General features: G+C 60.5%; 52 protein-coding genes (1 of these 52 running past the window's edge). 40 read left to right on the forward strand and 12 right to left on the reverse strand.

Annotated features, from left to right (window positions below):
* Positions 1-159: 159 nt before the first annotated feature.
* Complete coding sequence (locus tag GR183_RS03440) at positions 160-1935, reverse strand: nitrite reductase (protein ID WP_160774215.1); 1776 nt, start codon at positions 1933-1935, stop codon at positions 160-162.
* A gap of 195 nt (positions 1936-2130) precedes the next feature.
* Between GR183_RS03440 and GR183_RS03445 the strand changes: the two genes are divergently transcribed.
* From GR183_RS03445 to GR183_RS03480, 8 genes are all read left to right on the forward strand, one after another.
* Positions 2131-4200 carry a NosR/NirI family protein gene (locus GR183_RS03445; protein ID WP_160774216.1) on the forward strand — a complete coding sequence of 690 codons (2070 nt, stop codon included), beginning with the start codon at positions 2131-2133 and terminating at the stop codon, positions 4198-4200.
* Complete coding sequence (locus GR183_RS03450) at positions 4197-5420, forward strand: NnrS family protein (protein ID WP_160774217.1); 1224 nt, start codon at positions 4197-4199, stop codon at positions 5418-5420. Before GR183_RS03445 ends, GR183_RS03450 begins: the two co-directional genes overlap by 4 nt.
* Positions 5421-5525: 105 nt before the next feature.
* A complete protein-coding gene (locus GR183_RS03455) occupies positions 5526-5978 on the forward strand; it encodes a c-type cytochrome (protein ID WP_160774218.1) in 453 nt (150 codons plus the stop codon).
* Positions 5979-5993: 15 nt separating this feature from the next.
* Entirely contained in the window at positions 5994-7343 is a 1350-nt protein-coding gene (locus tag GR183_RS03460) for a cbb3-type cytochrome c oxidase subunit I (RefSeq protein ID WP_160774219.1), read from the forward strand.
* 79 nt (positions 7344-7422) lie between these two features.
* Positions 7423-8235 (forward strand): CbbQ/NirQ/NorQ/GpvN family protein, encoded by an 813-nt coding sequence (locus GR183_RS03465; RefSeq protein WP_160774220.1) that lies wholly within the window; start codon positions 7423-7425, stop codon positions 8233-8235.
* 27 nt (positions 8236-8262) lie between these two features.
* Complete coding sequence (locus GR183_RS03470) at positions 8263-10209, forward strand: nitric oxide reductase activation protein NorD (protein WP_160774221.1); 1947 nt, start codon at positions 8263-8265, stop codon at positions 10207-10209.
* An 8-nt stretch (positions 10210-10217) separates the two neighbouring features.
* Positions 10218-10805, forward strand: a complete 588-nt coding sequence (locus GR183_RS03475; RefSeq protein ID WP_160774222.1) for a cytochrome c oxidase subunit 3 — start codon at positions 10218-10220, stop codon at positions 10803-10805.
* A gap of 8 nt (positions 10806-10813) precedes the next feature.
* Positions 10814-11098 (forward strand): nitric oxide reductase F protein, encoded by a 285-nt coding sequence (locus GR183_RS03480; protein ID WP_160774223.1) that lies wholly within the window; start codon positions 10814-10816, stop codon positions 11096-11098.
* Positions 11099-11101: 3 nt separating this feature from the next.
* Here GR183_RS03480 and GR183_RS03485 read toward each other — a convergent pair whose 3' ends face one another.
* Positions 11102-11818 (reverse strand): Crp/Fnr family transcriptional regulator, encoded by a 717-nt coding sequence (locus GR183_RS03485; protein WP_160774224.1) that lies wholly within the window; start codon positions 11816-11818, stop codon positions 11102-11104.
* A 413-nt stretch (positions 11819-12231) separates the two neighbouring features.
* Between GR183_RS03485 and GR183_RS03490 the strand changes: the two genes are divergently transcribed.
* The 18 genes from GR183_RS03490 (at position 12232) to GR183_RS03575 (ending at position 33245) form a co-directional block, all read left to right on the forward strand.
* Positions 12232-12966 (forward strand): FadR/GntR family transcriptional regulator, encoded by a 735-nt coding sequence (locus tag GR183_RS03490; RefSeq protein WP_160774225.1) that lies wholly within the window; start codon positions 12232-12234, stop codon positions 12964-12966.
* Positions 12967-13066: 100 nt separating this feature from the next.
* Positions 13067-14203: a sugar ABC transporter substrate-binding protein gene (locus tag GR183_RS03495; RefSeq protein ID WP_160774226.1), complete on the forward strand. Its 1137-nt coding sequence runs from the start codon at positions 13067-13069 to the stop codon at positions 14201-14203.
* Positions 14204-14297: 94 nt separating this feature from the next.
* Positions 14298-15821 carry a sugar ABC transporter ATP-binding protein gene (locus GR183_RS03500; RefSeq protein WP_160774227.1) on the forward strand — a complete coding sequence of 508 codons (1524 nt, stop codon included), beginning with the start codon at positions 14298-14300 and terminating at the stop codon, positions 15819-15821.
* Positions 15821-16867: an ABC transporter permease gene (locus GR183_RS03505; protein ID WP_244313613.1), complete on the forward strand. Its 1047-nt coding sequence runs from the start codon at positions 15821-15823 to the stop codon at positions 16865-16867. The genes GR183_RS03500 and GR183_RS03505 overlap by 1 nt, the downstream gene beginning before the upstream one ends.
* A gap of 7 nt (positions 16868-16874) precedes the next feature.
* Positions 16875-17825, forward strand: a complete 951-nt coding sequence (locus tag GR183_RS03510) for an ABC transporter permease (protein WP_160774229.1) — start codon at positions 16875-16877, stop codon at positions 17823-17825.
* Positions 17826-18032: 207 nt separating this feature from the next.
* Positions 18033-19034, forward strand: coding sequence for a Gfo/Idh/MocA family protein (locus GR183_RS03515; RefSeq protein ID WP_160774230.1), 1002 nt, complete (start codon positions 18033-18035; stop codon positions 19032-19034).
* A 2-nt stretch (positions 19035-19036) separates the two neighbouring features.
* A complete protein-coding gene (locus GR183_RS03520) occupies positions 19037-20611 on the forward strand; it encodes an acyl CoA:acetate/3-ketoacid CoA transferase (protein ID WP_160774231.1) in 1575 nt (524 codons plus the stop codon).
* Positions 20608-21375, forward strand: a complete 768-nt coding sequence (locus GR183_RS03525) for an enoyl-CoA hydratase/isomerase family protein (RefSeq protein ID WP_160774232.1) — start codon at positions 20608-20610, stop codon at positions 21373-21375. Before GR183_RS03520 ends, GR183_RS03525 begins: the two co-directional genes overlap by 4 nt.
* A gap of 9 nt (positions 21376-21384) precedes the next feature.
* Positions 21385-22920, forward strand: coding sequence for an aldehyde dehydrogenase family protein (locus GR183_RS03530; protein WP_160774233.1), 1536 nt, complete (start codon positions 21385-21387; stop codon positions 22918-22920).
* A gap of 49 nt (positions 22921-22969) precedes the next feature.
* Positions 22970-24220, forward strand: coding sequence for an ABC transporter substrate-binding protein (locus tag GR183_RS03535; protein WP_160774234.1), 1251 nt, complete (start codon positions 22970-22972; stop codon positions 24218-24220).
* A 66-nt stretch (positions 24221-24286) separates the two neighbouring features.
* The gene (locus tag GR183_RS03540) at positions 24287-25189 is read left to right on the forward strand and encodes a carbohydrate ABC transporter permease (RefSeq protein WP_160774235.1); all 903 of its coding nucleotides are present in this window, start codon (positions 24287-24289) and stop codon (positions 25187-25189) included.
* Positions 25189-26094 carry a carbohydrate ABC transporter permease gene (locus tag GR183_RS03545; protein ID WP_160774236.1) on the forward strand — a complete coding sequence of 302 codons (906 nt, stop codon included), beginning with the start codon at positions 25189-25191 and terminating at the stop codon, positions 26092-26094. The genes GR183_RS03540 and GR183_RS03545 overlap by 1 nt, the downstream gene beginning before the upstream one ends.
* 4 nt (positions 26095-26098) lie before the next feature.
* The gene (locus GR183_RS03550; protein ID WP_160774237.1) at positions 26099-27214 is read left to right on the forward strand and encodes an ABC transporter ATP-binding protein; all 1116 of its coding nucleotides are present in this window, start codon (positions 26099-26101) and stop codon (positions 27212-27214) included.
* Positions 27211-28695 (forward strand): FAD-dependent oxidoreductase, encoded by a 1485-nt coding sequence (locus GR183_RS03555; protein ID WP_160774238.1) that lies wholly within the window; start codon positions 27211-27213, stop codon positions 28693-28695. The genes GR183_RS03550 and GR183_RS03555 overlap by 4 nt, the downstream gene beginning before the upstream one ends.
* Positions 28692-29450: a 3-ketoacyl-ACP reductase gene (locus GR183_RS03560; protein ID WP_160774239.1), complete on the forward strand. Its 759-nt coding sequence runs from the start codon at positions 28692-28694 to the stop codon at positions 29448-29450. The genes GR183_RS03555 and GR183_RS03560 overlap by 4 nt, the downstream gene beginning before the upstream one ends.
* A gap of 9 nt (positions 29451-29459) precedes the next feature.
* Positions 29460-31046: a GMC family oxidoreductase gene (locus tag GR183_RS03565; protein ID WP_160774240.1), complete on the forward strand. Its 1587-nt coding sequence runs from the start codon at positions 29460-29462 to the stop codon at positions 31044-31046.
* Positions 31047-31054: 8 nt separating this feature from the next.
* On the forward strand, positions 31055-32215 hold the full coding sequence (locus GR183_RS03570; protein WP_160774241.1) for a dihydrodipicolinate synthase family protein: 1161 nt from the start codon (positions 31055-31057) through the stop codon (positions 32213-32215).
* 7 nt (positions 32216-32222) lie between these two features.
* A complete protein-coding gene (locus GR183_RS03575) occupies positions 32223-33245 on the forward strand; it encodes a LacI family DNA-binding transcriptional regulator (RefSeq protein ID WP_160774242.1) in 1023 nt (340 codons plus the stop codon).
* 20 nt (positions 33246-33265) lie between these two features.
* Here the strand turns inward: GR183_RS03575 and GR183_RS03580 are convergent, their stop codons facing one another.
* The 3 genes from GR183_RS03580 to GR183_RS03590 form a co-directional block, all read right to left on the reverse strand.
* Entirely contained in the window at positions 33266-33778 is a 513-nt protein-coding gene (locus GR183_RS03580; RefSeq protein WP_160774243.1) for a cupin domain-containing protein, read from the reverse strand.
* Positions 33779-33798: 20 nt separating this feature from the next.
* Positions 33799-34473 (reverse strand): DNA-3-methyladenine glycosylase I, encoded by a 675-nt coding sequence (locus GR183_RS03585; protein WP_160774244.1) that lies wholly within the window; start codon positions 34471-34473, stop codon positions 33799-33801.
* A 413-nt stretch (positions 34474-34886) separates the two neighbouring features.
* On the reverse strand, positions 34887-35831 hold the full coding sequence (locus tag GR183_RS03590; RefSeq protein ID WP_160774245.1) for a LysR family transcriptional regulator: 945 nt from the start codon (positions 35829-35831) through the stop codon (positions 34887-34889).
* A 120-nt stretch (positions 35832-35951) separates the two neighbouring features.
* Here GR183_RS03590 and GR183_RS03595 point away from each other — a divergent pair, with 120 nt between their 5' ends.
* The 8 genes from GR183_RS03595 (at position 35952) to rpe (ending at position 43276) form a co-directional block, all read left to right on the forward strand.
* The gene (locus GR183_RS03595) at positions 35952-36989 is read left to right on the forward strand and encodes a class 1 fructose-bisphosphatase (RefSeq protein WP_160774246.1); all 1038 of its coding nucleotides are present in this window, start codon (positions 35952-35954) and stop codon (positions 36987-36989) included.
* Between the two features lie 121 nt (positions 36990-37110).
* The gene (locus GR183_RS03600) at positions 37111-37983 is read left to right on the forward strand and encodes a phosphoribulokinase (protein ID WP_160774247.1); all 873 of its coding nucleotides are present in this window, start codon (positions 37111-37113) and stop codon (positions 37981-37983) included.
* Between the two features lie 10 nt (positions 37984-37993).
* Positions 37994-38659 (forward strand): phosphoglycerate kinase, encoded by a 666-nt coding sequence (gene pgk / locus GR183_RS03605; RefSeq protein WP_160774248.1) that lies wholly within the window; start codon positions 37994-37996, stop codon positions 38657-38659.
* A 1-nt stretch (position 38660) separates the two neighbouring features.
* Positions 38661-39740, forward strand: coding sequence for a class II fructose-bisphosphate aldolase (fba, locus tag GR183_RS03610; protein WP_160774249.1), 1080 nt, complete (start codon positions 38661-38663; stop codon positions 39738-39740).
* A 26-nt stretch (positions 39741-39766) separates the two neighbouring features.
* On the forward strand, positions 39767-41227 hold the full coding sequence (locus GR183_RS03615) for a form I ribulose bisphosphate carboxylase large subunit (protein ID WP_160774250.1): 1461 nt from the start codon (positions 39767-39769) through the stop codon (positions 41225-41227).
* Between the two features lie 25 nt (positions 41228-41252).
* The gene (locus GR183_RS03620) at positions 41253-41642 is read left to right on the forward strand and encodes a ribulose bisphosphate carboxylase small subunit (protein WP_160774251.1); all 390 of its coding nucleotides are present in this window, start codon (positions 41253-41255) and stop codon (positions 41640-41642) included.
* A 19-nt stretch (positions 41643-41661) separates the two neighbouring features.
* On the forward strand, positions 41662-42588 hold the full coding sequence (gene cbbX / locus GR183_RS03625) for a CbbX protein (protein WP_160774252.1): 927 nt from the start codon (positions 41662-41664) through the stop codon (positions 42586-42588).
* Between the two features lies 1 nt (position 42589).
* Positions 42590-43276: a ribulose-phosphate 3-epimerase gene (gene rpe, locus GR183_RS03630; protein ID WP_160774253.1), complete on the forward strand. Its 687-nt coding sequence runs from the start codon at positions 42590-42592 to the stop codon at positions 43274-43276.
* Here the strand turns inward: rpe and GR183_RS03635 are convergent.
* The 3 genes from GR183_RS03635 to iolD all read right to left on the reverse strand — a co-directional run bounded on the left by GR183_RS03635 (position 43267) and on the right by iolD (position 47117).
* Positions 43267-44136, reverse strand: a complete 870-nt coding sequence (locus GR183_RS03635) for a MurR/RpiR family transcriptional regulator (protein ID WP_160774254.1) — start codon at positions 44134-44136, stop codon at positions 43267-43269. The two genes, rpe and GR183_RS03635, sit on opposite strands and share 10 nt — an antisense overlap.
* 210 nt (positions 44137-44346) lie before the next feature.
* Complete coding sequence (gene iolE / locus GR183_RS03640) at positions 44347-45252, reverse strand: myo-inosose-2 dehydratase (protein ID WP_160774255.1); 906 nt, start codon at positions 45250-45252, stop codon at positions 44347-44349.
* A gap of 5 nt (positions 45253-45257) precedes the next feature.
* Positions 45258-47117, reverse strand: a complete 1860-nt coding sequence (gene iolD, locus GR183_RS03645; protein WP_160774256.1) for a 3D-(3,5/4)-trihydroxycyclohexane-1,2-dione acylhydrolase (decyclizing) — start codon at positions 47115-47117, stop codon at positions 45258-45260.
* Positions 47118-47374: 257 nt separating this feature from the next.
* On the opposite strand from iolD, the gene GR183_RS03650 reads away from it, so the two are divergent.
* Genes GR183_RS03650 through iolG form a run of 5 tightly spaced genes read left to right on the forward strand, consistent with a single transcriptional unit; the run spans position 47375 to position 52760 of the window.
* Complete coding sequence (locus GR183_RS03650; protein ID WP_160774257.1) at positions 47375-48811, forward strand: NAD-dependent succinate-semialdehyde dehydrogenase; 1437 nt, start codon at positions 47375-47377, stop codon at positions 48809-48811.
* Between the two features lie 7 nt (positions 48812-48818).
* Positions 48819-49625, forward strand: coding sequence for an HpcH/HpaI aldolase family protein (locus GR183_RS03655; RefSeq protein ID WP_160774258.1), 807 nt, complete (start codon positions 48819-48821; stop codon positions 49623-49625).
* Positions 49625-50587 (forward strand): hydroxyacid dehydrogenase, encoded by a 963-nt coding sequence (locus GR183_RS03660; protein WP_160774259.1) that lies wholly within the window; start codon positions 49625-49627, stop codon positions 50585-50587. The genes GR183_RS03655 and GR183_RS03660 overlap by 1 nt, the downstream gene beginning before the upstream one ends.
* Positions 50580-51698 (forward strand): Gfo/Idh/MocA family protein, encoded by a 1119-nt coding sequence (locus GR183_RS03665; RefSeq protein WP_160774260.1) that lies wholly within the window; start codon positions 50580-50582, stop codon positions 51696-51698. Before GR183_RS03660 ends, GR183_RS03665 begins: the two co-directional genes overlap by 8 nt.
* Before the next feature lie 48 nt (positions 51699-51746).
* Positions 51747-52760, forward strand: coding sequence for an inositol 2-dehydrogenase (gene iolG / locus GR183_RS03670; RefSeq protein ID WP_160774261.1), 1014 nt, complete (start codon positions 51747-51749; stop codon positions 52758-52760).
* A gap of 20 nt (positions 52761-52780) precedes the next feature.
* Here the strand turns inward: iolG and GR183_RS03675 are convergent, their stop codons facing one another.
* The 4 genes from GR183_RS03675 to GR183_RS03690 form a co-directional block, all read right to left on the reverse strand.
* Entirely contained in the window at positions 52781-53860 is a 1080-nt protein-coding gene (locus GR183_RS03675; RefSeq protein WP_160774262.1) for a Gfo/Idh/MocA family protein, read from the reverse strand.
* Between the two features lie 61 nt (positions 53861-53921).
* On the reverse strand, positions 53922-54914 hold the full coding sequence (locus GR183_RS03680) for a sugar-binding protein (RefSeq protein WP_160774263.1): 993 nt from the start codon (positions 54912-54914) through the stop codon (positions 53922-53924).
* A gap of 46 nt (positions 54915-54960) precedes the next feature.
* On the reverse strand, positions 54961-55977 hold the full coding sequence (locus GR183_RS03685; RefSeq protein WP_160774264.1) for an ABC transporter permease: 1017 nt from the start codon (positions 55975-55977) through the stop codon (positions 54961-54963).
* Entirely contained in the window at positions 55974-56714 is a 741-nt protein-coding gene (locus GR183_RS03690) for an ATP-binding cassette domain-containing protein (RefSeq protein WP_160774265.1), read from the reverse strand. The genes GR183_RS03685 and GR183_RS03690 overlap by 4 nt, the downstream gene beginning before the upstream one ends.
* Positions 56715-56994: 280 nt before the next feature.
* Between GR183_RS03690 and GR183_RS03695 the strand changes: the two genes are divergently transcribed.
* On the forward strand, positions 56995-57671 hold the 5' portion of the coding sequence (locus tag GR183_RS03695) for an SDR family NAD(P)-dependent oxidoreductase (protein ID WP_160774266.1). It continues 154 nt past the right edge of the window; only the first 677 of its 831 coding nucleotides appear in the window; the start codon lies at positions 56995-56997; the stop codon falls past the right edge of the window.

The raw sequence follows: 57671 nt of genomic DNA on the forward strand, positions 1-57671 counted from the left end.
TTTGCCCTTTGCCAAGAGGGGCGGGCAGGGGGCGTTTTGTGGATGATTTTGCGGGAGGGCCGCCCAAAGAAAAAAACCCCGCCGGGCGAGCGGGGCGGACCTTCGCAAGAGGACCGGCGCGGCGGCGAGGGCCTGCCGCGTCCGCCAACCGATGTTGCGTCAGTAGACGTCGTTTCGCGTGTTGTAGACGTTGAACTTGCCGGTCGGCGTGATCAGGTTCGGATCCTTGATCACTTCCTTCAGCTCAAGCGTCTTGTCGTCGACGATGACGATCGCGCTCTCCTCTTCCTTGCCGTTCCAGACCGAGAACCAGATCTCGTCGCCCGCGACATTGAATTCGCCCTGGACGATGCGGCGCTGGCCTTCGGTGATGCCGGACCATTCGCCGATCGGAAGCACGGAGTATTCCGGCTCTTCATTGGCAAGGTCCGCGATCTTGAAGACGGCGACGGAGGCGGAGATTTCCGCTTCCGGGTTGAGCGGGGTGTCGACGTATATGTGCCCGGAGTTCGGATGGCTCTTGATGAAGAGCGACCCGCCGCCTTGGCCCTCGACCGTCTGCACCACTTTCCAGGCCTGGTCGGGATGGCCTTCCGGATCGGTGCCGATGAAGGTGATCACCTCGTCGCCGAGGTGGCTCGTCGCCCAAACCGGGCCGTAGGTCGGGTGCATGATGTTCGCGCCGCGGCCCGGATGCGGCGTCGTGCCTTGCGTGTCGATCACGCCGACGAGCTTGCCTTCCTTGGTGTCGACCACCGCGACCTTGTTGCGCGCGTTGGCGGCGACCAGGAAATAGCGCTTGGAGGAATCGAAGCCGCCATCATGCAGAAAGCGTTCGGCCTCGAGCGCGGTCACCTTAAGGTTCTCAAGGTCCGAATAGTCGACAAGCAGGATGTGCCCCGTCTCCTTCACGTTGACGATGAATTCGGGGTTGTAGTGCGAGGCGACGATGGACGCGACGCGCGGCTCGGGATGGTACTCCTGCGTGTCGTAGGTCATGCCGCGCGTTGAAACCACCTTCAGCGGCTCCAGCGTCGCACCGTCCATGATCACGTATTGAGGCGGCCAATAGGAGCCGGCAATGGCGTATTTGTCCTCGAAACCCTCGAACTTGGAGGTTTCGACGGAGCGCGCCTCGGATCCGACCTTGATTTCGGCGACCGTTGCCGGCGTTTCCATCCAAAGGTCGATCATATTGATCTTGGCGTCGCGGCCGATCACGAAGAGATAGCGCCCGGAGGCCGAGATGCGCGAGATATGAACGGCATAGCCGGTCGGTATACGCGTTACGATCTCCTTGGTATCGCCGTCGATCAGAGCCACTTCGCCCGTGTCGCGCAGCGTCACGGAGAAGAGGTTGTCGAGGTTGAGGTCGTTCTGCTGGCTCGTCGGGCGCTGGTCTTCAGGAATGAGGACCTTCCAGGTTTCCTTCATCTCCGCAAGGCCGAACTCCGGCGGCTGGGCCGGCTCGTTGAGCAGGTAGCGCGCCATCAGGTCGATTTCGTCTTCCGACAGTTCGCCGGAGGTGCCCCAATTCGGCATGCCGGCGGGAGAACCGTAGTTGATGAACGACTGCAGGTAGTCGTAGCCGAGTTCGGTGGTAATATCGGTCGTCAGCGGCTTGCCTGTCGCGCCCTTGCGCAACACGCCGTGGCAGCCGGCGCAGCGTTCGAAATAGATCTTGTTGGCGGCCTGGAACTCGTCACCCGTGAGCGTCGGCGCGCCGGGCTTCTGGCCGGGCTGTTCCATTACCGTTTCGCCGAGAACGTCCTGCTGCGGCTGGTACTGTCCGCTGGGCGTCGTCTCGTGCTGTTTCTTTGCGTCTTGGGCCATTGCGCCGCCAACGCCCGCAGGCGAAGCGACCATGGCAGCGGAAAGCGGGATCACGATCGCGGAAAGCAACGTGGTGGTCCGCAGGAATGATGCGAGTTTCATCTCAGTCTCCCGGACATCCGGATCAGGCGATTGCAACCTTGCAGACCCCGGGCCGTCATCCCTTGACGATCGTCAAGCACATGCGGCGCAAGTGCGGATTACAAACGAAAGCATGATGAAACCGGCTTCGGCGGCCGCGATACCGATGCGTTGAGCGTGTCCGGGCCGGAGTTCCTTCCGCGCGAGCAGGGGTCAATGCTTTCGATCGTTCACAGGCTCAAGGGTTCGGCATGGATCGCGGTCATTCTGCTGGCAATGACCGTGCCGGCCGTTGCTGCGGATCGGCAGATTCTGCGGGAGGCTGTGGCAAGGATCCTGAATGCCGATCCTGCCGGCCTTGAGCTTTCGCCGCTTGAGAGCGCGTCCGATGTATTCCGGATCGAAGCAGGGGCCGGCGACGGCGCATCTGAATTGTTTGCGGCATCCAGCTCCACACTCGTAGGCTCGCTTGGCTATTCGGGCAAACCGGTCGATATCGCCGTCGTCGTGGACGTGTCGAGCGATGCCGCAAAGATATCCGGTGCGGAGTTGCTTTCTCACTCCGAGCCAATTCTGACGCTTGGTATCGATACGCGCGATCTTTCCCGATACGTCGGCGGATTTGCGGGAACGGACGCCGACGCCGGGCTCGCCTCGCTTGTGCGCGGCGGCAGCTTGCCCCAAGCGGTGTCCGGGGCGACCGTTTCGAGCGGCGCGATCCGAAATGCGATCCTGCGCACGGGGCGGGCCGTCGCGCGTGCTGCCCGCTCTGAAGAAGCCGAACGAGCACAAGCAGCAGCGGAAGAAATCGAGAATTACTCGGGCCTATTGGAAAGCGGCGCGGTCTCGCGACTATCGGTCGATTTTACCGAAGCCCGTGAAGCACTCCCCGGTTATACGACGATAGAGCCGGGCAAAGACACGTTCGTCGAGCTTCATGCGGGCGTCTTACGGGATAACGAAGCGACCGCGAAGCTTCTCGGGCAGAAGGCCTTCGCCCGTGTCGATGCCGAGCGGGGCAGAAGCGAGACGGCGCTCTTCATCGCGGCAAGCGGCCTTTATTCGGTCAAGGGCACCGGTTGGAGAAAGTCGGGCGTCTTCGACCGGCTTGAACTTATCCAGGGTGACAGGACGATCCGCCTTCCTTCCGACCGGCATTTTCGCCTCGAGGAACTCGCAATCGGCGGCGCGCCGAAGTTTCGCGAGGCGATGGTCGTCTTCGTTCCGGCCTCCGCCGGTTTCGATCCCGACAAGCCGGCGCGACTCGACCTTGTCGTCACCGCACCTGATAAATCGAGCGCCCGCTTCGGTCTCGATCTTGTTCCCGAGGGGGCGCCGACCGGGGTCGTCGTTCAGGAATTGGCGGACGAGCGCGAAGGCTGGCGGCTTGAGTGGGAAGCGCGCGCGCCCGAACTTGCGATACTGACCGTGATGCTCACCGTGCTTTTCGCGGTGCTATACGTTTCCGGCCCGCTCGTGCGCCGGGCGGAGACCTATCGCGCCTTTCGTACCGGCTTTTTGTTCGTGACGCTCGTTTGGCTGGGCTGGATCGCGGGCGCGCAGCTTTCCGTCGTGCAGGTCGTCGCCTTCATTCACTCGCTGCTGGCCGATTTCCGCTGGCAGACCTTTCTGCTCGATCCACTCGTCTTCACCCTTTGGGCGTTCGTCGCCATCACGCTCGTCTTCTGGGGGCGTGGGGTCTATTGCGGCTGGCTTTGCCCTTTTGGCGCGCTTCAGGAACTGACGAACCAGGCTGCCCGGCGTTTCAATTTGCGCCAGATCGAGATCCCCTGGGAGATTCATATCCGGCTCTGGCCGATCAAATATGTGTTCCTGTTTCTGATCGTCGGCGTATCGCTGCAGGAGATCGGCCTTGCTTTCCGCCTTGCCGAAGTGGAACCCTTCAAGACGGCGATCACACTGCATTTCCTGCGCCCGCCCGCCTTCGTGGCTTATGCGCTGGTCTTGCTCTTCGTCGGGCTTTTCGTGGAACGCGCCTTCTGCCGCTACCTTTGCCCGCTTGGCGCGGCACTGGCGCTGCCGTCGAAGTTCAAGATCTTCGACTGGCTGGTGCGCCGTCCGCAGTGCGGGCGCGAGTGCCGGCTATGCGCCACGACCTGCACCGTTCAGGCCATCGATCCGATCGGCCGCATCAACCCCAACGAATGCATCTACTGCCTGCGTTGCCAGGCGAACTACCACGACGAAACCGTCTGCGTGCCGCTGAAGATGCGCGCGCGACGCCGCAACCCCACCGCACCCCATGACACGGACAAAGCGTCATGACGTATCACAGTTTTTCCGAAAAACACTCTATCCCGACCCTCTTCACCGCAGGCTTCCGGTTTTATTTTCTGGCCGCCGGCGCATTCGCCCTCTTCGCCATGGTGGCCTGGCTCTTCTGGCTCGGCGTGCACGCCGCCGGCGGGTCCTTCGCGGAGCCTTGGACAGCCGTTGCGCCGCAGCTCTGGCACGCCCATGAAATGGTCTACGGCTATACGGTCGCGGTCGTCGCCGGCTTCTTCCTCACCGCCGTGCCCAACTGGACAGGATCGCCCCCGGCTCGCGCGATGTTCGTCGCCGGAACGGGTTTTGTCTGGATCGCAGGCCGTCTCGTCATCTGGTTTTCCGCCTTTCTCGATCCGGTGTTCGTCGCGCTTGTCGATCTCGCCTTCGTGCCGCTGCTCGGCCTCAAGGTCGGCGGCAACCTCTTGAAGAAAACGCAAGCCCGCAACCTCATATTCCTGGGGCTTTTGTCCCTCCTGTTTGCGGGCAACCTGCTCATGCATCTCGAGTGGATGGGCGTTTCCGGCGGCGATGCCATGGCCGGAGTTCGCCTTGGTCTGCTGACCACCGTCGCGATGATCGCCATCATCGGCGGGCGCGTCGTGCCGGGCTTCACGCGCAATGCGCTCAACCGTTCGGGCTATGGCGGCAAGCTGCCGGTCTTGCGCCCTGTATTCGACAGGATCGGCATTGTGAGCGCGATCCTTCTGGCTCTTGCCGCCGGACTGGATGCTCCGTCCGCTGTGGTTGGCGGCCTGGCGGCAATCGCCGCCATCTCGAACGGCATACGTTTCGCCGGCTGGCGTTTTCAGGCGACATGGCGGGAGCCGATTCTCTGGTCGATGCACCTTGCTTTCTTTCTGCTCGTAGCAGGTTATGCCGCGCTTGCGACCTCGCATTTCTTTGGCGATCCGAGCGAGATCGGCGCGCTGCACCTGCTTGGCGTGGGGGCTGCCGGCGGAATGACGCTCGCCATCATGACGCGCGCCGCCCTCGGGCATACGGGACGCCCGCTCGTGGTCTCGACGCCGATCGCGGTTGCCTACGCCGCGATCGCGCTGGCTGCGATCGTGCGCGCCTGCGGGCCGACGCTTCTGCCTGAGCACTATTACGCGGTAATGTTCGTCTCCGGCGGTTTGTGGCTAACCGCGTTCACGCTTTTCCTTGTCGTTTACCTGCCGGTTCTGGCGTTTTCCGGAGATGAAAAGGCTTCCAACTGAGGACAAAGCTCGCCGAATTTCCGAGCTTGACGATGGTCAAGGGAAAGTGGCGCAGGCCTTCCTAATGTTCAAATCGTCTGAACATTTTACCTCATGAGGAAGCCGATGAGCGAAGGACTGACCGCTTCAAAGGCCCGCAATATCTTTTACGGCGGGTCCTTGTTCTTCCTGGTCGTTTTCGGGGCGTTGACGGTCCATAGCCACTTCTATGCCGTCAACACCTCGACCAACGCCGAGGGGCTGACGGATTCCGTCGTCCACGGCAAGCGCATCTGGGAAGAGAACTCCTGCATCAACTGCCATACGCTGCTGGGTGAGGGGGCGTATTTCGCGCCTGAACTCGGCAATGTCTGGGTACGATACGGCGGACGCGACGACCCCGAAGGTGCGCGCGAGGCAATCAAGCTGTGGATGCAGAGCCAGCCATCCGGCATCGAAGGCCGCCGCCAGATGCCGCAGTTCAACCTGACCGACGAGGAACTCGACGCGCTCGCCGACTTCTTCAAGTGGGTCAGCGAAATCGACACCCAGAACTGGCCGCCGAACGACGCGGGCTGATCCGGAGCGAAGATCATGAAATATCAGTCACAAAAGGTCGCGGCCTATTATTTCTATTGCGCCATGGCGCTGTTTGCCGCGCAAGTCACCTTCGGATTGGTGCTCGGCTACATCTATGTGGCGCCGAACTTCCTTTCCGAACTCCTTCCCTTCAACATCGCCCGCATGATCCACACGAACGCGTTGATCGTGTGGTTGCTGCTCGGCTTCTTCGGTGCCGCCTACTATCTGGTGCCGGAGGAATCCGAGACGGAGCTTCATTCGCCGAAGCTGGCGATCTTACAGCTCGTCTTGCTGATGGTCGGCGCGTCCGGCGCGGTCGTGGGTTATCTCTTCCGCGTACACGAGGGGCGCGAGTTCCTGGAGCAGCCGCTTTGGGTGAAGCTCGGCATCGTCGCTGCCGCGCTGATCTTCCTCTACAACATCACGCTGACGGTGCTGAAGGGTCGCAAGACGGCGATCACCAACGTGCTTCTCCTGGGGCTCTGGGGTATCGCGCTCTTCTTCCTGTTCGCGCTTTACAACCCCGCCAACCTGACGCTCGACAAGATTTACTGGTGGTATGTGGTCCACATCTGGGTCGAAGGTGTGTGGGAACTCGTGATGGCGTCGATCCTCGCCTTCATGATGCTGAAGTTGACGGGCGTCGACCGCGAGGTGGTGGACAAATGGCTATATTCCATCGTCGCGCTTGCCCTGTTCACAGGACTGCTCGGCACCGGCCACCACTATTACTGGATCGGCACGCCCGGCTACTGGCAGTGGATCGGCTCGATCTTCTCGGCTCTTGAAGTCGCGCCCTTCTTCGCAATGGTGGTCTTCACCTTCGTGATGGTCTGGAAGGGGCGGCGCGAGCATCCGAACAAGGCTGCGCTCCTATGGGCGCTGGGCTGCTCGACGCTTGCCTTCTTCGGTGCCGGTGTCTGGGGCTTCATGCACACGCTCGCCCCGATCAATTACTACACCCACGGCACGCAGGTTACCGCTGCGCACGGGCACCTTGCCTTCTACGGCGCCTATGTCTGCCTCAACCTGGCGATCATTACCTACGCGATGCCGCATCTGAAGAACCGTGCGCCATATAATCAGGTGCTCAACATGGTTGCCTTCTGGCTGATGTCCGGCGGCATGGCGTTCATGACCTTCACGCTGACCTTTGCCGGAGTGGTGCAGACGCACCTGCAGCGGGTCAACGGTGAATACTTCATGGATGTGCAGGACCAGCTCGCGCTCTTCTTCTGGATGCGCTTTGGCTCCGGCGTGGCCGTGGTGCTAGGCGTACTCCTCTTCCTCTACGCGGTTCTAATGCCTCGCAAGGAAGTGGTCACTCCCGGCGTCAAGACCGAGACGGTTCCAGCCGAATAATCGAAACAGCGGCCCCGGCTTTGTCCGGGGCCGCGCTCCAAACCCGATCCGCAAAAGAATATTACAAGGAGGACGGTTCATGCTCGACACCGTTCAAACCCTCTCCGCCGCTGCCGTCGAAGCCCCCTACTATCTGCCGACGGGCGACGAATGCGCCGTTTTCGACGCCGCTTACCGCAACAAGCTGCCGCTTCTTCTCAAAGGGCCGACAGGCTGCGGCAAGACGCGTTTCGTCGCCCATATGGCGGCCAAACTCGGCCTGCCGCTGACGACGGTCGCCTGCCATGACGATCTCACGGCCGCGGATCTTACCGGCCGCTATCTCTTGAAGGGTGGGGAAACGGTCTGGGTCGACGGTCCGCTCACCCGCACTGTGCGTCAGGGTGGCATCCTTTATCTCGACGAGGTGGTCGAGGCGCGCAAGGACGTGACGGTCGTCCTGCATCCGCTAACCGACGATCGCCGGGTCCTGCCGCTGGAACGCACGGGCGAGACGCTGGAAGCGCCGGATGATTTCATGCTCGTCGTTTCCTACAACCCCGGCTACCAGAACATCATGAAGACGCTGAAGCCCTCGACGCGCCAGCGCTTCCTGGCGCTTGAGTTCGATTTTCCGTCTCCCGACCGCGAGGCTCAGGTCGTCGCCGCCGAAAGCGGCTTGCCGCTTGAGCGCGTGAAGCCGCTCGTGCTGCTTGCCGGCAAGCTGCGTGAACTGAAAGGCCAGGATCTGGAAGAAGGCGTCTCGACGCGTCTGCTGGTTTACGCCGCCTCGCTCATTCGTGACGGCATGCCCGTCATGAAGGCGGTCGAGGCATGCCTCCTGCAGCCGCTCACGGATGATGCCGAGATCAAGCGCGGTCTCGACGATCTTGCCGTAGCGCTGCTCGGTTGATCGGTCGGTCCCGGACGAGGTGCGGTCATGGCATTCGCCGACATAAAACCCTGGGAGCCGGAGGAATCCGTCGGGACCCTCTGGCACCGGTTCATAACGAAGGTCGACGCGCGGCCTTCCTTTCCTGAAGCCGCGGTCACGCTTGAGGCGATGAAGCCGCGCATCGGCGTGCTGTTCCGCGCGCTCGGTGGGCAAGCGGGCGTGGAAATTGCGGAGGCCGCGGGCGAGGTCTCCAGCCATCGCCTTTCGTGGCTGAGGAAACTCGGTACGCCCGAGGAAACTGTGGCGCGCGCGGCTTATGATGGTGAAACGCTGGCTTTGCCGCCTGCGATAGACCTTTTTCCCGAGCGTAAGGACAATGAGGCGCTCTTTGTCTGGCTCGCCGCATCGGCTGCGTTTGCCGTTGAGCCTGAGGTCCGACCGCGCGACCTCCTTCGGCGCGATATTGCCGCCCTGCGTTCGGCAAATGAAACCGTTGGAAGGACGCTCGACGCCTGTCCCGGGCTCCTGCGGGTCCATGAAAGGCTGGCTGCGGCAACGCTCGCCGTACGCCGGCGCACCAAGCGGCCCGAGCTCGAAGCCAATCTTGAGGCGGCCGTCCGTGCCTTGCTTGGCGATCGTGTGCCGCTGTCCGAAACCGCAAAGATATTCCGCTTGGTAATCAGGGGGCAGGCGCCGCTCGATACCGTGCCTTCAGCGCCTGATGGCTACTGCCCCGTAGAGCCCGTGCCCTTGTGGCTTGACCGGCGCAAGGCCGCTATGCCCGAAGCGGCAGGCGAACGAGACGATGGTGCATCCGGCACCTCCGCGCAGAAAGCCGGCATACGCAAGAAGGCGAAGCGACGGGATTCCTCCGAGATCAATAAACGGGATTCCCTGATCCTCAACCGTTTCGAGACGATCCTGTCTTGGACGCAGTTCATGAACATCAACCGTCGCGTCGAGGACGACGATGCCGAAACGGCGCGCAGGGCGGCCGACGATCAGCAGGAGCTCGGCCTTGGCGATGTCGATCAGCGCCCGGCAACGAAACTCGCCTTCGATCTCGATCTCGCGCCCAAGGACGTCGACAGGATGGCCTTGTCGGGCGAAAAGCTTGTGCCCGAGTGGGATTACCGTACCGGCCAGTACCGAAAGGATGCCTGTCGCATTCTGGTAAGCGATGCCGATCCTAGCGAAGCCGCCTTATCCGCTGATGACGACCCCGCCCGGCGCCGGCGCATTGCCGCCGTCCGCCGCCGTTTCGAGGCGCTCAGGCCGAAACGCGCGATCCTGCCGCGCCAGGTCGATGGGGATGAGCTCGATATGGATCAGGTCGTGCGTTCGCTTGTCGATATCCGCGCGTCTGGCGAGGGTAGCGACCGCATCTTCAAGCGCGTGGTGAATGCCGAGCGGGATCTGGCTGTCGCAACCCTTATAGACGTTTCACGCTCCACGGAGGCGATTGTCGAAGAACGCTCCGTCATCGATGTCGCGCGCGAAGCCCTGACCGCTTTCGGTCACGGCCTGCAGCAAACAGGAGACGATCACGCGATTTACGCTTTCTCCTCGCTCCGGCGCGACAAGGTCTTCGTTAACCGATGCAAGGCCTTCGGGGAGGCGATGGGCCCAGCCGTGGAACGCAGGATCGCTGCGTTGAAGCCGGGCTTCTATACACGCCTGGGCGCTGCGGTGCGCCATGTGTCGGAGGAACTGGCGACCAGAGCCGCAAGCCGCAGGCTCCTGCTCGTGATTACCGATGGCAAGCCGAACGACATCGATCATTACGAAGGCCGCTTCGGCGTGGAGGATACCCGCAAGGCGGTGCTCGAGGCCCGCCGCCAGGGCCATGCAGTCTTCGCCGTCGCCATCGAAGCGGGAACGCAAGCTTACTTGCCGTATCTATTCGGGCGAAATGGCTATGCGCTCGTACCCCGGCCGGAGCGGCTCGCCGAAGCTTTGCCGATGATCTACCGGCAGTTGGTTACGGAGTGAGCGTCGCCATGGGAGATGGCGAGGGCGCCTGCAACGAGGCCGTTGAGATATCTTCCGGCTGGGGTCCGCTTTCGGCCCTGCCGGGCGATGCGATGATGTGGATCCTCATCATCAGCGAGTTGGCCGTCTTCGGCGCGGCGCTTGCAGGTTATGCGGTATCCCGTGCGCTCGATCCGGAACTGTTTTCAGCATCGCAAGCACATCTCGATCCGTTTTCGGGCGCGCTCAACACCGCGATCCTTTTGACGAGCGGGGCTTTCGCGGCAGGCGCGGTCCGGCAGGCGCGGGCGGGTGCTATTCGGACAACGCGTTGGCTCATCGGTATCGCCTTCCTGTTCGGCCTCGCGTTCCTGACCGTAAAGGTCGGCGAATACGCGGGCCACCTTGCCGATGGTTACGGGCTGGAGGCGAACACCTTCTTCACGCTCTATTATCTTGTCACCGGCTTTCACGCAGCCCATGTCGTCTTCGGGTTGATGATCCTCGCGCTGGTCGCTGCTTTCGCGAGCGAGGAGAACGTAACGACTGGTTGCGCCTTCTGGCACATGGTCGATCTGGTCTGGGTTCTCGTCTTTGCCGTTTTCTATCTGAGTTGAGGGTTCCTATGCCGCATGGCGCGATACGCGAACGGCCGCTTCTCCTCACCTGGGCGGTGCTCATGGCGCTCTCGGCGCTGGGTGCATTCGGCGCCTGGCTTGCGGATGGCGGAACGCTGCGCCTTGCCGGGCTCGGCGCGATCGCGCTTTTCACGCTTTTCAAGGCTCGGCTGATCCTGGCGAACTATCTGGAGCTTTCCCGCGCGCCTGGCTGGCTCGCGGGGTTCTCTGTCGCGATCTTCCTGCTGCTCGCGATGATCTTCTGCCTTATCGCGCTTGTTCCCGCGCCCTGACGCTCAGGCCCGCGAGCGCAGCACCTCCGCGCGTTCCTGCTCCACGAAGTCGCGCAGCTTCTCCACGTCGGCGATTGTCGCCATGTTCTGGTTGATCTTTACACCGACTGTGCGCACGCGCTGGAAGGCGCGTGACAGGCTCTCAGGCTTCATGCCGAGGCGTCCCGCGATCAGCGCCTTGTCGTAAGGAAGGGCGATGGTGCATGCGCCTTCATCCACCGGTGCGAGCGAAAGCAGGAATTCCGCCACGCGCTGTGCGCCTGTGTGGGCTTTTAGCTGCTGGATCTGGTGCACGAGCGCGTGCAGATGCTGGGACGTGGAGGCGAGCATCGCAAGGCCGATTTCCGGGCTTTCGCGTATGCGTGCGAAGAGGTGCCTCGCGGGGATCATGAGGACCCGGCAGTCGGTCACCGTTTCGCCGCCCGCCGGATAAACGCCGCCGGTGAAGGCGGCGGCCTCGGCAAAGCTCTGGCCCCTGGTGAAGACGCCGACGACGGCTTCCTCTCCGGCTGGCGTCACGCGGTAGACCTTCACCCATCCGTCGAGCACGATGTAGAAGGCGTTCGCCGCCTCGCCCTGGATGAAGAGCGTCTCGCCCCGATCGAGCGCCTTGACCACTCCGTCGGAAAGAAGGGCCTGAAGCGTATCCTCTCCAAGCCCGCCGAGGATCGCCGTCCCGCGGATGCTTTCAAGGTCTCCGTCGCGCAAACCGATTGCCATGTCTTGCTCTATGCCGTTTTCAATCTTCAGTTGCGTCAGATTTCCCTTTTCGCAAAGCCGTAATAGGCTTGCAAGCGGGGAGCGGGACTATAGCAGCCGAAACGCGCGACAAGGAGTACGGGAAAGCCCTTGCTACCTTTTTCATCTGGTTGGCGTTTTGTGGCCGGTTTCGGCGATATCGATCATGGCTTCCTGGTATGACAAATAAAAAAGTTGTACTTTGGATTTGAAGCAGATGATATTCCTTTGCGGGGCCTCTCGACATCTGCATTACGTATCGATCTTAGAGTCTTAATTGAAAAATCCGCCAAAGCTATCCGGCAATCTATTGACAGTCCCTTCGAGGCAGTTTTACGTTTCTGGTCCAACAAATAGCTTGATCAAGGTTGCATCAAGGCAACGGAGACCTGCGGATGGCGGCGAGTACGGCCAAGGGCGCGCTGACGGTGGATGTTGCTTCACCTGACGGTTCGGCTGTCGACCATGTCGTGCACCAGATTCGTGAGCTGATCGCGCAGGCCGGGCTCAAGGTGGGCGACAGCCTGCCGGCCGAGCGCGAGCTTTGCGCGCAGTTCAATGCAAGCCGCAACACCGTGCGCGAGGCGATGCGTATCCTGAAGGCCTACGGGCTGGTGGAGGTTCGCCCGAAGGTTGGCGCTACGATTACCGACAACCGCATGTCGCGGGCAATCGAGCTGTTTTCCTTCGCTACGATGGAGGTGTCGCGTAAGACCTTCAGCGACGTGCAGGCGTTCCGCGATCTGCTCGAGGTTGGCTCGGTGGAGCGGATATTCGACCGGCTTTGTGAGCGCGACATCGAGGAACTTCACGCCATAAACGCGGACCTTGCCGGCATCCATGACCTGGAGGAGGCCTCGGAGGTCGATTTTGCCTTTCACGTCAGGCTGATTTCGATCCTCGACAATACCGCGATCCTCGACGTCTACAAAGTCATGAAGCCAATCATTCTCAGGATCATGCTGAAGGGGAAGACCCGGCGGACATTCAAGACGGAGACTTTCTCCGAGCATGAAGGCGTCATCGAGGCTCTGGCGAACCGTGACCGGCTGTCGTTCCAGTATCGCCTGCGTACCCATCTGATGACGGGCTTCAAATATTTCAACGAAGAGATGGAGGCATCCGCCTGACGGATGATTGGGGTTTGCCGCGCTTGAGAGAGGGCGCGGAAGCGGGCGGCGCCAGCCCGGCGAGGGAATCCGCAAAAGGCGCAAAACGGGAGGAAATGCTATGAAAGCAGTGTGGAAATGGTCGCCTGCGGCATTGGCGCTCGCCCTGTCGGTGAATATGGCGGCAGCTGGTCCGGAAATCGTCTCGGGCCCCGGAGCGGATCCTGAATGCTTCGCTCCATGGTCGGCGGACACCAAATACTTCCAGTGGGAAGCCCGCCCCGCCCCATATCGGGTCGCCGTGGTCAACGGCTTCGTCGGCAACACCTGGCGTATCCAGATGATCAAGACGGCAAAGGCTTACGCCGAAGATCCCGCGGTCAAGGACAAGATCTCGGAATTCAAGGTCGTCTCCACCGGCACGGATGCGCCAGCCCAGCTCGGTGCGATCGAGGATTTCATCAACCAGGGGTTCGACGCCATCATCACCATCGCCGTCTCGCCGGACGGTTTCGACCGCGTCATACGCCTGGCCGACAAGAACAACGTGGTGCTGGTGCCTTTCGACAACGTGCTCGACACCGACAAGGTGATGCAGGTGAACGAGGATCAGCTTGCCATGGGCCGTACCTGGGCGGAGTTCCTGCTGAAGGAGCTCGAGGCGCAGGGCAAGACGTCTGGCAAGATCCTCGAGGTTCGCGGGCTGCCGGGCAATTCGGTCGACCGCGACCGTTCGATCGGCATTCACGAGGTGCTGGACGGCTCCGGCGGGAACTGGGAAGTGGTTCAGGTCGTCGGCAACTGGGATGACGGGACGGCGCAGAAGGTGACGGCGGACGCAATAGCGGTTCATGGCACGTTCGATGCCGTCGCCGCCCAAGGCGGTACCACTGGTGTCGTGCAGGCCTTGCGCGATGCCGGCCACCCGATGGTGCCGATCGCAGGCGAATCCGAAAACGGATACCGCAAGCTCGTCGCCCAATATGCGGAAGATGGGCTGAAGGGTATTTCAATCGGCCAGTCGCCCGGCCTCGTGGCGATCGCCATGAAGGCTGCGATCTCGGCGCTTGAAGGCAACGTCATGCCGCAACTGATCTCGGTCCCGCTTCCGGTCGCGGATTATTCGTCCCTCGAAGACGGCGTGAACTTCTGGACGGACCTGCCGGACAACTTTTTCACCGTCAACGAGTTCCCGCCCTGTGGCGTGAACATTTCCGGCCCCGCCATCATGGCGCAGTCGGAAGAAGACGTGAAATAACCGCTTCACCCGCCTTGTGGCCCCGGTATTCTTTCCGGGGCCTCTTTTTCCCGAAAGTCGAAAACCTGCTGGCAACTCCGGTGAGAACACAGGCATGAGCGACGCCATTGTCGAATACCGCGGCATTTCGAAGTTCTTTGCCGGCATTAGGGCGCTGGAGGATGTCGATTTCGCCTGCCGCCCGGGCTCGATCCATGCCATCCTCGGCGAAAACGGCGCAGGCAAATCCACCCTGATCAAAATCATGGCGGGTGTGCTTCAGCCAGATGCCGGGCAAATGCTGCTTGAGGGAAAGCCCGTCACCTTTCCCACGCCTCAAGCCGCCAACGATGCCGGCATCGTCTGCATGTTTCAGGAGTTGTCGCTCGTTCCCGATCTTTCGGTTGCCGACAATATTTCCATCTCGAAGCCGCCCCGCCGCTTCGGGCTTATCGACAGGCGCGCCCAGGTCGCCCGCGCCGAGGAGCTTTTGGCGCAGGTGCGCTGCGAGGATATCGACCCGAACGCGCTGGTGCGTGAACTTTCCCTTTCCCGCCGCCAGATGGTCGAGATCGCCAAGGCGATCGGGCGCGATCCCAAGGTTCTGATCCTCGACGAAGCGACTTCGGCGTTGACTTCGCGAGACGTGCAGACGGTCTATGATCTTCTGGCCGAGCTGAAGGCGAAGGGGATCGCCAGCCTGTTCATCTCGCACCGCATGCATGAAGTGGATGCGCTTTGCGACACGCTTTCCGTTTTCCGTAACGGTCAGCATATCGAAACATTCGCCAAGGGCGAAAAGAGCGAGCGCGAAATCGTGCGCCTCATGATCGGGCGCGATGTAGAAGCGCAGTTCCCGCCGAAACCGGCGCCGAAGCCTGTCGAAGAACGCGGTGAGGAGTTGCTGAGCGTGCGCGGCCTTAAATGGGGCAACCGGCTGAACGGGATCGATCTTTCCCTGAGGCGCGGCGAGATCGTCGGTCTTGGCGGTCTCGACGGCCAGGGCCAGAAGGAATTGCTGCTCGCGCTCTTCGGCGTTCTTCGCGATGTCGAAGGCGAGTTCCTCATCGGCGGCCGCAAGAGGCTTGCCTCGTCTCCTGCCGCGGCGAAATCCGGCCGCACGCGGATCGCGCTCGTTCCCGAAGATCGCAAGACCGAGGGCCTGATGCTCGGCATGCCGATTGCCGACAACCTCCTGGCCGCCTCCTTTTCGAAGATTTCGCGTGGGCCGCTGATCGATCCTCTACTTGCCCGCAAGGCCGTCGATGAGGAAATCGAGAGACTGCGCATCAAGATCGGCTCGTCTGCCGATCCCGTCATGACGCTATCGGGCGGGAACCAGCAGAAGGTGGTTATCGCCAAATGGCTGATGACCGATCCCGACATCATCCTGCTTAATGATCCGACGCGCGGCATCGATGTCGGCACCAAACAGGAGATCTACCGGCTGATGCGCGAACTGGCGAACGAGGGCAAGGCGATCCTGTTTTATTCATCCGACTACGCGGAGCTGATCGGCTGCTGCGACCGCGTTTCGGTTCTTTATGCCGGGCGGGTCGTCAGCGAACAGGAGGGGGATGCCATTACCGAGGAAAGCCTGGTCGCCGCCTCGCTCAACATAGGTATCGAAGCGGCATGATGCGCAAGGCGAGCTGGCAAAGGTGGCTTTACCAGAACGTGGGCTTCGCCACGGCGGTGTTGCTGCTGACCGTGCTTTATCTCACCTACAACATGCTGCACCCGCGGGGGTTTTCCTCCGCGGTCGCCATTCAGAATTCGAACGAGGCAGCAGCCATAGCCTTCGTCGCCATGGCGCAGACGCTGCCCGTCCTTCTTGGCGGGCTTGACCTTTCGGTCGGCGCCGTCATGACGCTGACAAACTGCGTCGCCTCGGAGCTCTTGAACGGTCCTGCCTGGCAGATCCTGCTCGGAATGTTTTTGACGCTGCTGACGGGTACGGCCTTCGGGTTCATGAACGGCTGTATCGTGGTCTATGGCCGCATTCAGCCCATCATCGCGACACTTGCCACCGGCGCGATAGCCATCGGCCTTGCGCTTTTGATCCGACCCAAGCCAGGCGGCAATGTGGATGACGATCTCAGCTGGGCGCTGACCAATTCGGTCTACGATTTCGCCGATACATACGGGCTTGCGGAAGGGGGGGATGCCTGGTGGCTCAGGCCTTTCGCCGATATTCCGGTGCCGGTGATCCTCATCGTATTCGTCGCGGTCGCGGTCTGGGTGCCGTTCCGCCGATCCGTTACGGGGCGCACGGTCTACGCCATCGGTTCGGCGGAGGGCGCTGCCTATATGTCCGGCCTGCCGATTGACCGGGCCAAGATCGCGGCCTTCACCCTCGGCGGTTTCTTCGCCGCCTGCGGCGGTCTATACCTTGCAATCCAGACCTCATCCGGCAATGCCGATATCCAGCAGGCAGGCGCCTACACGCTGAATTCCATCGCCGCCGTCGTGCTTGGCGGGACGTCGCTGCTTGGTGGTGTCGGCAGCGCCATTGGCAGCCTCGTCGGCGCGATGATCCTGCGCGTCATCTCCTTTTACTTCCGCATTCTCGACATAGACCCTCTGCTGCAGCCGTTGATCGAAGGGGTTGTCCTTCTGGTCGCCGTTTCCTTCGGTGCGTTTCGCACGTTGAGGGTGAAAAACCAGCTCGATCTGTTCAGGTAGGTTTCCCATGCGCATTTCCATTGCACCTGAAAACCGGCCCATCGTCATCGCATCGCTGTTTGTCGTGGTGATCCTGCTCGCGGGCACCGCCTACACGCTTTCCACTGCCGGGAGCGCGCCGCTTCTTTCGCCAAACTACCTTCTTCAACAATTGCAGACCGGTTCGTTCCTCGGCATTTGCGCCGCCGGCATGATGATGGTGATCCTCCTTGGCCAGATCGATCTTTCGATTCCCTGGACGTTGACGGCGGCCGCGATGACGGCAACCGCCGTCGGCGGCGACATGGCCTTGCCGACCGCCCTTGGCGTCGGTATCGCGGTTGGGCTCCTCAACGGCTTCGGCGTCGCTTACCTGCGCATTCCTTCCATGATTTTCACGCTTGGCGTCGATACCGTGCTGCGCGGATTGATGGTGGCGCAAACCGGTGGCTTCGCGCCACAAGACACGGCAACGCCGCTGATGCTCTTTCTGGCAAAGGACAAGGTCCTCGGCATTCCGGTCGCCATTTTCGTGTGGGCAGGCGTATCCGCGATAATTGCGCTCATGCTTACGCGAACCGGCTTCGGTCGTTCGCTCTACGCCACGGGCTCGCGCGAGGGCGCGGCTTATCTTTCCGGTATCCGCACGAAATGGGTCATAGTCGGCGCCTTCGTGATCTCAAGTGTTTGTGCGGCAACTGCAGGCTTCCTGCTGACCGGATATTCCGCCAAGGCCTATCAGGGCATGGGCAACGCCTTCCTGCTTCCCGCCATTGCCGCTGTCGTCCTTGGCGGCACGCACATTCTGGGCGGCAAGGGGCGATATACCGGCACTCTCATCGGCGTCGTGCTCATCGTGCTGCTCAACTCCGTCCTGTCGATCATGCAAATGCCGGAAGCAGGCCGTCAGATCATTTACGGGTCGGTCATCATTACCATGCTGCTGGTATATGGGCGAAACCAGCGCGTTACGTCCTGACAAACCCGGCATGGCCGCCCGCACAATGCCTCGGGTACGGCGTGATTTCCAGCTCCGGACAGGAGCTCGCCTTCCATATGCACTGTCGGGACCGCGATCTTGAAACAGAAAAACCGTTGACACATTTGGAACGATCCAGTACTTAATTCAGAGAATTTGGAACGATCCAAAAATTTTAAAACAATCCGACTCAAGGGGAGAAACGGCATGAAGTGGGCGCTGATCGGGGCCAGCAGGATAGCATCGGGCTATGTGATCGATGCCATACGCGCCCAGAGCGGGCATGAGATTGCCTCGGTTCTGAGCTCCGACAAGCAGCGCGCCCAGGAATATGCGCGCGAGCACGGGATTGCCCGAAGCTCGACCGATCTTGACGAGATCCTTTCCGATCCCGAAATCGGGGCGGTCTATATTTCGACCACTAACGAGAAGCACCATCCCCAGGCGATGGCCGCGATTGCCGCCGGCAAGCACATCCTTTGTGAAAAGCCGCTTGCAACTTCTCTTGACGATGCCGTCGAGATGGTTCGCGCAGCCGATGTGAAGGGCGTCGTCTTCGCAACCAACCACCACCTTCGCAATGCCGGCTCGCATCTTGCCATCCGTGATCTGATCGCCTCCGGCCGGATCGGGGATGTGCTCAGCGCGCGCGTTTTCCACGCCGTGAACTTGCCTGAGCAATTACGCGGCTGGCGCATCAACGATGCGGCTGCGGGCGGAGGCGTGATCCCCGATATCACCGTGCATGATGCCGATACGGTCCGTTTCCATCTCGGTGAGGATCCGGTGGAGGTTGTTGCGCAGTCCGGCGTTTCCGGGTTGGGGCAGGGGGTCGAGGACAGCGTGATGTCCGTCTGGACGATGCCTTCGGGGGCGATGGTTCAAACGCACGAAAGCTTCACCCATCCTTACGCCGGTACGGGTATCGAGTTTCACGGGACCAAGGGGTCCATATTCGCACGCGATGTGATGACGCAGCGACCGGTCGGGGATGTGTGGATCGTCGGACCCGATGGCATGCAGGACATACAGTTTGAGGATCACAACCTCTACGTTCGCGCGCTTGGGGAATTCGCGAAGGCCGCAGCAGGCAATGGCCGCCCGGCGGCGGATGGCGTGGACGGTGTGAAATCGCTCGCCGTTGCCCTTGCCGTTCGCGAGGCGGCCGATCAGGGCAAGGCAGTTCGCGTCGACTACGGTGGAATCTGATCATGTCATCGAAGATCGTCACGGCAGAGGAAGCGGCGGCAAGAATCCCTGACGGGAGCGTCGTAACCGTTTCGTCGTCCTCCGGCCTCGGCTGCCCGGACAAGGTGCTGGCGGCCATCGGCGAACGGTTCGACCGGGAAGGACACCCGCGCGGCCTCACCGCGCTGCATCCGATCGCCGCCGGCGACATGTACGGCATCAAGGGCGTCGATCACATCGCGAAGGACGGACTGCTCACGAAGATCATCGCAGGTTCCTACCCGAGCGGGCCATCCTCTCTGCCGATGCCGGAAATCTGGCGGATGCTCGTTGAGGACAGGGTCGCCGCCTACAACGTGCCCTCCGGTATCCTGTTCGACATGCACCGCGATGTCGCGGCAAGGCGCCCCGGCGTCTTCACGAAAGTCGGGCTGGATACCTTCGTCGATCCGAAGCGGCAGGGCTGCGCGATGAATAAGGCGGCAGAAGCGGAGCCCATCGTCACCCGCGTGAACCTTGACGGTGAGACCTGGCTGCATTTCCCGAACATCGTGCCGAATGTCGCGATCCTGCGAGCCACTACGGCCGATGAGTGTGGAAACCTCACTTACGAGCATGAAGGCGCTTATCTCGGCGGTCTCGAGCAGGCGATCGCCGTGCGCAATCACGGCGGGCTGGTCATCGCCCAGGTCAAGCGCGTGACGGCGGCGGGCTCGCTTCGCCCGCATGACGTCCGTGTGCCGAGCCACCTTGTCGATCTCGTGGTGGTCGATCCCGACCAGCGCCAGACGACGGAAACGCACTACGATCCGGCAATTTCCGGTGAAATCCTCAGGCCCTGGTCGAGCTTTACGCTCGCCGAACACGGCGTGGAAAAGGTTGTCGCGCGTCGTGCGGCGATGGAGTTGCGCGACGGTCAGACGGCGAACCTCGGCTTCGGAATATCGGCCATGGTGCCGCGCATCTTGCTGGAAGCCGGCCATCCTCAAGCCGTGACCTGGGCGATCGAGCAGGGTGCCACGGGCGGCATGCCGCTTACCGGTTTCGCCTTCGGCTGCGCTTCCAATGCCGATGCCTATGTGCCATCTCCTCAGCAGTTCATCTATTTCCAGGGCGGCGGCTTCGATGTCTCCTTCCTGTCCTTCCTCGAAATCGACGTGGAAGGAAACGTCAACGTCTCGAAGCTGGGCAAGAAGCCTTATCTTACAGCCGGTTGCGGCGGCTTTGTAGACATCACCGCACATGCGAGGAAGATCGTCTTCTCGGGGCTTTTCGAAGCCGGTGCGGAGATCGATCTGACGGAGGATATGCTCCGGGTCGCAAAGCCCGGCAAGTTCACCAAGATGGTCGACGAGGTCGAGCATGTGACCTTTTCCGGCAGGCGTGCGCGCGAAACCGGTCAGGAGGTTCTCTATGTGACCGAGCGCTGCGTCATAAAGCTCGAGCAAGAGGGTCTCGTCGCGACCGAGATCATGCCGGGCATCGATCCTGTCCGCGATATCGCCGAAGCGTCGCAAGGCAGGGTCCGCATCGCCGAAAACGCACGCCGGATGCCGCATTCCCTCTTGTCGTCCGGTGCGATGGAGTTGGAGCTGTGAGCGCGTTGCATCTCACGATTTCCGGGCCGGTCGCGGAGATCAGGCTCGACAATCCGGAAAAGCTCAACGCCTTGACGGTGACGATGCTCGAAGCGCTGGAAAGCCACTGCGCGGCTATCGAGCGCGACTCTGACGTACGGTCGGTCATCGTGACGGCGGAAGGCGAGCGCGCGTTTTGCGCAGGCGCCGATATCGAGGCTTGGTCGAAGCTCTCCGCGGCGGAGTTTGCCCGGCATTGGGTGCGCAACGGCCATCGCGTGTTCGACCGTCTGGCGAGACTTTCGAAGCCAACCGTCGCCGCCCTCTCGGGACATGCATTTGGCGGTGGGCTGGAACTGGCTGCGACCTGCGACATCCGCGTGATGGCGCCGGGCGCGACCCTGGGTCTGCCGGAGGCGAACGTCGGCATCGTCCCAGGTTGGTCCGGCACGCAGCGGCTGCGGCGCCTGTTGCCCGAACCCGTCATCAAGGAGATGGCGCTCTTCGGACGACGCATATCGGCGGAAAGAGCCTTGGGTCTAGGGTTTGTCGCGGATGTGAGCGAGAATGCCCGTGAGGCGGCCCGCGAAATCGCCCTTGGTGCGGCGAAACTCTCGCCAAGGGCGGTCGAGGTCGCGAAAAACATGATCCACGCCGGCGCGGGGGAAGACAGCGCGGCCCTGATCGAGGCGCTCGGAAGCGCTGCGATTTCGGCTAGTGAAGACAGCGACGAAGGGGTTGCCGCTTTCCGCGAAAAGCGCAAACCCATATTTGCCGGCAGATAGGTGGTCAAAATGACGACCCATGATCTCACCGTGATTTCCGCCGTCGAACATCCGGCTCTTCCGAAAAAGCCTTTCACCGGTCGCCATCTGATCGATGGCGGGTGGCGCGACAGCCTTGACGGCGCGACTTTCGTGCGCCGGTCTCCTGCGCATGGCACGCTGGCTTCCGTTAGCGCGAAGGGCGGGGCGGACGATGTTGAGGCGGCGGTCGCCGCCGCTCGCCGCCGCTTTGACGATGGCCGCTGGTCATTCACATCGGGCAAGCAACGTGCCGCTCTTTTGACGCGGGTCGCCGAACTGATCGACCGTGAACTTGAACGCATTGCGCTGCTGGAAACGCTTGAAAGCGGAAAGCCGATTTCCCAGGCGCGTGCCGAAATCGAAGGTGCCGCCGATCTCTGGCGCTATGCCGCCGCGCTTGCGCGCACCATTCACGGCGACAGCCACAATAGCCTCGGACCGGACATGCTCGGCTTCGTGCTGAAGGAGCCTGTCGGCGTCGTTTCGATCGTTACGCCGTGGAATTTTCCGTTCCTGATCGTTTCGCAGAAACTTCCCTTCGCGCTCGCCGCGGGTTGCACCGCCGTCATCAAGCCGTCCGAGCTTACGCCGTCAACGACCGTCATTCTGGGCGAGCTTCTTCTCGAGGCGGGTCTTCCCGATGGGGTCGTCAATATCGTCCTCGGCTATGGCAAGCCGGTTGGTGCGGTGATGACCACTCATGCGGATGTCGACATGGTTTCCTTCACGGGTTCCACCGCTGTTGGCAAGACGATCGTCGCCTCGGCGGCAGCGAGCCTGAAGAAGGTATCGCTTGAGCTTGGTGGTAAGAACCCGCAGGTTCTGTTTCCGGATGCCGATCTCGACAGCGCGATCGATGCGATCGTCTTCGGCGTTTATTTCAATGCCGGCGAATGCTGTAATTCCGGCTCGCGTATCATCGTCCACAAGGATATCGCCGAAGAGGTTATCGAGCGTGTCGTCGAGCTTTCGAAGAAAGTGCCTTTCGGCGATCCGCTCCACCCCGATACAAAGGTTGGCGCGATCATTTCGCCCGAGCACTGCCGCAAGATCGACGGATACGTGAAAACGGCGGCGAAAGACGGAGCAGAGATCCGCCTTGGCGGTGGAGAACTTGCCGTTCCGGGCTTGCCGGGCCAATTCTATCAGCCGACCGTGGTTGCGAATGTCACCGGGGTGATGTCCGTGGCACGCGAGGAAGTTTTCGGCCCCGTGCTTTCCGTACTGACCTTCGATACGCTCGATGAAGCGCTAATTCTTGCCAACGCATCGTCCTACGGCCTGTCGGCGGGTGTCTGGAGCGAGAGCGTTCATACCTGCCTTGAATTCGCAAGGAGGGCGAGGGCCGGAACCATCTGGACCAACACCTGGATGGACGGCTTTGCCGAACTCCCCTTTGGCGGCTTCAAGGAAAGCGGACAGGGGCGGGAGCTTGGCCGATACGGGCTGGAGGAATTTCTGGAGGTGAAGACGCTGCAGATGCGGCTAGGACAATCGCGCGAACTCTGGTTGAATTCGCGCTGACTCGCGAAAAGTCGAGGATGCAAAAAACGCATACAAGGGAGGAATGGCTATGCGTAGGAAATTTGGAGTAACGATGACGGCGGCCGCCGCGCTCATGACGTCGGCGTTCGTTGCCAACGCCGGCGAGGTGGAAGTCCTTCACTGGTGGACCTCCGGCGGCGAAGCCGCGGCCCTCAACGTGCTGAAGGACGATCTGGAAAAACAAGGCGTCGGCTGGCAGGACATGCCTGTTGCCGGCGGTGGTGGCACGCAGGCGATGACGGTGCTTCGTGCGCGTGTCACTGCCGGTAACGCGCCGACGGCGGTGCAGTTCCTGGGCTTCGATATCACCGACTGGGCGAAGGAAGGCGCACTTGCCAACCTCAACGAAATCGCTGCGGAAGAGAATTGGGACGAGGTCGTCCCGAAGGCCTTGCAGAAGTTCTCCAAATACGACGGCAAATGGGTCGCCGCACCCGTGAACGTCCATTCGACCAACTGGGTCTGGGCGAACAAGGCTGTTCTCGACGAACTCGGTATCGCGCAGCCGACAACATGGGACGAACTCATCGCCGCCATGGACAAGGTGAAGGGCGCGGGCAAGGTCGCGCTCGCCCACGGCGGGCAGGCCTGGCAGGACACAACGATCTTCGATGCCGTGGTGATGTCCACTGGCGGGCCGGACTTCTTCAAGAAGGCCTTTATCGATCTCGATCCGGAAGCGCTCGGCTCCGACACCATGAAGGAAGCCTTCGACCGTATGTCGGTGCTGCGCGGCTATGTGGATGACAACTTCTCCGGTCGCGACTGGAACCTTGCGACCGCGATGGTCATCAACGGCGATGCCGCTTTCCAGTTCATGGGCGACTGGGCGAAGGGCGAATTCCTGAATGCGGGCAAGAAGCCGGGTGAGGATTTCCTCTGTTTTCGCTTCCCAGGCACGCAGGATCAGGTGACCTTCAACTCCGACCAGTTCGCCATGTTCAAGCAGGGCGATACGGTCTCCGAAGATCAGGCCGCCCTTGCCAAGGCGATCATGTCGCCGTCCTTCCAGATCGCGTTCAACACGGTCAAGGGGTCCGTTCCGGCGCGCACCGACGTCTCCGATGAGGAGTTCGATGCCTGCGGGAAGAAGGGCATGGCGGATCTCGCGGCTGCGAATGCGTCCGGCAACCTGATCGGCTCGATGGCCCATGGCCACGCGAACCCGGCTGCGGTGAAGAACGCCATCTACGACGTGGTGACCGCGCACTTCAACGGCGAATACGACAGCGAGACGGCCGTCTCCGAGCTCGTCACCGCCGTCGAGATCGCGCAGTAAGAAACAGGGCAAGCTTCGGGAAGCCGGATCATCCGGCTTCCCGTCACCCTGACGGGGCTTGGATTCATGTCCGTATCAGAGATCTCCGGTCGCGCCGGTCGAGCCGACTGGCTGCGGGACGTTTTGCCGAAACTGGTGCTCAGCCCGAGCTTCGCGCTCGTTCTCATCTTCGTTTACGGCTTCATCGTCTTCACCTTCTACCTGTCGTTTACCGACAGCCGGATTCTGCCCAGCTTCGGGCTCGTCGGCTGGCAGAACTACACGCGCCTCTTTTCGCTTCGCGCGTGGGATATCGCCGTCAAGAACGTCCTGATTTTCGGCTCGCTCTACATCCTTATCTGCTGCGTGCTGGGGCTGGCGCTGGCGATCCTGCTTGACCAGAAGATCCGCGCGGAGGGCTTCATCCGCACGATCTACCTCTACCCGATGGCACTCAGCTTCATCGTCACGGGAACGGCATGGAAATGGTTTCTCGATCCCGGTATCGGGCTTGAGGCGGTCGTGCGCTCCTGGGGCTGGACGAGTTTCGAATTCGACTGGATCAAGAGCAGCGACATGGCGATCTATACGATCGTCATCGCCGCCGTCTGGCAGACGAGCGGCTTCGTGATGGCCATGTTCCTGGCCGGACTTCGCGGTATCGACAACGAGGTGATGAAAGCCGCTCAGATCGATGGTGCGTCGAATTGGGCGCTCTATCGGCGGATCGTCATTCCCCAGCTTCGCCCGGCCTTCATGTCTGCCTTCGTCGTCCTCGCCCATATGGCGATCAAGTCCTACGACCTGATCATCGCGCTGACGGGTGGCGGTCCGGGCACGGCGACCGAATTGCCCGCCACCTTCATGTATTCCTACACCTTCACCCGCAACCAGATGGGTATCGGTGCCGCTTCGGCGACGATCATGCTGATGGCGATCGCCGCGATCATGGTGCCCTACCTCTGGTCCGAACTCAGGGAGAAGAAGTGATGGCGACCGCAGCCGCAACGACGAACGCGGGCGCCGGGGCGACCCAGGTGATCCGCACCGGAGCGGGCAGCCGCTACGTGATTTACACGCTGCTGATCCTGTTCTGCCTTTACTATCTGCTTCCGCTCTACGTGATGGTTGTGAATTCGCTGAAGCCCTTGAGCGAAATTCAGGCCGGCGGCATGATGGCGTTGCCTGATGCCTTGACGTTCGCGCCCTGGGCCAGCGCCTGGTCGTCCGCGCAAGTGGGCGTGGAGGCAACGGGCCTGAGGCCCTATTTCCTCAATTCCATCCTGATGGTCGTGCCGGCGGTGGCGATATCGACGGTCCTCGGCGCGTTGAACGGCTACGTGCTTACCAAGTGGCGCTTTCGCGGCGATACGATCGTCTTCGGCCTGCTCCTCTTCGGTTGTTTCATTCCCTTCCAGATGGTCCTGATCCCCATGGCGCGCATGCTGGGGCTGATGGGGATCGCGGGCACCGTGCCGGGGCTTATCTTCGTGCATCTGGTCTACGGCATTGGCTTCTCCACGCTTTATTTCCGCAACTACTACCAGCAGTTCCCGACGGAGCTCGTGCGCGCGGCGATGATCGACGGGGCGGGCTTCTTCACAATCTTCCGGCGCATCATGCTGCCCTCGTCCGGGCCGATAGCGGTGGTCTGCGTCATCTGGCAGTTCACCAACATCTGGAACGACTTCCTGTTCGGGGCGAGCTTTTCGGATTTCGATAGCCAGCCGATGACGGTTGCGCTCAACAACCTCGTCCAGTCCTCTACGGGCGTGAAGGAATACAACGTTCATTTCGCGGGCGCGATCATGGCGGCCTTGCCGACGCTCCTCGTCTACATCGTCGCCGGCCGCTTCTTTGTGCGCGGTCTGATGGCCGGCAGCGTAAAGGGTTGAACCGATGGGATTTCTCGACATCAAGAAAGCGACCAAGACCTACGGAACGGTCAGGGTCCTGCATGAAACCGATATCTCGGTGGAGGAGGGCGAGTTTCTGGTCCTCGTCGGCCCATCGGGCTGCGGAAAGTCCACGCTGCTCAACATGATCGCGGGGCTTGAGGATGTGACCTCCGGCGAGATCGCGATCCGTGGCAGACGCATGAACGACGTGCGCCCGGCTGAGCGGAACATCGCCATGGTGTTCCAGTCATACGCGCTTTACCCGAACATGAACGTCGCGCAGAACATGGCCTTCGGGCTGGAGATGCACGGCGTGCCGAAGGCGGAACGCGACAAGGCAGTGAGCGAGGTCGCGGAACTGCTGCAGATCACGCAGTTGCTCAACCGCAAGCCTGGCCAGCTTTCGGGCGGTCAGCGCCAGCGCGTCGCCATGGGCCGCGCTCTCGTGCGCCAGCCGGATGTCTTCCTGTTCGACGAGCCGCTGTCCAATCTCGACGCAAAGCTTCGCGTCGACATGCGCACGGAAATCAAGAAACTCCATCAGAAGCTGAAGACTACGATCGTCTATGTCACGCATGATCAGATCGAGGCGCTCACGCTTTCAACGCGCATCGCCGTCATGTTTGGCGGCTACGTCCAGCAGCTCGGCACGCCCAAGGAAATCTACGACAACCCGGCGAACATGTTCGTCGCGGGTTTCATGGGCTCGCCGTCCATGAACCTTTTCCCGGCGAAAGTTGGCATGGAGAACGGGGAAGCGGTCGCCAGGATTTCGCTGCACGACGGCGAAACGGCGACCTTGCCGTTCGCGTCCGGCAACGCCATGGCGGTGCATGACGGGCGCGAGATCGTACTCGGCATTCGCCCGGAGGCGATAACGGACGAAGACGGCGCCGACAGGAACAGCAAGGCCATTCACAAGCTGGAATCGGCCGTGGAAGTCACCGAGCCGGCTGGTTCGGATACCTTCGTCGTCACCCAGCTCGGCGGCAAGGAAGTGACGGCGCGTTTCCGCGCGGATGTGGAAGTCAAGCCCGGCGACAGGTTTCCCTTCGCGGTCAACATGGAAAAGGCCGTCGCCTTCGATCCTGAAACGGAGATGCGGATTTCGGGATGAGCGGCAGGCCGGATATCGTCATTATCGGCTCCGGCATGGGCGGGGCGACGCTTGCCTCAAGCCTTGCGCCGACGGGTGCGCGGATCGTCATTCTCGAGCGCGGGCACCGGATCCCCGACGATGCTCCGGCGCGCGATCCGAACCGCATCTACAAGAACAGCGCCTTCCGCGACAGGGAAACCTGGCTCGACGGGGAAGGCCGTCCCTTTGAGCCGGGAAATTATTACAACGTCGGCGGCAATTCCAAACTCTACGGTGCGGTTCTGATCCGCTACCGTGCCGAAGACTTTGAGGAGATGCGTCATTTCGACGGCGTCTCGCCCGCCTGGCCATTCGGCTATGAGGAGCTTGCGCCCTGGTACGACAAGGCCGAGCAGCTCTATCAGGTGCGTGGCGATGCGTCGTCGGATGCCACCGAACCTCCGCACGGGGCGGGCTATCCGTTCCCGCCGGTGCCTGACGAGCCCGCCGTTGCAGCGGTTCGTGCCAGGCTTGAAAAGGCGGGAGCGCATCCCTTCACGCTTCCCCTCGCTGTCGATATCGACCGCTGGCTCGCCGCCGGCAACACGGGCTGGGACGGCTATCCCGATACGCGCTGCGGCAAGATGGATGCCGAAACCTGTGGCCTCGCGGCAGCCCTTGAATATCCGAACGTCGAGCTCGTCACCGGGGCTCATGTCACCGGCCTGAAGGCCGGGCCTGATGGCAAGCGCATTGCCGAGGTCGTCTATCGCAAGGACGGCATGGAAGAGCGGCTTTTGCCTCGCGTCGTGGCGTTATGCGCGGGGGCTGTGCAGTCGGCGGCGCTTCTCCTTCGCTCCGGTCTCGCGAACGGCTCGGACCAGGTCGGGCGCTGCTTCATGAACCATAACGCGACCGCGGTCATCGCCATCGATCCGCGTTTTCGCAACGATGCCGTCTATCAGAAGACTTTCGGCATAAACGACTGGTATCTGTCGGACGGCAATGGCGGTCCGCCGCTCGGCAACGTTCAGCTTCTTGGCCGCGTCGTACCGGATATCCTCAAGATCCAGGTGCCGAGCCTGCCTCGGCCGCTCGCAAGCTGGATCTCCCGGCATGCCATCGATCTTTATCTCATTTCCGAGGATCTTCCCGATCCCGAAAGCCGCGTCGTCCTGAAGGGCGACGATATCCAGCTCATCTGGCGCCGGTCGAACATGACCGCGCACCGCCGTTTGCTCGCAAGAACAAAGGAGACGCTGAAGGCCGCCGGATTTCCCGTCGTCCTGTCGCGGCTTTTCGACGGGCGGGTGCCGTCGCACCAGTGCGGCACGGTGCGTATCGGCAGCGATCCTTCCGCCTCTGTGCTCGATCCCGATTGCCGCTCCTGGGATCATCCGAACCTTTTCGTAACCGATGCCGGCGCGCTGCCAACGTCTGCGGCGGTCAACCCGGCGTTGACGGTCGCGGCACTTTCGCTGCGCGCGGCTGAAACGGTCAAGAAGGAGCTTGCGGCATGAATCGCGTGGCGCTGATAACGGGCGGACAACGTGGCATCGGCCTCGGCGTTGCGCACTCACTCGCCGAAGCGGGGTTTTCGCTCGCGCTTGCCTCCGAGGTCGATGAGGCGGATCGAAGCGTTGCCGAAGCTCTTCGAAATCTCGGGCCCGGCGCCCGCTACTACCGCCATGATCTGCGCGATTATTCCGGCGTTGCGGCTCTGCTTGACCGGGTAGAGGCCGACCTCGGACCCATCACCACGCTTGTTTCCAACGCAGGCGTGTCGGCGAAACAGCGCGGCGACATGCTGGAGCTTCAGCCCGACAGCTTCGATTTCGTCATGGATATCAACCTGAAAGGCGCATTCTTTCTCGCGCAGAACGTCGCGAAGCGAATGTTGGAACGTTCCAGCCCGCACTACCGCTCGCTGGTCTTCGTTACATCCGTCAGCGCGGCGACGGTTTCCATCGAACGGGCGGAATACTGCCTGTCGAAGGCCGCAAGTTCGATGATGGCGAAGCTTTTTGCCGTTCGTCTCGCGCCGCATGGCATTGGCGTCTTCGAGCTTCGCCCCGGCATCATCGAGACGGACATGACGGCGGGCGTGAGGGACAAATACACCGCGAGGATCGAGGCCGGCCTCGTCCCGGCAGCACGCTGGGGGCAGCCGCAGGACATCGGCTCCATCGTCGTTCCGATAGCGGAAGGCCGCATGGCGTTTGCAAGCGGCGCCGCGATCCCGGTCGATGGTGGCTTGTCGATCCCCCGTTTGTGAGGCTTTGGAATGAAAGACGGTTTCGATTTCATCATTGTCGGGGGAGGATCGGCGGGCTGCGTACTGGCGGCGCGGCTCTCCGAAAATCCCGATGTGCAGGTCTTGCTGCTGGAGGCCGGTGGAAGCGATCGCCATCCGTTCTATCACGTGCCGGCCGGCTTCGCGAAGATGACAAAGGGCATCGGAAGCTGGGGCTGGCACACCGTTCCTCAAAGGCACATGAAAGACCGCGTCTTCCGCTACACACAGGCCAAGGTCATCGGCGGCGGTTCGGCGATCAACGCGCAAATTTATACGCGTGGCAATGCGCTCGACTACGACGAGTGGCGCCAGCGCGGCTGTGAAGGTTGGGGCTATGAGGATGTCCTGCCTTACTTCAAAAAGGCTGAGGACAACGACACCTACGAAGACCGCTATCACGGCAAGGGTGGCCCCCTCGGCGTGTCGCAACCTCGTGCGCCGCTGCCGATCTGCGAAGCCTATTTCGAGGCGGCGGCGAAACTCGGCATTCCCCGCAATCACGATACGACCGGCGAAAAGCAGGACGGCGTCGGCTACTACCAACTGACACAGCGCAATGCCCGGCGTTCTTCGGCTGCCATGGCCTATCTCGCTCCGAACCGTGGGCGGAAGAACCTGACCGTGCTGACGGGCTTGCAGGTTCGGCGCATCATCGTCGAAGGGGGGCGTGCGCGGGGCGTGGAGTTGGTTGACGGACGACGGCTGACGGCGTCTTCCGAGGTGATCCTCTCCTCTGGCGCCATCGGCTCGCCAAGGCTCCTGCAGCTTTCCGGCATCGGTCCTGCCGATCATCTGAAGGAGGTTGGCATTCCGGTCGTCCTGGATCAGCCGGAGGTCGGCTCGAACCTGCAGGACCATCTCGATCTCTACGCGATCTGCGAAGTCACGGGGCCGCACACATATGACCGTTACGCGAAGCTTCACTGGTCGGCGATTGCCGGACTCCAGTACCTCCTGACGAGGAGCGGTCCGGTTGCTTCCAGCCTCTTTGAGACCGGTGGTTTCTGGTACGCAGACTCTGAAGCCCGCTCTCCCGATGTCCAGTTCCATCTGGGGCTAGGGACGGGGATTGAATCTGGTGTCGCCGCCATGCCGAACGGCGGCGTGACGCTCAACGCCTGTTATTTGAGGCCGCGTTCGCGCGGCTCGGTCAGGCTTGCAAGTTCCGATCCGGTCGCCGCTCCGTTGATCGATCCGAATTACCTTGAAGACGCCAATGACCGGCGGAATTCCATCGAGGGGTTGAAGCTTGCGCAGGCGATTCTGGCGCAGGACCCGCTCAAGCCCTTCATCAAGGTGGAGCGTCTGCCGGGACCGGACGTGAAGAGCGACGAGGATTATTTCGCTTTTATCTGCGAGCATTCCAAGACGTCGCATCACTGCGCCGGCACCTGCCGCATGGGTTCGGACCCCGAAGCCGTCCTCGACACGCGCCTGCGGTTCAACGGGATCGAGGGTCTTCGCGTCGTCGATGCCTCGGTCATGCCGACCGTCGTTTCTTCAAACACGAATGCGCCGACCATCATGATCGCGGAAAAGGCTGCGGACATGATAAAGGACGATTGGAACCCGTGAGGCCCGAGATGCGCCTGCCAACCTACGCCGGAATGCTGGAAGAATTTCGTCTGACCGGCGACCCGCTCATCCCTCGCGCCCCGTCCGTGCCGTTGACGCGCACTGCCTTCGCCGCGGCTCACGTCGTGTCCGACCCGCTCGCCGAGCGCGATCCCTGGGTCGGGCGCCCCGCGGTCGATTGGGAAAACACGCTGCGTTTCCGCCATTGGCTCTGGGATCAGGGGCTTGGCCTTGCGGAGGCGATGGACACCGCGCAGCGCGGCATGGGCGTCGACTGGTTGACGGCGAAGGAACTGATCGAACGGACGATGAGGGAGGCGAAGGCCCATCCGCTGAAGCCGCGCGTTGCCTGCGGTGCGGGCACCGATCAGGTGCCATTGGCGGAGCTGAAGACGGCCGACGCCGTTCTTGCCGCCTATTCAGAGCAAATGGAGGCAATAGAGGCTGCCGGCGGTCAGGTGATCATCATGGCCTCGCGCGCGTTTCCGGCAATCGGCGCGGACAGCGCGACTTATGAACGTGTCTATCGCCGGCTGATTGATCAGGCGGCGGCGCCTGTGATCCTGCATTGGCTGGGCGACATGTTCGATCCCGCGCTCAAGGGCTATTGGGGCACGCGGGATGCGGCCGAAGCATCCGAGACTGTGTTGCGGATCATCGGCGAGAACCCGGCCAAGGTCGACGGCATCAAGATTTCGCTGCTCGACAAGGCGCATGAGGAGGAATTCCGCAAGCGACTGCCCGGGGGCGTGCGGCTTTATACCGGTGACGATTTCAACTATTCCGATCTGATCGAGGGCGACGGAAAATACCATTCCCATGCGCTGCTCGGCATTTTCGCGGCAATCGCGCCCGCCGCCTCCCAGGCGCTGGAAGCCTTGGCAAAGGGTGACAAGGCGACTTACCACGCCCTGCTTTTGCCTACCGTTCCGCTTGCGCGTGAGATATTCAAGGCGCCCACGCAGTTCTATAAGGCCGGCATCGCGTTCCTTGCCTGGCTGAACGGCGCACAAAGCCACTTCATCATGCCGGGCGGCTTCCAGTCGTCTCGGGAGATCACCCACTATGCTGAAGTGTTCCGCCTCGCGGAAAAGGCGCGGCTCCTGTCGAAGCCTGATCTTGCGAAAGAGCGGATGAGCCTGCTTCTTCGCCTGCACGGCATCGAATGAGCAGCCAATGAAGAAAAGGCCCACGATACTGGATGTGGCGCGCCACGCGGGCGTTTCGAAGTCCACCGTTTCGCTGGTTCTTCAAAACAGTCCGCTTGTCAGGGAGACCACCCGGCGGCAGGTCGAAGCGTCAATGGCCGCCTTGAATTACGTCTACAACCGCGCCGCCGCGAACCTTCGCGGCGCGGGCACCGGCCTTGTCGGTCTTATCATCAATGACCTCCGCAACCCGTTTTTCACCGAGTTCGCCGCCAGCGCACAGATGGCCTTCTCGCGCCGGGGTTTCGCAACGGCGATAGCCAACACGAACGAAGATCCGGAGATCCAGGCTCAAACTATCGATTCCATGATCGAACACGGCGTCTCGGCGCTGCTCATTTCGCCCGCCTACGGAGGAGATGCATCGAGCTTCGACAGGATCGAACGCGCCGGTATCCCGACCATGCAGGTGCTTCGCATGGTCGACGAGCGTACGGATGTCTTCCCCTTCGCCTCTCTCGACTACGCGACAGGCGGAAGGCTCGCCACGCGTCACCTCGTGGAGCTGGGGTGCCGGAACATCGCTTTCGTCGGTGGTCTTGAGGATCGCCCGATCACGCTCGAGCGAATGGCGGGATATCGTGAAATCATGGAAGCCGAAGGCCTTGAGACGAGATATTTTTCCGGCAGGCCCTCGCGCGCATTCGGGCGGGAAATGGCGCGCACGCTCAAACGTGATCACGGCGATATCGAAGCGGCGATATGTTTCAGCGACCTTGTGGCGATGGGAATGCTGTTCGGCTTTGCCGAGATCGGTGTCGAACTCGGCAAGGATTTTCGGATAGTCGGCTTCGACGACATCGAGGAATGCTCTCTCGTCTTTCCGCAGCTCAGTTCCGTGCGTTGCGATACCGCGCGTTTCGGAGAGACTTCGGCCGAGACAATGCTCCGCTGGATCGAGGAGGGGGCGCATCCGCCGGCAATCCGCCGCTATCCGGTGGAGCTTGTCGCCCGCCATTCGAGCCTCGGCGTACCTCTGCGGCGTACTTGAACCGGGCGCTTTTGCCTGCTTTATCCCGTATCTTCCCCGTCCCAGTAACCGGCCTTATCGGCCAGAAAGCCGATATGCTGGAACGTGCGCGCCTCGGCATTGCCGCCTGGGGGCATGCCGGCGAAAACCGCGAATTTTCCTGAATCCGGGTAAAGGCCGATGTCGGGCTCCAGCATCGAGCTGATCGCCAGATAACGCAATTCGTTGCCTTCATCGGCGATCAGTTGATGGGCTGTTTCCATGCTGCCGGCAGGCGCGCCGAGGATGTCTCCGGCAGTAACTGCAATTTCTTCGTCTCCGAAATGATACCGGCCGCTGCCCGACAGGATGACGAACATTTCGTCGTTGTTGACGTGAGCATGTTTCGGCCATGCGCCCTTGCCGGGTTTCAGAACGACCAGCCTGCAACCGAGCTTGCTCAGGCCAAGGGCCTGTGCAACCCGTGCATCGGAATAGGCGTAGTTTTTGCCTTCGGCGTGGTCCGCCAACTCGGCATCTTCTATCTTGAAGACAGCTTTCTTGCGGTTCTGCATTTTCCCATCCTCATGCGCGTTCAGTGAGGTCCTGTCGAAAAGGCGAGTATCTGGCTGATTTCGTTCAGCGAACGCCCGCTCTCCTCGCGCCATGTGTTGAGGGCTTCCTGAGTTGCGGTAAGGTCGCGCTTCGATGTCGGCGCCTTGTCCACCACGCCTTCGCGAATGAGGGCCGCGACGACGTCGCCTGAAAAGATAAGCGCGTCCACGCCCATGCGGCGCAGGAAAATCTGGCCGGCATTGCCGCCCATCCGGCTTGCGCGTTTTTTCAGAAGGTCGACAAGATCGATATATCTTTCCGGCGGGTAGGTGCAGAATGCGGCCCCCACGGAGCCGTGTTCCCTCGCCAGGTCATTGAGGAACACCGCGTTCTCGCCAACGGAGCGGATCTTCGCGATATTGGCGACGATCCTGCCGGTAGCCGCGAGCCGTTCGACATCCTCATCCGACATCAGCGTCCAGCGGTTGACGTCGAAGCCCTCGAAAACCTCCTCGAAATCCGGCCATTTCCTGTCGATCAGCGCCCAGTTGAAACCGGCCTGGAAGATGCATCTCGTCATCTCGCTCAGCCACCTGTCGGGCGGAATTTGCTCAAGTACCGCCTGTGGCTTGGGCTTGGTGAGAAGACGCTCGAGCGCGGCCTCTCCTCCCTTGTGGCGAGAGGCTAGCTCAAAAATCTCGGAAAACTGCCTCATGCATTATCTCCCAGGGGGCATGTTCCGTCGATATCTAGGGTCTGGACCCATAAAATTGACGGAAATGGTATGAGCCGATTTGGTTGGATACGAGGAGCAAGAGCGCAGGAAACCAGGCCGGTTTTCAAGATCTTGCGACAAAGTAGCCGGCCAAATCGGCCATATCTTCGAGACACCGAAACGGCTTCGATCTGCCGCGTCGAAGGGCTTGACCGGGTGCCCGACCCGCTCCGCGCCCTTCTCCTTGCATTTCTTTGCCGTTTCCGGTGCCATTTGCATCAATTTTATGGGTCCAGACCCTAGTGGTTTTTGAAGACAGGAATATGCTCAATCGTATTGAAAATATGCTTCTACGTATTGAATGCGAACTGATTCCCTATCCCTGCAGTAAGGCCGGTTCGCTCTGGTGAGCTTTAAAGAATAATCGCCGGCGTCCGCTCTGTGCCCGGAACGCGCGGAAGATATGCCGGTCCGTCCCGAACCAGGAATCCGTTGAAAGCCTGCATCGAAGGCGACGTCGAGCGGTCCTGGCGCGAGACTGAGAACCATTGCCGCCTGATCGGCATGCCTTCCACGTCGAGCACCGCGAGCCGGCCAAGCTGCATCTCCGCCTCGATCGTGTGGGCGGAGATGAAGGCGACGCCAAGCCCCGCCATCACCGCCTGTTTTATGGTTTCGTTGGAGCCCATCTCCGTTCCCAGATCGTCAAGCTTTTCCGGAAGGTCGGAGAAGAATATTTCGAGTGAAATCCGGGTGCCCGATCCGGACTCGCGTATGAGAAAGGCTTCTTTTGCTATCTCTTCCTTGGAGATGGTGCGTTTTCCGGCCAGCGGATGGTTGGCAGGCGCGATTATGACAAGTGGATGTTCGCCGAAGACGGTGGAGCGCACCGCAATGTCCTTGGGAGGGCGGCCCATGAGCGCGATATCGAGATCGTGGTGCCGGAGCGCTTCGATCGTTTCGGCCCGGTTCCCCACCTGAAGATCGACCTTGATGCCCGGATGGTCCTTCAGGAATGCCGCGATCAGGCGGGGGGCGAAATATTTCGCAGTTGAAACGGCTCCCAGCCGCAGCGTGCCTTTCCTGGCGCCGGTGAAGGCTTCGATTTCTTCCGAAAAGGCCTGAAGCTGGTCTTCGATCGCTTGTGCGCATTCAAGCGCCGCCAGCCCTGCGGCAGTCGGACGCAGGCCGTCCGATGTCCGGTCGAAAAGCGCAAGGCCGAGTTCTTCTTCCATCTGCTTTAGTTGGAGCGTAACCGCCGGCGCCGTCAGCCCCAACGTCTTGGCGGCGCTCGCGATTCTTCCGTTGCGCTGGATAGCGATGATGGCACGGAACTGACGCAAGGTGAGGTTCAACATAAATGATAATAAAAATTTTTAATGCATGATGTAAAGAAATTAAAATTTACTAACTCGCTAACAACCGAAATGATCATTTCCGTCCTGCCGGAAAATCTGCGGGGCGCGGGAGGAAAGATCATGAGCGGCAGGACGCTTGAAGCGTTTCTTGACGATTACTCCGAAGGCGGCGGCGCGGTCGGCGCGCATGTCGCGGAGACGATCCGCCTTTTCGCGGAAGCTGCCGTTCGAATGCGTCTGGCGATCAATGAAGGCGCGCTCGGGGCTGCATTTTCAGCTGTTCGCGAGGCTGCCCATGCGCATGGTGACGAGCAGAAGGAGCTCGATGTCTTCGCCGACGACCTGTTCCTGGACGCTGCCCGCCGGGCGCGGGTGTCCTATTATGCTTCCGAGGAGCTTGCTCATCCGGTCTCCGTCGATCAGTCTTCGGAAATAGCGATCGCCATCGATCCGCTGGACGGGTCTTCCAACATCGATACGAATGTCTCGATCGGCACGATTTTTTCGATCCTGCCTTCGAAGGAAGACGAGGCTTCCACTTTCACACAACCCGGCAACTGCCAGCTTGCGGCGGGCTTTTTCATTTACGGTCCGCAACTCGCTTTAGCGCTCACCCTAGGGCAGGGCACGAGCGTTTTTGTATATTCAGCGCGGCTTGAAGCTTTCGTCGAAGCCTATCCGAAGCTAGCAATTCCGCCGGATGCGCGTGAATTCGCGGTCAATACCTCGAACTACCGGCATTGGGACGAGGCCGTTCGCCTTTACATCGACGATTGCCTGAAAGGTGCGGAAGGCCCGCGCGAAAAGGACTTCAACATGCGCTGGATCGCCTCGCTCGTGGCCGACACTTACCGCATCCTCATTCGCGGCGGCGTGTTCTTCTATCCGGGTGACGGCCGCAAGGGATATTCGGCCGGGCGCCTGCGCCTCGTCTATGAAGCCAACCCCATTTCCATGCTGATCGAGCAGGCCGGCGGCAAGGCGACGGACGGAACTTCCCGCGTTTTGGACAAGGTGCCGACAGGCCTGCATCAGCGCTCGCCGCTGGCATTCGGCTCGGTCAAGGAGGTCGACAAGATTGCCCGTTATCTTGCCGATCCTTCGGCAATCGGCAACCGCCATCCTCTTTTCGGAAATCGCGGACTGTTTCGTTCCTGAAGCGGACTGCGTGGTAGAAGTCGCCAGCTCCGAACTGGATACATGAGACATATCAGAGAGTTGGGTCGTATCGCTCGCCCGCGTGCAGTCAAGGTGCGCCCTGAAGGGAGAAAACGAAAATATGTCCCACAAGCATCCGATTATCGCGATCACGGGGTCCTCCGGTGCCGGCACCACCACCGTCCGCGACACCTTCGAGAAGATCTTCAAGCGCGAGGGGCTGACCGCGGCCTTTATCGAGGGCGACGCCTTTCACCGCTATGACCGACATGGAATGAGGGAAAAGGTCGCGGAAGAGGAAGCGCGCGGCAACTACAGCTTCTCGCATTTCAATCCGGAGGCGAACGAACTCGAAATCCTGGAATCCGTCTTCGAGGAATACGGCCGCCTGGGAACGGGCAGGACGCGGCACTACGTTCACGACGAGAAGGAAGCCGGACACTACAACACCCGGCCCGGCACTTTTACCGATTGGGAAGACCTTCCGGCCAGCGATCTTCTTTTCTATGAAGGCCTGCATGGCTGCGCCGTCACCGACAAGGTGAATGTGGCCCAGCACCCGGACCTGAAGATCGGCGTCGTGCCCGTCATCAATCTGGAGTGGATCCAGAAGATCCATCGCGACAAGGCCGCCCGTGGCTACACGACCGAGGCCGTTACCGACACGATCCTGCGTCGCATGCCGGATTACGCGCGCTACATCTGCCCGCAGTTTTCGCAGACGAACATCAACTTCCAGCGGATACCGACGGTCGATACCTCCAATCCCTTCATCGCGCGCTGGATACCGACTGCGGCGGAATCGATGCTGGTCATCCGTTTCGCCAATCCGCGCGGTATCGACTTTCCATATCTGCTTTCGATGCTGCACGGCAGTTTCATGTCGCGCGCCAATTCCATCGTCGCTCCCGGCGACAAGCTGGACCTTGCCATGCAGCTCATCTTCACCCCGCTTATCCACAAGCTGATGGACGTGAAGCGCCGCGCCGCCTGAGGAGAAGTCCATGAATATTCAGGATACTTCCGCGCTTGCCGGCGCGGTCGACGAGAAGCTCGTGGCTAATACCTCCGGTCCGTTTGCCGTGGACGCCGCAAAAATGGGGAGTGGTCTGACGGCCCGCTATCCGGACATCCGCCAGGCGCAGGTACGCCACAAGACTGTTTTAGTGCGCGCAGACCTGGATGTGCCTTTGGATGGCGGGGTCGTCGCGGATGCAGGCGCAATCGAGCGTTTTGCTCCCACGGTTGTGGGTCTCATCGAACGTGGCGCGAAAGTCATCGTCATGGCGCATCTGGGAATGCCGCAGGGCGAGCCCAATCCGACGTTGTCCACCTTTCCGATCGCTGTTGCGCTTGGCGAAGTTCTTGAGCGCGGCGTGCAATTTATCCCTGATTGCGTTGGTGAAACAGCGGAGCGCGTTACGGGCAATCTACCGGACGGTGGGATCGCCTTTCTGGAAAATCTCCGCTTTCACAAAGGCGAGACCGAAAACAGCCGTGCCTTCGCGCTCATGCTTTCCGTCCACGGAGATATCTTCGTCAACGACGCGCCTTTCTGTTCGCAATGGGTCCAGGCTTCGACCAACAAGATCGCTGAAATCCTGCCGCCCTTTGCAGGTCCGAACATGGTTGCGAAGCAGAAGAAATCGCAAATTCTGGAGGAAAACTGAGATGGCCCGGATCACCCTTCGCCAACTGCTCGATCACGCCGCCGAATACGGCTACGGCGTGCCGGCCTTCAACATCAACAACATGGAACAGGGACTTGCGATCCTGGAGGCCGCGAAGACCACCGACAGCCCCGTCATCATCCAGGCTTCGCGCGGTGCGCGTTCTTACGCCAACGACATCATGCTTTCAAAGATGATGGAGGCACTGGAACTGATGTATCCGCGGATCCCGATCTGCATCCATCAGGATCACGGCAACAACGTTGCGACCTGCCTTTCGGCGATCCAGTCGGGCTTTACATCCGTCATGATGGACGGCTCCCTGAAGGAGGATGCGAAGACGCCGTCGGACTACGGCTACAACGTTGCGATCACTCATAACGTCGCCAGGCTTGCGCATATGGTCGGCGTTTCCGTCGAGGGCGAGCTCGGCTGCCTCGGAAGCCTTGAAACGGGTGAGGGCGAGGCGGAGGACGGTCATGGCTTCACGGGCAAGCTCGAACGCTCCCAACTCCTGACCGATCCGGAGGAAGCCGCCCGGTTCGTGGCGGATACCGGTGTCGACGCGCTGGCTGTCGCTATCGGAACCTCGCACGGCGCCTACAAGTTCACCCGCAAGCCGACAGGTGACGTGCTTGCCATGGATGTGATCGAGAAGATCCACGAGAAGCTGCCGAGCACGCACATCGTCATGCATGGCTCGTCCTCCGTGCCGCGGGAGTGGCAGGACGTCTTCAATGAAAACGGCGGAGAAATGCGGGAAACCTACGGCGTTCCCGTGGAAGAGATCGTGCGCGGCATCAGGCATGGCGTGCGCAAGATCAATATCGACACGGACCTTCGCTTGGCCGCGACGGCGGAAATGCGCCGGGTCGCCGCTACGTCGAAATCAGAATTCGATCCGCGCAAGTTCCTCAAACCCGCCATGGAGGCGATGAGCAAGGTTTGCCGGGAGCGCTTCGAGGCGTTCGGCACGGCGGGCCGCGCCTCGAAGATCACCGCGATCCCCATGAGCGAAATGGCAAAACGCTACGCCAGCGGCGAACTCGGCCCAAGAGCCGGTGTGGCGCGTGCGGCGTAACTGCTTGATCAAGAGAGGGTAATTCCATGAACAAGGACGCGAAAACCGAGATCCGGGGCAAGGAACGCTACAAGGCGGGTGTTCTGAAGTACGCCCAGATGGGCTACTGGGACGGTGACTACGAGCCGAAGGACACGGACGTCATCGCGCTCTTCCGCATTACACCGCAGGAAGGTGTCGATCCGGTCGAGGCGGCGGCGGCCGTTGCCGGCGAAAGCTCCACTGCCACCTGGACGGTTGTCTGGACGGATCGTCTGACGGCGGCCGACCAATATCGCGCCAAGGCCTATCGGGTGGAGCCGGTGCCGGGGCAAGAAGGCCAGTACTTCTGCTATGTCGCTTATGACAATATCCTTTTCGAGCCAGGGTCCATCGCGAACCTGACGGCATCGATCATCGGCAACGTCTTCTCGTTCAAGCCGTTGAAGGCGGCGCGCCTCGAGGACATGCGGTTCCCGGCTTCCTACGTGAAGACCTTCAAGGGCCCGCCGACCGGAATGGTGGTAGAGCGTGAACGCCTCGACAAATTCGGCAAGCCGCTTCTGGGTGCTACGACGAAGCCGAAACTTGGCCTTTCCGGCAAGAACTACGGCCGCGTCGTCTACGAGGGGCTGAAGGGCGGCCTCGACTTCATGAAGGATGATGAGAATATCAACTCGCAGCCCTTCATGCATTGGCGCGACAGGTTCCTCTACTGCATGGAAGCAGTGAACCGCGCCGCTGCGGAAACCGGCGAGATAAAGGGGCACTATCTCAACATTACCGCCGGAACGATGGAGGAGATGTACAAGCGCGCCGAATTCGCCAAGGAACTCGGCTCCATCATTGTCATGGTCGATCTCATTGTCGGCTGGACGGCGATCCAGTCGGTCTCCGAGTGGTGTCGGCAAAACGACATGATCCTGCATATGCACCGGGCTGGCCACGGCACCTACACGCGCCAGAAGAACCATGGCGTTTCCTTTCGCGTGATAGCAAAATGGCTGCGCCTTGCCGGTGTCGACCATCTGCATGCGGGCACCGCCGTCGGCAAACTGGAAGGCGATCCGCTGACTGTGCAGGGCTACTACAACGTGCTTCGAGAAACGAAGAACGAGGTGGATCTGCCACGCGGCATCTTCTTCGAGCAGGACTGGGCCGACCTTTTGAAGGTCATGCCGGTTGCTTCGGGCGGCATCCATGCCGGCCAGATGCACCAGCTTCTGCATTTGTTCGGAGACGACGTGGTGCTTCAGTTCGGCGGTGGCACAATCGGCCATCCGATGGGCATCCAGGCGGGTGCTACCGCGAACCGCGTCGCCCTCGAAGCCATGGTGCTTGCCCGCAACGAGGGCCGGGATATCGTCAACGAAGGTCCGGAGATCCTGCGCGCCGCCGCCAAATGGTGCAAGCCGCTGGAAGCCGCCCTCGATGTCTGGGGCAACATCACCTTCGACTATACCTCGACCGACACCTCGGACTTCGTGCCGACGGCGGCTGTGTCCTGATTTCCGGTCAAGCAAGGAGACAAAAATGCGTATCACCCAAGGATGCTTTTCCTTCCTGCCGGACCTGACGGACGAGCAGATTTCGGCGCAGGTCGAATATTGCCTCGAACGCGACTGGGCGATCGGTATCGAATACACCGATGATCCGCACCCCCGGAATACCTATTGGGAAATGTGGGGCAACCCGATGTTCGACCTTCGCGACGCCAGGGGCGTGATGATGGAACTCGACGAATGCCGCAAGGCTAATGCGGACGCCTATATCCGCATCAATGCTTTCGATTCCACGCGCGGTTGGGAGACGGTGCGCATGTCATTCATCGTCAACCGCCCCAAAATCGAACCGAAGATCGACATGACCCGGTTCGATGCGGCTGGCAGGTCGCAAAGGTATGGCTGGCGCGCGGTACGTTGAGCAGGCAAAGGGAAACGGGATGACGCAGGCGGCTGAAAAGCACGACGATCCTCCGCAGACGGTTGATCTGGCGGAGGAATACCGCGCGTCCGGCGTGGCGGAAGTTCTTGACGAGCTTGACCGCGAACTCGTCGGTCTGAAGCCCGTCAAACAGCGTATCCGCGAAATTGCGGCGCTTCTCATCGTGGAGCGGGCGCGGCAAACGATGGGGCTCACCCATGAAACGCCGACGCTTCACATGAGCTTCACGGGCAATCCGGGCACGGGAAAGACGACGGTTGCGATGCGCATGGCGAACATCCTGCATCGCCTCGGCTATATCCGCAAAGGCCATCTCGTTTCCGTTACCCGAGATGATCTCGTCGGCCAGTACATCGGCCATACCGCGCCGAAAACGAAGGAAGTTCTAAAGAAGGCGATGGGGGGCGTGCTCTTCATCGATGAGGCCTACTACCTCTATCGGCCCGACAACGAGCGGGACTACGGCCAGGAGGCGATAGAGATCCTTTTGCAGGTCATGGAAAACAACCGTGAGGATCTGGTCGTGATCCTCGCCGGCTACGCCGACCGTATGGACAAGTTCTTTGAGAGCAATCCGGGTTTCCGTTCGCGCATTGCGCACCACATCGACTTTCCGGACTATGGCGACGATGAGCTGTTGAACATCGCCGAGACGATGCTCGAAGCGCAGAACTACCACCTCGATCCGCAAGCTCGCGATGTCATGGCGAATTACATCGAACTGCGGCGTGTGCAGCCGCATTTCGCCAATGCCCGATCCATCAGAAACGCGCTCGACCGGGCGCGGTTGAGGCAGGCGAACCGTATCTTTTCCACCTCAAAAGGTCCCGTTACCGCAGAGGATCTTTCGACGATCCGTGCAGAAGACATCAGCGTTAGTCGCGTCTTCACGATGGGTGTTCCCGACAGTTCGAAAGGCTGCTGACATGAGCGGAACGATCATAGCTCCATCGATGCTTTCCGCCGATTTCGCAAGGCTTGGCGAAGAAGTGGAGGCTGTTGTGCGTGCGGGCGCCGATTGGATCCACCTCGACGTGATGGACGGACATTTCGTGCCAAACATCACCTTCGGCCCCCAGGTGGTGAAGGCGATGCGCCGGCACACCGACAAGGTGTTTGACTGTCACTTGATGATCGAGCCTGTCGATCCGTACCTCAAGTCATTTGCCGATGCGGGTGCGGACATCATTACGGTTCATGCCGAGGCGACGACCCACCTCGACCGCACGTTGCAGGCTATTCGCGATCTTGGAAAGAAGGCCGGCGTCTCACTCAACCCCTCAACGCCGGAAAACCTGATTGAATACGTGCTCGACCGGCTCGACCTGGTTCTGCTCATGACGGTCAATCCCGGTTTCGGCGGTCAGGCCTTCATCCCGGCGGTGGTCGAAAAGATTCGGCGTATCAAGGCGATGGTGGGCGAGCGCGCGATCGACATCGAGGTCGACGGCGGGATCACACGTGAAACCGTGCCGCTGGTCGCATCTGCCGGTGCCAATGTGATGGTCGCAGGTTCCGCCGTCTTCAAGGGCGGGACGCAGGCTGCATATGCGGAAAACATTTCCGCTATTCGAAAGGCGGCCGACGGTGCGCGAATACAGAACTATGGCTGAGTAACCGTTGGAATGCGCGGTGCTTTCTCCTTTTGCAGGCGTGCCGCCAGAGCGACGGCCAGTGCCTGTGCAAGGCACATCGGCGCGGCGAGGGAACGCGAGAAGGTGTATTCATACTCCGGAACGGAAAACAACAGATCCGCATTTTTCGCGAGTGGTGAAAGCGTGGAATCGGAAATCGCCAGGATCGGCACGCTTCGGCTCGCGGTATCTTCCATGATGTTTACGACTTCGTTTGCGTAGAAGCGGAACGATACCGCGATCAGCAAATCCTTGGTACTCGCAAGTTTAGCCCTGTGGGTTGCCAGGCCGCCGCCTTCGTTCAGAAGGATATTCGGCTTTCCAAGCATCGTAAGGACGTACTGCAAGAGCATCACGATCGGGGCCGAGCGCAACTGCCCGACGAGATAAATGGTTTTCGCTTTCTCCATCATTGCGGCCGCACGCTGGATCTCCGCACCGCTAACGTTGTTGAGAAGATCCTGAAGCGAGGCAATGTCACGCACGACGAGATCTTGCAGAAAACTGCCGGGCCCCGCCTGATCCGATTTTACGAGGTCCGTCTCCAGCGCCTTGATGCGCGCCTCGAAGCCGGGAGCGGCGGTCGACAGGCGGCGTTGAAATACCCCTTGAAGTTCCTTGAACCCCTTGTAGCCAAGCGATTGGGCAAAGCGGACGAAACTCGAAGCGTGAATACCGCGCAAGTCCGCAATGGCATTCACGGACATGACGGCCACATCATTGGGGTTCTGGGTCAGGTATTCGGCGATCCGCTGATAGGATTTGCTCATCCCCTCGTATCTCTCATGGATGATGCGGATAAGCTCTTCGTAATCTTTCGGCGGGGTGACGGTTTCCATTGACCTGTGCCTTGCAATTTTTATTGCATAATGCGCTGAATCCAGCGTCGCACGCAAGCTGCCGCAGGGGAGAATGAATGGGATCTGACGCCGCAGGGCAGGAGTTCATTCCGTCTTGAATTGGCAAAAAAATGTGACTGAGGTCAGTCGCACATCAAGTCAGGAGGAAACGGTTCAAGCGGTTCAGGTCCGATCTGAACTCACCGGTAATCAGCCGGAAACGACCGTGTACTCTGCGGCGGACATGACGCGCAGCAGTTCCTTGTGGCCGATTTTGGCCATTTCGAGCGGCGGGCTTACCTTCGGATCCTGTTCGGCCTCAACGACGAACCAGCCCTGATAACCGAAAGACGCCAGCCGATGGACGATCCGGCCAAAATCGAGATCGCCATCGCCCGGCACGGTGAAGGCGCCCTTGACGACAGCGTCGAGAAAGCTCTCCTTCGTGCGGTCCAGGCCGTTCACCACGTTTATCCGTACATCCTTGGTGTGGACGTGACTGATCCGCCTGTGGTGATGGTTGATGACGCGAATGACATCGCCGCCGGCCATGGCCATATGCCCGGCGTCATAGAGCAGTTTTACCGCTTCGCCGGTTTTCGACATGAAGTCGTCGAGTTCCGGTTCGGTTTCGATCACCGCGGCCATATGGTGATGATAGGCGATGGGCATGCCTTCATCGGCACACCATTCCGCGAACTCGGTCATCTTGCGGCCGTACTCCTCCATCTCCTTTTCGGAGAGCTTGGGTTTCGTCGCAAGCGGCTTGGTTCGATCGCCTTGAATGGAGCGCGCGGTCTCGCCGTAGACGATGCAGGGCGCATTCGCGGCGATGAAAAAGTCCATCTGCTCGCGAATACGCTCCTTCTCCCGCTCGATATCTCCAACGAGAAGCAGGCCTGAAAACCATCCGCCGCACACCGACATGCCGTATTTCTTCAATATGGGCCCGAGCTCCTGCATGTTCATCGGGAAGCGGCGGCCCGTTTCCATGCCGGTAAATCCCGCTTCGGACGCCTGGCGAAGGCATTCCTCGAGGCTCACGTCGTCGGAAAGCTCTTCAAGATCGTCATTCCACCATGCGATGGGGGCGATGCCCAGCTTTGCCTTAAGCATGACCGTCAAACTCCAACGCGCTGTTTCCCGCGAATCTCCTGCTGATGCGCCCGCGCGGCCCTGACGGTTTCGCGTTCGGAAACTTCTGGCACACCCACATCCCAATCCGCGTCGCCCGGCACCCAGGCGAATGCATCCGTCGCGATGGAAAGAACGGTGGTCTTGTCGTTGCCTTTCGCCCACTCCATGGCGGATTCAAGATCGGCAAGGCTCTCGCAATGACGGCCGTATGCGCCCATCGCCTCCGCGTGTTTGGCGAAGTCTACATGCATCGGATTTTCGCGATGCTCGATCCGGCAATCCTTCAGCAGGTTGTTGAAACCGGGCGTGCCCTTGAACTCCTGCAAGCGGTTGATGACCGCGAAACCGCCGTTGTCACAGACCACCACGATCATTTTCTTGCCGGTCAGGACGGATGAATAGATATCCGAATTCATCATCATGTAGGTGCCGTCACCCAGCATGACGATCGGCGTGCTCTTGCCTTCGTTCGCCATGGCGTTTCCCCAGCCGGCGGCGATCTCGTATCCCATGCAGGAAAACCCGAACTCCAGATCGAAAGTATTCGGGCTCTTGACCCGCCATCCTTTGGCGACCTCACCTGGAATTCCGCCGGCGGCGGCGATGAGGTTGTCGTTCTCGCCTGCGGCCTTGTTCACGACGCTCACGACCTGCGCATAGGTCGGCACGGGTGCGTTGGTGGGCAACTGGTGCTGGTCGAGGAGATGATTCCACTCTTTGAAGAGCGATTGCGCTTGCTCCATTCGGGAGGGCGAGGCCTTCCAGTCGGAGAGAGCCTCATCGATTTCGAGGATCGTCTCCAGCGCATCGCCAACGACCGAAAGTGCCAGATGCTTGGTGGCGTCGAAGCGCGCAGCATTGATCGAGATGAATTTCGCATCAGGGCTGAATGCCGTCCACGAACCTGTCGTGAAATCCTGCAGGCGCGTGCCGACGGCAAGGATGATATCGGCATCGCCGGCAAGCGCGTTCGCCGAAGTCGAGCCGATGATCCCGATCGGACCCGCGTGGGCCGGATGATAATGGGTAAGCGAGCCTTTGCCGGCGATGGTTTCGACGATGGGAATTCCCCGGTCGACGGCGAATTTCGCAAGGGTCTCCTCGGCGCCTGAGTAGCGAACGCCGCCGCCTGAGATGATCAGCGGCTTCTTTGCGCTCTTCAATAACTCAACCGCTTGCGCGACGCGTTGCCGGTCAGGGCGCGGGCGCGCAATGGTCCAGACTCTCGGTTCGAAGAAGGCCTCCGGGTAGTCGAAGGCCACTTCTTGGGTGTCCTGGCAAAGGCCGATGAAAGCGGGGCCGCAGTCTGCCGGGTCGAGCATCGTGGCGACGGCTTGCGGCAGCGAAGAGATGATCTGCTCGGGCAGGGTGATCCTGTCCCAATAGCGCGACACCGCCTTGAAGGCGTCGTTCACCGTCGTGGTCGGATTGCCGAAATGCTCCACCTGCTGCAACACCGGGTCGGGCACGCGATTGGCGAATGTGTCTCCGGCCAGAATTAGCACCGGCAGGCGGTTGGCATGGGCGGTGCCTGCGGCGGTCACCATGTTCAGGGCACCGGGGCCGATGGAGGAGGTCGCCACCATGATCTGGCGGCGGCGTTTTGCCTTGGCAAACCCGATGGCGGCAAGCGTCATCGATTGCTCGTTCTGGCCGCGCCACGTGGGCAGGCGGTCCTGCACGGCTTCGAGAGCTTCAGACAGACAGGTGACGTTGCCGTGCCCGAAAATTCCGAAGACGCCCGCGAAGAGCGGGACGCGCTTGCCATCGATCTCGGTGAACTGGCTGCACAGGTATTTGACCAAGGCCTGGGCCATGGTCAGACGGATGGTCGCCTGCGGCATGAAGCTCCTCCCTGCGTAATCATGAAATATTTACCGCATGAAATGTTTATTGACAATTGATATTGTTTGCAACAAAAATTGTCATCGGCGCGGGAGGATGATCCTAATCGCAAGTGCCGAATGGCATTTGCGTGGAATAGGCAAGGCGACTTTCAAGCCGCGTGTTTTTCGGCATTTGGCAGGCAAACGTCTTGCCGAAAACGATCGAGGTCAGCCACGCGCGCAATTGTCCTGAGAAACACGCTGCCGGGTGAGCCATGTTTGAGAAATTCGGATTGTTCATCAATGGAACCTGGCGCCAGGCCGCAGGCGGGGCGTCCGCCAGCGTTTTCAGCCCGGTGACGGAACAACCGCTTGGCGCCGCCCCGCAAGCCGCCATGGAAGATACCGAAGCCGCGCTGGCGGCGGCGGAGAATGGCTTTGCCGCCTGGCGTAGAACCTCGGCTTTCACGCGGGCCGATGCGCTTCACCGGATTGCCGACGAGATGATCGCCCGAGCCGAAGAAGCGGCGCGGATGATTTCCTCGGAGACGGGCAAGCCCTTGGCGCAAGCACAGCGCGAGTGGGGCCTTTCGGTCGACCAGTTTCGCTGGTATGCGGAAGAAGCACGCCGTATTTACGGGCGCATTGTCGAAAGTCGAGTGCCGGGAGGCCGTTTCGAGATCCACCTCGAGCCTGTGGGCATAGTGGCGGCCTTCACGGCGTGGAATTTTCCCGCCGCCCTTATCGCGCGCAAGGTTGCGCCCGCACTTGCTGCAGGCTGTGCGGTTGTCGTTCGCCCCTCTGGCCAGACGCCCGGCACGGCCATGGTGATGGTCGACTGCATTCGTGCCGGCGGACTGCCTGACGGAACAGTCAATCTCGTCGTCGGTCCGACGGGCAACACCTACGCGCCGATCATGGCTTCCAAGGCGGTGCGCAAGGTTTCGCTCACCGGCTCGACGCGTGTCGGACAGCAGATGATCCGCGATGCCGCGGACACCATGAAGAAGGTGTCGATGGAGCTTGGCGGCAATGCTCCTTGCATTATCTACGATGATGCGGACCTCGAAGCTGCGCTTGATGTCTGCGTTCCCACAAAATTCGCTAATTGCGGTCAGGTTTGCGTTACGCCCGACCGCTTCTACGTCCATGAAAGCCGGCACGATGCCTTCGTCGAAGGCTTTGTGAAAAGGGCAGGGAAAATAAAGCTGGGCGATGGGTTGGACGAAAGTGTCGGCATGGGACCTCTGATTAATGCGGGGCGGCTCAAGGAAATCGAGGCGACTGTGGAGAGCGCTGTAAATGCCGGCGCAAAAATCGCGACGGGAGGCCAGCGCCCCGCCGAGTTCAATTCCGGGCACTTCTTCGAGCCGACCGTGCTGATAGATGTGACCGACGACATGAAGGCCATGGCGGAAGAAAATTTCGGGCCGATCGCCGCCATCGCTCCGTTCTCTTCTGATGACGAGGCGATAGAACGCGCGAACGCCACCGATATGGGACTGGCGGCATATGCCTTCACCGGTTCGCCCGCTCGGGCGCGGCGCACGGTGGAGGAGCTCAAGTCCGGCATGGTCGGGATCAACAGCTTCGCGCTTGCGGCTTGCGAAGCGCCTTTTGGCGGAACCAAATTCTCAGGCATGGGCCGGGAGGGCGGTGCCGAGGGTATCGGCGACTATCTTGACGTAAAACTTTCCCAGAACGTGTTTTGAGGTCTGTATGCTTACGAACCCGCTCAAGCAAAAATGGGCCGACGGACAGCCGACGATCAATGGCTGGTGTTCCATCGGCAATCCTTTCACCGCCGAAATCATGGCGGCGCAAGGCTATGACTCGATATCGATAGATATCCAGCACGGAGCGCTGGATTACTCTGCGGCTCTGCCGATGTTTCAGGCGATGCGAGCATCCGGCGCGGTGCTAATGGCGCGCGTTCCCTGGCTTGATCCCGCGAGCATTATGAAGGCGCTGGATGCCGGCGCCATGGGGATCATCTGTCCGATGGTAAATACCCCCGAACAGGCGGCCGAGTTCGTCAGCTACATGCGATATCCCCCGCTCGGGCAAAGGAGCTTCGGCCCGACGCGCGCGGGCTTTGCCATGAAAGGATATGGCGTTCAGGCAAATGATGCGGTTCTGGCTTTTGCCATGATCGAGACCGCGCAAGGAATGGAATATCTTGAGGAAATCGCCGCAACTCCCGGCCTTGACGGAATTTACGTGGGGCCCGCCGATCTCACCCTCGGCTTGACCGAAGGGCGGTTGCCGCCCGGTTTCGACCGGGAGGAGGAGGAAATGCTCGCCGCGATCCGGCGTATCGCGGAAGTGTGCAAGGCCAAGGGCATCTATGCCGCGTTACATTGCGGGACGCCCGATTATGCCGCGAAGGCGATTGGCTGGGGCTTCAATATGACGACGGTTTCCGGAGACGCGCGTCTTCTGGCGGCTGCGGCCGGTGCTTCCGTCGCAAGGTTTCGCGAGCTTACGGGCGCTGCGGCCGAGAGAAACGAGAAGGGGGGCTACTGATGCCTCATGTTCTCGTCGTGGGAAAAATCCACGCCTCCGGTATTAGGCTATTGGAGGAAACGCCTGATTTGACTTTTGAAACGGTCGATGGCGTTACCGAGGAAAGCTACGCGCCTTTAATCCACAATGCGGATGCGCTGGTAATTCGCACGCAGCCCATGACCGCGCCGACCATAGCAATGGCCAAACGTCTGAAGGTCGTGTCGCGCCATGGTGTTGGATACGACGCTGTTGACGGAAAGGCTCTTGCGCGACGAGGTATTCCGCTGGTCGTAGTGGGCGACGTCAACTCGATCTCGGTTGCCGAACATTCGCTGATGATGATGCTCGCGGCAACCAAACTTGCCATTCGATCCGACAGAGCAGTGCGGGATCACAATTGGTCCTGGCGCAATGGCCTTGAAGCCGGAGAACTCTCCGGCAAGAACCTGCTCATCGTAGGTTACGGCCGAATAGGGCGCCGCGTAGGCGCGCTCGCCTCTGCATTCGAGATGACGGTCCGCGCATTTGATCCATACCTTGCCGCGAAAGGGTGGCCGGAGGGGGAGGTCGCGCCAGCGGAAACGCTGCATGACGGCTTGGCTTGGGCGGATGTGGTCTCGGTCAACGTTCCCAGACCTGATCGCCCGTTGATTGGCCGGAAGGAACTGGCCGTCATGAAACCCGCCGCCGTCCTGGTGAACACGGCGCGGGGAGGGATTGTCGACGAAGATGCTCTGATCGCGGCGTTGCAGGAGGGAAAGCTTCGCGCGGCGGGCCTGGATGTATTCGATGACGAACCGCCGGCGCCTGAAAATCCCTTGCTGAAGATGGACAATGTCGTGCTGTCGCCGCATATCGGCGGGTTGACGCGTGAAGGTGGCGAGCGTCTGGCCCTTCATTCGGTCCGCAATGTCATCGACTTTTTCGCAGGCCGGCTCGATCCGGAACTGGTCGTCAATGGAGTGCTGCAGAATGCCTGACAAGCCCAGTCTCGGCATTGGCTTGATAGGGACCGGTTTCATGGGCAAGGCGCATGTCTTCGGCTATGTATCCGCCGAACGCGTGTTCGAACTGCCTTTCAATTTTATCCTGCGTACCGTGGCAGATATTTCGACGGTAGCGGCTCAAGGTGCTGCAAGCAGGTTCGGCTTCGCCAGGTCAACGCCGGATTGGCGGACGATCGTGGACGATCCTGAAATCGATATCGTCAGCATTACGGCGCCGAACGCCCTTCACAAGGAAATGGCGCTTTCGGCAATTGCGGCGGGAAAGCATGTCTACTGCGAAAAGCCCTTGGCACCGCTTGGTCGTGACGCACGCGAAATGGCGGAGGCGGCGGAACGCGCCGGCGTGAAAACGCAGGTCGGTTTCAACTATCTCTGCAATCCGATGGTGGCTCTGGCACGCGAAATGATCGAGGCAGGCGAACTGGGAGAAATCCGCGGCTATCGCGGCCTGCATGCGGAAGATTACATGTCCGATGCCTCCGCGCCTTTCACCTTCCGACACGACCTGGCCGGTGGTGGCGCGTTGGCCGATCTCGGTAGCCATGCGCTGGCCACGGCCGAGTTTCTTTGCGGACCGATCGCTGCGGTGATGGGCGATTGCGTTACCGCGATCGACGAACGTCCCGACGGCCATGGCGGCATGCGCAAGGTGGAAGTCGACGATGTCGGGCGTGCATTTATCCGCTTCGAAAACGGTGCCTCGGGTTCGATCGAGGGTAATTGGATTGCAACCGGCCGGAAGATGCAGCACGAATTCGAGATATACGGGACGAAAGGTGCGCTCGCATTCTGCCAGGAGCGCTTCAACGAACTTCATTTCTATTCCAATGACGACGCCTTGGGCCGGCAGGGTTTTCGGCGCATCGAAGCGGGCCCTGACCATCCTCCCTATGGGTTGTTTTGCGTCGCACCCGGTCACCAGCTCGGGTTCAACGACCTGAAGGCGATCGAGATCGCCCGCTTTGTGGAAGCGATCGCGAACACGCGGAAGGAACCCTTCAATTTCCGCGCGGGCCTACGCATCCAGACGCTTGTCGAAACGATCTGGGAGTCATCACGGCAAAAAAGCTGGATGACAGTTTGAGGTGCGCATTCGAAAACAGTTGGTGCCATTTAATTAGGGATGAAAACCATGCTGAGGATTGCAGTACTTGGCTGCGGCAGGATTGGTGTCATGCATGCAGCAAACGTGTGCGCGCATCCGCGTGCGCAACTGGCCGGGGTCTATGACATAAATTCGACTGCGGCCGAAAACTGCGGGAAGGTACATGGCGTCAGAGTATTCCAGTCGGCGGACGAAGTGTTCGCAAGTCCGGAGGTGGATGCCGTTCTGATCGCCACGGCGACCAGCACGCATTCCGACTATATCGAAGCGGCGGTCGAGGCCGGCAAGCCGGTTCTTTGCGAAAAGCCGATCGACCTGGACCTCAAGCGGGTGGAATTATGCAAGAGCCGCATCGCCGGTACCGATTTGCCCATCATGCTGGGGTTCGTGCGCCGCTTCGATCCGGGCCACCGTGCCGCGCGCCAGGCGATGTTGAGCGGAGAGATCGGTGAACTGCACCAGATTGTCATCACCTCGCGCGATCCGGGAATGGCGCCCGACACTTACATCGAAGCGTCGGGCGGCATCTTTCGCGACATGACGATCCATGATTTCGACCTGGCACGCTTCATGCTCGGCGAGGAAGTCGAGACAGTCTCCGCCATGGGATCGCGCCTTGTCGACCCCGCGTTGATGGAGAAGTGCAACGACTACGACACGGTTGTCGCGGTCCTTGTGACGAAGAGCGGCAAGCAGGCGATCATCACCAATTCCAGAGAGGCGGCCTATGGCTACGATCAGCGTGTCGAACTTTTCGGCAGCAAGGGAATGGTGATCTCCGAGAACCGTCACGAGAATCATGTGACGAAGCATCTAAGACATGCAACGAATGTTGCGTCGCCTCTCCTGAATTTCTTCATCGAACGCTATGAAGACGCATTCAAAGCTGAAATCGGCCATTTCGTCGATGTGGTCGAAGATGGCGCACCGCTGGAAGTCGGCTTTGAGGATGGGCGACTGGCGTTGATACTGGCGGAAGCGGCCTTCACATCGATTGAGGAGGGAAGGGCGGTCAGGATCGGCGAAACCGCGCGGTCCTGACACCGCTGCAAAGTGAGCCCTTAAAATACCAGACGGCGGTCAGTCCTCGGGATTTCACGCAACATGTCCGGCGTGGGATGTCCCGGTCGGGGCGGCGTGTCTATCTTCTGAGGCTCACCGGTAGCTGCCGCTCTTTCGATGGCAAGCATTGCACGAACGTCGGCAAGCCCTTCCTCGCCATCCGGCTCGGGTCTGACGCCGTTCAGGATGCAATCCGAGAAATAAGCGGTCTGTCCGCCGAAATGGTCGACCGGGGGCGAGGTCTTCTCGAAAACCACTTTTTCGTTCTGCCGCATAAGGAGCTTCGTATCCGTCTCGAAGCGGAAGCCGGGTTCGAGAGTCATTTCACCCTTCGTACCGATGACGCGATAGGTGTCGAGCGTATCCGCTCCGAAGCTTGCGATGAATTGCGCGAAACGGCCACCGGGAAAGCGGAGCGTGACCGCTATGGCTTCCTCGACTTCGCCGAAGCGAATATCATCTTCGCCACTACCCTGCATGGCGATAGCTTCGATCGGTTCGGCGGCAAAGACATGTCGCGCGGCATTGAGACAATAGACGCCGATGTCCTGCAGCGGTCCGCCCCAGTGCTCCGCCTTGAGCCTGTGGTTGCTTGCGTCTGCCTGATAGGAAAAGACGGAGGTGAAGAGGCGTGGATCGCCGATCGCGCCGTTGCGGATCTGCTCCAGCACCTCGATTGTGCCCGGGTCCGTGTGGAGCCTGTATGCTGTCATCAGGAAGACGCCGGCTTCGGCTGCAGCGGCGATCATCGCCTCGCATTCCGCTTCCGTTATGGCAAGAGGCTTCTCCACGAGCAGATGCTTGCCGGCCCTGGCTGCGCGGATCGCGTAGTCCGCATGCAGCGAATTGGGAAGGGCGATATAGACGGCATCGACGACATCGGCGTCCAGCATCTCGTCGTAACGATCATAGGAGTAGATATTTTCAATGCCATAAAAGTCGGCGAGTTTGGCAGCGTTTTCGGCGTTTCCGGTAACAATTGCCGTCAATTCGGAATTTCCGGTCTGTGCGACGGACGGCATGAAGGCTTGTTGCGAAATCCAGCCAGCGCCGACAACGGCATAGCGTATCTTCTTCATGAATCACTCCAAAAGAATCGGCCCCCGAAAGGCGGGGGCCGATTGCCTTTCCATTGGCGGGTTACTGCGCGAGGCAGCTATCGGCATTGTCCGGAGTGCAGACGTCAAGGCCGGTGTAAATCGGGTCTTCGACCGACTTGCCTTCCGCGAGATCCTTCAGCACGAACATTGCCCTATAACCCATTTCAAATGGGCGCTGTCCAACCTGACCATTCGACAGGCCGTCTTTCAACTGCGCCATCTGCATGGGAAGCGTATCGGCCACAATAATGGACAGTTCTCCAGACTCCATCTTGTCCTTGTAGGGTTCTGCCGCCTGGCGATATGCGTTGTCAAACCACTGGGTGAAGGCGCCGGTGGAAATAAAGGCCGTCAGATCGGCTTCCTTCGCAAGGATATCGGTCATTCCCTGGATCGCCTTGTTGCCGTCGTCATCCGTGATGAGCGGGCAACCTGCGACTTCGGTCCATCCGTTTTCTCCGCTAAGCGGCTCGCCCGGAGGCGTGCCCGTGTCCTTCCCGGACAGCGTATCGCGAATTCCTTTCAGGCGTTCGTTGTGGTTCGCAGCCGCAGCACCGCCCGTTTGCAGACAGACCTTGCCACCGTCCGGGTGCCGCGCCATTGCGATCTTTGCCAGGTTCACGCCGATGTCGTAATTCTTCGTGCCGACAAACGTGGCGCGGATCCCCTTGTCCTCCTCAAGAAGATCGGCATCCCAGGTCATTACCGGGATTCCGGCTTCCACTGCCGCCTTGAGGGCCTTGCCCATGGCCGGCGCGTTAGACGGCGATACGGCAATACCGTCGACACCCTGGCTGATGAGGTCCTGAACGATCTGGATCTGTTCAAGCTCTGTATGCTCGCCGGGTCCGATATAATTGCAGGTCACGCCTTCGAGTTCTTCCTGAGCCTTGTAGCAGCCGTCGCGTGCCAGGTCGAAGAAGGGGTTGTTCATCGCTTTTGGCACGAGCGCGAAGTTGTAATCGGCGGCAAGGGCGCCCGCTGGCGGTAGCGCTACCGCTGCCATGATCGCTGCATACATCAGTTTCTTCATGATGATGGTCTCCTCCCATCTGGTTTGTAGTCGCGGAGGGTTCTCCTCAGGACCTGCCGCGATTGCGGATCTGTTCCAGAAGCACAGCCAGGATCAGGAACAGACCAACAAAGAACTGCTGCCAAAGAGCATCGATGCCGGCGAGCAGCAGACTGTTTCGGATGAGTTCCATGAGTGCGGCGCCGATCGGCGCGCCAAAGGCGTAGACGACGCCGCCCATAAGGTTGGCACCGCCAATGACGGTTGCCGCGATAACATTGAGCTCGTAGGTCAGGCCTAAAGCGTTGGTCACGGAGCCGAACCAGCCGACCAGCAGGAAGGCGGCAAGACCCGCGCAACAAGAACAAAGCACATAGACGGAGACGATGACGCGCTCGACCGGTATGCCGGCCAGCTTCGCCGCGTCTGCGTTGCCGCCGATCGCGATGACCCAGCGGCCCCAGGTCGAATAGCGCCATACCCACCAGAACACCACGGTCAGGATCATGAGGACCCAGACCGGATTGGGTACGCCAAACACGCTCTCGCCGCCGATCCATTCGAAGAGTTCCTGATCGGGGCCGAAGTCGTAGATCATCTTGTTATTGGAAATGACCATGGCGATGGATCGGGCCATGGCCAGCATTCCAAGCGTAACGACGAATGGCGCCATCCTGACATAGGCGATCAAGATGCCGTTGATGAGTCCGACGATGGCCGCTGCGCCCATGCAGGCAATAAAGCCGAATCCGATCCCGTAACCTGCCTGCATAACAAGGCCTGTGACGATGCCGGCGAGCCCCATGAGGGACCCGACGGAAAGATCGATTCCCGCGGTGCAGATAACCGCCGACATTCCGAGCGCCATGATGCCGAAAAAGGCGAAATTCCTCGTAATATTGAAGAAATTGCGCTCGGTGAGGAAGACGTCCGAGATGAAACTCATGACAACGCCGATGGCGATAAGCGCGATGAATACCCAGAATGGTTGAGTTTTCAGCGCCGCCTGCAGCCCCGACATTTCCTGACGAGAGGTGATACTTTCGTCGATTTCCGCGTGCGATTTTTGCGTCGTATCGGTCATGCGTTCTCAATCGCCCCCGTTATCAGGCCCGTAACTTCCTCTGGGCTTGTTTCGCTGATCTGCTTGTCCGCGACCTTGGTGCCGCGGCGCAGGACCGAAACGCGGTCGCAAACTTCGAAGACATCGGGCATGCGGTGCGAAACCAGGATGACGGCGTGGCCGGAATCCTTCAGTCGATGGATAAGGTTAAGGACCTCGGCGACCTGGCGAACCGATATGGCCGCCGTCGGTTCGTCCATGAGTACTAACTTCGGATCGGAAAGGCGCGTTCGGGCGATCGCCACGGCCTGGCGCTGGCCACCGGACATCTGCTTGACAAGATCGCGTGGCCGGGTTTCGGACTTCAGTTCCCGAAAGAGCTCGGCGGCCTTTTCGAACATCGCCTTGTGGTCGAGGTAGCTGATTGGGCCAAATTTCTTGCGAATCTCCCTGCCAAGAAACACGTTGGCGGCCGCCGTGAGATTGTTGCAAAGGGCCAGATCCTGATAGACGATCTCAATACCGTTGTTGCGGGCATCGACTGGTTTGTTGAAATGTACTTCCGAGCCATTGATCCGGATCTTGCCCGCCGTGGGCAGGAAGTTTCCGGCAATAATGCGCATCAATGTCGACTTGCCGGCGCCATTGTCGCCCATCAGACCGACGGCTTCGCCCTCGCTGATTGTCAGATCAATGCCCTGAAGAGCGTGGATCGCGCCAAAACTCTTCGTAACGCCTTCAAGTTGAAGCAGGCTCACTTGGCATCCTCCTCCCGAATGTCGTGGCGCTTGGCTTGGAAATATTTATCGCCGATGTTTTTATGTTACGCAGCGGTATTGTATGCAATAATCATTGCAAAATGACGTAATTGTCAATTATTTTTTCACCAATCGTGCCTCTGAACGGCCCTCCACGTTGGCCCGATGAGCAAGCAGGCCGGAGCTATTGAACGCTATCGGTTGTTCGCATGACCTAATTCTCGTTCAGGTGGGTTCACCTGATCAGTTAATCGCCAAAAAAAGGGGGAGGAATGAGACGATGCATGAAGCGATACGAAGCGGAAATATCGCGGTCGTCACGGGCGGCGCATCGGGCATCGGATTTGCGGCGGCACGCCGGTTCGCCGATTTGGGTCTTCGGGTCTGTATTGCGGATCTTCCAGGCGAAACGCTGGATGCCGCGAAGAAAAAAATGGGTGCCGTTGACCGTGTGCTCGCTGTGCCGACGGATGTGTCGGATATCGATCAGTTGAAGGCGCTCAAGCTGCGTGTCCAGTCTGAGTGGGGGCAACCCGACGTGCTGATGAACAATGCCGGTGTGCAGCCCGGCAGTTCGATATACGATGCCGAAGGCACCTGGCAGCGCACCATCGACGTCAACATGTGGGGCATCATCCGCAGCGCACAGATCTTCGCGCCGGACATGGTCGCTGCCAACCGACCAGGCCTCATTATAAATACCGGCTCGAAGCAGGGGATCACGACACCGCCTGGCGATCCCGCCTATAATGTATCGAAGGCCGGTGTAAAGGTGTTCACGGAGGCGCTTCAGCATGAACTGCGCAACACGCCCGCTTGCAGGGTCGAGGCGCGCCTTTTCATACCAGGGTTCGTTTTCACGCCTTTGACTGCACGCGGACGGACCGGCAAGCCGGATGGCGCTTGGACGCCGGAACAGACAGTGGATTTTCTGTTCGGGGCGCTCGAACGCGAAGA

It is taken from the genome of Stappia sediminis, from assembly GCF_009826895.1.
Classification (GTDB): Bacteria; Pseudomonadota; Alphaproteobacteria; order Rhizobiales; family Stappiaceae; genus Hongsoonwoonella; species Hongsoonwoonella sediminis.

What these genes read in the sequence shown, in the direction of transcription:
- GR183_RS03440 (WP_160774215.1), bottom strand. Translation starts at nt 1,935, where the DNA reads ATGAAACTCGCATCATTCCTGCGGACCACCACGTTGCTTTCCGCGATC.
- GR183_RS03445 (WP_160774216.1), top strand. Translation starts at nt 2,131, where the DNA reads ATGCTTTCGATCGTTCACAGGCTCAAGGGTTCGGCATGGATCGCGGTC.
- GR183_RS03450 (WP_160774217.1), top strand. Translation starts at nt 4,197, where the DNA reads ATGACGTATCACAGTTTTTCCGAAAAACACTCTATCCCGACCCTCTTC.
- GR183_RS03455 (WP_160774218.1), top strand. Translation starts at nt 5,526, where the DNA reads ATGAGCGAAGGACTGACCGCTTCAAAGGCCCGCAATATCTTTTACGGC.
- GR183_RS03460 (WP_160774219.1), top strand. Translation starts at nt 5,994, where the DNA reads ATGAAATATCAGTCACAAAAGGTCGCGGCCTATTATTTCTATTGCGCC.
- GR183_RS03465 (WP_160774220.1), top strand. Translation starts at nt 7,423, where the DNA reads ATGCTCGACACCGTTCAAACCCTCTCCGCCGCTGCCGTCGAAGCCCCC.
- GR183_RS03470 (WP_160774221.1), top strand. Translation starts at nt 8,263, where the DNA reads ATGGCATTCGCCGACATAAAACCCTGGGAGCCGGAGGAATCCGTCGGG.
- GR183_RS03475 (WP_160774222.1), top strand. Translation starts at nt 10,218, where the DNA reads ATGGGAGATGGCGAGGGCGCCTGCAACGAGGCCGTTGAGATATCTTCC.
- GR183_RS03480 (WP_160774223.1), top strand. Translation starts at nt 10,814, where the DNA reads ATGCCGCATGGCGCGATACGCGAACGGCCGCTTCTCCTCACCTGGGCG.
- GR183_RS03485 (WP_160774224.1), bottom strand. Translation starts at nt 11,818, where the DNA reads ATGGCAATCGGTTTGCGCGACGGAGACCTTGAAAGCATCCGCGGGACG.
- GR183_RS03490 (WP_160774225.1), top strand. Translation starts at nt 12,232, where the DNA reads ATGGCGGCGAGTACGGCCAAGGGCGCGCTGACGGTGGATGTTGCTTCA.
- GR183_RS03495 (WP_160774226.1), top strand. Translation starts at nt 13,067, where the DNA reads ATGAAAGCAGTGTGGAAATGGTCGCCTGCGGCATTGGCGCTCGCCCTG.
- GR183_RS03500 (WP_160774227.1), top strand. Translation starts at nt 14,298, where the DNA reads ATGAGCGACGCCATTGTCGAATACCGCGGCATTTCGAAGTTCTTTGCC.
- GR183_RS03505 (WP_244313613.1), top strand. Translation starts at nt 15,821, where the DNA reads ATGCGCAAGGCGAGCTGGCAAAGGTGGCTTTACCAGAACGTGGGCTTC.
- GR183_RS03510 (WP_160774229.1), top strand. Translation starts at nt 16,875, where the DNA reads ATGCGCATTTCCATTGCACCTGAAAACCGGCCCATCGTCATCGCATCG.
- GR183_RS03515 (WP_160774230.1), top strand. Translation starts at nt 18,033, where the DNA reads ATGAAGTGGGCGCTGATCGGGGCCAGCAGGATAGCATCGGGCTATGTG.
- GR183_RS03520 (WP_160774231.1), top strand. Translation starts at nt 19,037, where the DNA reads ATGTCATCGAAGATCGTCACGGCAGAGGAAGCGGCGGCAAGAATCCCT.
- GR183_RS03530 (WP_160774233.1), top strand. Translation starts at nt 21,385, where the DNA reads ATGACGACCCATGATCTCACCGTGATTTCCGCCGTCGAACATCCGGCT.
- GR183_RS03535 (WP_160774234.1), top strand. Translation starts at nt 22,970, where the DNA reads ATGCGTAGGAAATTTGGAGTAACGATGACGGCGGCCGCCGCGCTCATG.
- GR183_RS03540 (WP_160774235.1), top strand. Translation starts at nt 24,287, where the DNA reads ATGTCCGTATCAGAGATCTCCGGTCGCGCCGGTCGAGCCGACTGGCTG.
- GR183_RS03545 (WP_160774236.1), top strand. Translation starts at nt 25,189, where the DNA reads ATGGCGACCGCAGCCGCAACGACGAACGCGGGCGCCGGGGCGACCCAG.
- GR183_RS03550 (WP_160774237.1), top strand. Translation starts at nt 26,099, where the DNA reads ATGGGATTTCTCGACATCAAGAAAGCGACCAAGACCTACGGAACGGTC.
- GR183_RS03555 (WP_160774238.1), top strand. Translation starts at nt 27,211, where the DNA reads ATGAGCGGCAGGCCGGATATCGTCATTATCGGCTCCGGCATGGGCGGG.
- GR183_RS03560 (WP_160774239.1), top strand. Translation starts at nt 28,692, where the DNA reads ATGAATCGCGTGGCGCTGATAACGGGCGGACAACGTGGCATCGGCCTC.
- GR183_RS03565 (WP_160774240.1), top strand. Translation starts at nt 29,460, where the DNA reads ATGAAAGACGGTTTCGATTTCATCATTGTCGGGGGAGGATCGGCGGGC.
- GR183_RS03570 (WP_160774241.1), top strand. Translation starts at nt 31,055, where the DNA reads ATGCGCCTGCCAACCTACGCCGGAATGCTGGAAGAATTTCGTCTGACC.
- GR183_RS03575 (WP_160774242.1), top strand. Translation starts at nt 32,223, where the DNA reads ATGAAGAAAAGGCCCACGATACTGGATGTGGCGCGCCACGCGGGCGTT.
- GR183_RS03580 (WP_160774243.1), bottom strand. Translation starts at nt 33,778, where the DNA reads ATGCAGAACCGCAAGAAAGCTGTCTTCAAGATAGAAGATGCCGAGTTG.
- GR183_RS03585 (WP_160774244.1), bottom strand. Translation starts at nt 34,473, where the DNA reads ATGAGGCAGTTTTCCGAGATTTTTGAGCTAGCCTCTCGCCACAAGGGA.
- GR183_RS03590 (WP_160774245.1), bottom strand. Translation starts at nt 35,831, where the DNA reads ATGTTGAACCTCACCTTGCGTCAGTTCCGTGCCATCATCGCTATCCAG.
- GR183_RS03595 (WP_160774246.1), top strand. Translation starts at nt 35,952, where the DNA reads ATGAGCGGCAGGACGCTTGAAGCGTTTCTTGACGATTACTCCGAAGGC.
- GR183_RS03600 (WP_160774247.1), top strand. Translation starts at nt 37,111, where the DNA reads ATGTCCCACAAGCATCCGATTATCGCGATCACGGGGTCCTCCGGTGCC.
- pgk (WP_160774248.1), top strand. Translation starts at nt 37,994, where the DNA reads ATGAATATTCAGGATACTTCCGCGCTTGCCGGCGCGGTCGACGAGAAG.
- fba (WP_160774249.1), top strand. Translation starts at nt 38,661, where the DNA reads ATGGCCCGGATCACCCTTCGCCAACTGCTCGATCACGCCGCCGAATAC.
- GR183_RS03615 (WP_160774250.1), top strand. Translation starts at nt 39,767, where the DNA reads ATGAACAAGGACGCGAAAACCGAGATCCGGGGCAAGGAACGCTACAAG.
- GR183_RS03620 (WP_160774251.1), top strand. Translation starts at nt 41,253, where the DNA reads ATGCGTATCACCCAAGGATGCTTTTCCTTCCTGCCGGACCTGACGGAC.
- cbbX (WP_160774252.1), top strand. Translation starts at nt 41,662, where the DNA reads ATGACGCAGGCGGCTGAAAAGCACGACGATCCTCCGCAGACGGTTGAT.
- rpe (WP_160774253.1), top strand. Translation starts at nt 42,590, where the DNA reads ATGAGCGGAACGATCATAGCTCCATCGATGCTTTCCGCCGATTTCGCA.
- GR183_RS03635 (WP_160774254.1), bottom strand. Translation starts at nt 44,136, where the DNA reads ATGGAAACCGTCACCCCGCCGAAAGATTACGAAGAGCTTATCCGCATC.
- iolE (WP_160774255.1), bottom strand. Translation starts at nt 45,252, where the DNA reads ATGCTTAAGGCAAAGCTGGGCATCGCCCCCATCGCATGGTGGAATGAC.
- iolD (WP_160774256.1), bottom strand. Translation starts at nt 47,117, where the DNA reads ATGCCGCAGGCGACCATCCGTCTGACCATGGCCCAGGCCTTGGTCAAA.
- GR183_RS03650 (WP_160774257.1), top strand. Translation starts at nt 47,375, where the DNA reads ATGTTTGAGAAATTCGGATTGTTCATCAATGGAACCTGGCGCCAGGCC.
- GR183_RS03655 (WP_160774258.1), top strand. Translation starts at nt 48,819, where the DNA reads ATGCTTACGAACCCGCTCAAGCAAAAATGGGCCGACGGACAGCCGACG.
- GR183_RS03660 (WP_160774259.1), top strand. Translation starts at nt 49,625, where the DNA reads ATGCCTCATGTTCTCGTCGTGGGAAAAATCCACGCCTCCGGTATTAGG.
- GR183_RS03665 (WP_160774260.1), top strand. Translation starts at nt 50,580, where the DNA reads ATGCCTGACAAGCCCAGTCTCGGCATTGGCTTGATAGGGACCGGTTTC.
- iolG (WP_160774261.1), top strand. Translation starts at nt 51,747, where the DNA reads ATGCTGAGGATTGCAGTACTTGGCTGCGGCAGGATTGGTGTCATGCAT.
- GR183_RS03675 (WP_160774262.1), bottom strand. Translation starts at nt 53,860, where the DNA reads ATGAAGAAGATACGCTATGCCGTTGTCGGCGCTGGCTGGATTTCGCAA.
- GR183_RS03680 (WP_160774263.1), bottom strand. Translation starts at nt 54,914, where the DNA reads ATGAAGAAACTGATGTATGCAGCGATCATGGCAGCGGTAGCGCTACCG.
- GR183_RS03685 (WP_160774264.1), bottom strand. Translation starts at nt 55,977, where the DNA reads ATGACCGATACGACGCAAAAATCGCACGCGGAAATCGACGAAAGTATC.